This is a genomic window from uncultured Senegalimassilia sp. (genome assembly GCF_902464545.1).
Lineage (GTDB): Bacteria > Actinomycetota > Coriobacteriia > Coriobacteriales > Eggerthellaceae > Senegalimassilia.
Window position 1 is genome coordinate 115,343 of record NZ_CABQJR010000001.1, and the last position, 55,627, is coordinate 170,969.

At 63.7% G+C, this 55,627-nt stretch carries 60 protein-coding genes (2 of these 60 cut by a window edge); 56 read left to right on the plus strand and 4 right to left on the minus strand.

The window, feature by feature from the left end:
* A protein-coding gene (locus tag RDW26_RS00385) for a coproporphyrinogen III oxidase family protein (protein WP_303865223.1) crosses the window boundary here: on the minus strand, positions 1–9 show its start. Its footprint begins 1,332 nt before the window's first position; only the first 9 of its 1,341 coding nucleotides appear in the window; the start codon lies at positions 7–9; its stop codon lies beyond the left edge, outside the window.
* Between the two features lie 242 nt (positions 10–251).
* Here RDW26_RS00385 and RDW26_RS00390 point away from each other — a divergent pair, with 242 nt between their 5' ends.
* Positions 252–1,763, plus strand: coding sequence for a sodium:alanine symporter family protein (locus RDW26_RS00390; RefSeq protein ID WP_281624763.1), 1,512 nt, complete (start codon positions 252–254; stop codon positions 1,761–1,763).
* A 158-nt stretch (positions 1,764–1,921) separates the two neighbouring features.
* Here the strand turns inward: RDW26_RS00390 and RDW26_RS00395 are convergent, their stop codons facing one another.
* A complete protein-coding gene (locus RDW26_RS00395; RefSeq protein WP_307982000.1) occupies positions 1,922–2,845 on the minus strand; it encodes a DUF2797 domain-containing protein in 924 nt (307 codons plus the stop codon).
* A 288-nt stretch (positions 2,846–3,133) separates the two neighbouring features.
* On the opposite strand from RDW26_RS00395, the gene hisZ reads away from it, so the two are divergent.
* From hisZ to RDW26_RS00460, 13 genes are all read left to right on the plus strand, one after another.
* The gene (hisZ, locus tag RDW26_RS00400; RefSeq protein WP_307982002.1) at positions 3,134–4,846 is read left to right on the plus strand and encodes an ATP phosphoribosyltransferase regulatory subunit; all 1,713 of its coding nucleotides are present in this window, start codon (positions 3,134–3,136) and stop codon (positions 4,844–4,846) included.
* Between the two features lie 105 nt (positions 4,847–4,951).
* Positions 4,952–6,325: a histidinol dehydrogenase gene (gene hisD / locus RDW26_RS00405; RefSeq protein ID WP_307982004.1), complete on the plus strand. Its 1,374-nt coding sequence runs from the start codon at positions 4,952–4,954 to the stop codon at positions 6,323–6,325.
* Positions 6,318–7,382 carry a histidinol-phosphate transaminase gene (hisC, locus tag RDW26_RS00410; RefSeq protein WP_307982005.1) on the plus strand — a complete coding sequence of 355 codons (1,065 nt, stop codon included), beginning with the start codon at positions 6,318–6,320 and terminating at the stop codon, positions 7,380–7,382. Before hisD ends, hisC begins: the two co-directional genes overlap by 8 nt.
* 314 nt (positions 7,383–7,696) lie before the next feature.
* The gene (gene hisB / locus RDW26_RS00415; protein WP_307982007.1) at positions 7,697–8,290 is read left to right on the plus strand and encodes an imidazoleglycerol-phosphate dehydratase HisB; all 594 of its coding nucleotides are present in this window, start codon (positions 7,697–7,699) and stop codon (positions 8,288–8,290) included.
* A 177-nt stretch (positions 8,291–8,467) separates the two neighbouring features.
* Positions 8,468–9,130 (plus strand): imidazole glycerol phosphate synthase subunit HisH, encoded by a 663-nt coding sequence (hisH, locus tag RDW26_RS00420; RefSeq protein ID WP_307982009.1) that lies wholly within the window; start codon positions 8,468–8,470, stop codon positions 9,128–9,130.
* A 9-nt stretch (positions 9,131–9,139) separates the two neighbouring features.
* Entirely contained in the window at positions 9,140–9,883 is a 744-nt protein-coding gene (hisA, locus tag RDW26_RS00425) for a 1-(5-phosphoribosyl)-5-[(5-phosphoribosylamino)methylideneamino]imidazole-4-carboxamide isomerase (RefSeq protein ID WP_307982011.1), read from the plus strand.
* Positions 9,884–10,027: 144 nt separating this feature from the next.
* Positions 10,028–10,792 carry an imidazole glycerol phosphate synthase subunit HisF gene (hisF, locus tag RDW26_RS00430; protein ID WP_294163485.1) on the plus strand — a complete coding sequence of 255 codons (765 nt, stop codon included), beginning with the start codon at positions 10,028–10,030 and terminating at the stop codon, positions 10,790–10,792.
* A gap of 174 nt (positions 10,793–10,966) precedes the next feature.
* A complete protein-coding gene (gene hisI, locus RDW26_RS00435) occupies positions 10,967–11,299 on the plus strand; it encodes a phosphoribosyl-AMP cyclohydrolase (RefSeq protein WP_307982015.1) in 333 nt (110 codons plus the stop codon).
* Positions 11,300–11,650: 351 nt separating this feature from the next.
* Complete coding sequence (fsa, locus tag RDW26_RS00440) at positions 11,651–12,337, plus strand: fructose-6-phosphate aldolase (RefSeq protein WP_118349845.1); 687 nt, start codon at positions 11,651–11,653, stop codon at positions 12,335–12,337.
* Entirely contained in the window at positions 12,334–14,484 is a 2,151-nt protein-coding gene (gene rho, locus RDW26_RS00445) for a transcription termination factor Rho (RefSeq protein WP_307982017.1), read from the plus strand. Before fsa ends, rho begins: the two co-directional genes overlap by 4 nt.
* Before the next feature lie 15 nt (positions 14,485–14,499).
* Entirely contained in the window at positions 14,500–16,527 is a 2,028-nt protein-coding gene (locus RDW26_RS00450) for a class I tRNA ligase family protein (RefSeq protein ID WP_307981119.1), read from the plus strand.
* Between the two features lie 90 nt (positions 16,528–16,617).
* Positions 16,618–17,097 carry a ribonuclease HI gene (gene rnhA, locus RDW26_RS00455; RefSeq protein ID WP_114620216.1) on the plus strand — a complete coding sequence of 160 codons (480 nt, stop codon included), beginning with the start codon at positions 16,618–16,620 and terminating at the stop codon, positions 17,095–17,097.
* A gap of 201 nt (positions 17,098–17,298) precedes the next feature.
* Positions 17,299–18,531 carry an NlpC/P60 family protein gene (locus RDW26_RS00460; protein ID WP_307981118.1) on the plus strand — a complete coding sequence of 411 codons (1,233 nt, stop codon included), beginning with the start codon at positions 17,299–17,301 and terminating at the stop codon, positions 18,529–18,531.
* A 314-nt stretch (positions 18,532–18,845) separates the two neighbouring features.
* On the opposite strand, the gene yihA is transcribed toward RDW26_RS00460, so the two are convergent.
* Positions 18,846–19,430, minus strand: coding sequence for a ribosome biogenesis GTP-binding protein YihA/YsxC (yihA, locus tag RDW26_RS00465; protein WP_307982018.1), 585 nt, complete (start codon positions 19,428–19,430; stop codon positions 18,846–18,848).
* A gap of 246 nt (positions 19,431–19,676) precedes the next feature.
* Between yihA and RDW26_RS00470 the strand changes: the two genes are divergently transcribed.
* From RDW26_RS00470 to RDW26_RS00675, 42 genes are all read left to right on the plus strand, one after another.
* Positions 19,677–19,928, plus strand: coding sequence for a DUF6110 family protein (locus tag RDW26_RS00470; protein ID WP_303858581.1), 252 nt, complete (start codon positions 19,677–19,679; stop codon positions 19,926–19,928).
* Between the two features lie 15 nt (positions 19,929–19,943).
* The gene (locus RDW26_RS00475; protein WP_307982021.1) at positions 19,944–22,025 is read left to right on the plus strand and encodes a heavy metal translocating P-type ATPase; all 2,082 of its coding nucleotides are present in this window, start codon (positions 19,944–19,946) and stop codon (positions 22,023–22,025) included.
* A 391-nt stretch (positions 22,026–22,416) separates the two neighbouring features.
* On the plus strand, positions 22,417–23,181 hold the full coding sequence (rpsB, locus tag RDW26_RS00480) for a 30S ribosomal protein S2 (RefSeq protein ID WP_307982023.1): 765 nt from the start codon (positions 22,417–22,419) through the stop codon (positions 23,179–23,181).
* Between the two features lie 121 nt (positions 23,182–23,302).
* Entirely contained in the window at positions 23,303–24,169 is an 867-nt protein-coding gene (gene tsf, locus RDW26_RS00485) for a translation elongation factor Ts (RefSeq protein ID WP_307982024.1), read from the plus strand.
* 271 nt (positions 24,170–24,440) lie between these two features.
* Positions 24,441–25,724: a UDP-N-acetylglucosamine 1-carboxyvinyltransferase gene (murA, locus tag RDW26_RS00490; protein ID WP_307982026.1), complete on the plus strand. Its 1,284-nt coding sequence runs from the start codon at positions 24,441–24,443 to the stop codon at positions 25,722–25,724.
* A gap of 15 nt (positions 25,725–25,739) precedes the next feature.
* The gene (locus RDW26_RS00495) at positions 25,740–27,218 is read left to right on the plus strand and encodes an LCP family protein (protein WP_307982027.1); all 1,479 of its coding nucleotides are present in this window, start codon (positions 25,740–25,742) and stop codon (positions 27,216–27,218) included.
* Between the two features lie 87 nt (positions 27,219–27,305).
* Positions 27,306–27,539, plus strand: coding sequence for a NifU family protein (locus tag RDW26_RS00500; protein ID WP_114620220.1), 234 nt, complete (start codon positions 27,306–27,308; stop codon positions 27,537–27,539).
* 45 nt (positions 27,540–27,584) lie between these two features.
* Entirely contained in the window at positions 27,585–27,881 is a 297-nt protein-coding gene (locus RDW26_RS00505; protein ID WP_307982028.1) for a hypothetical protein, read from the plus strand.
* Positions 27,882–28,163: 282 nt separating this feature from the next.
* A complete protein-coding gene (gene lgt / locus RDW26_RS00510) occupies positions 28,164–28,994 on the plus strand; it encodes a prolipoprotein diacylglyceryl transferase (protein WP_307982030.1) in 831 nt (276 codons plus the stop codon).
* A gap of 147 nt (positions 28,995–29,141) precedes the next feature.
* Positions 29,142–29,522, plus strand: a complete 381-nt coding sequence (locus RDW26_RS00515) for a desulfoferrodoxin family protein (RefSeq protein ID WP_307982031.1) — start codon at positions 29,142–29,144, stop codon at positions 29,520–29,522.
* Positions 29,523–29,657: 135 nt separating this feature from the next.
* The gene (locus tag RDW26_RS00520) at positions 29,658–29,813 is read left to right on the plus strand and encodes a hypothetical protein (RefSeq protein ID WP_307982032.1); all 156 of its coding nucleotides are present in this window, start codon (positions 29,658–29,660) and stop codon (positions 29,811–29,813) included.
* Between the two features lie 173 nt (positions 29,814–29,986).
* Positions 29,987–31,474 (plus strand): pyruvate kinase, encoded by a 1,488-nt coding sequence (pyk, locus tag RDW26_RS00525; RefSeq protein ID WP_307982034.1) that lies wholly within the window; start codon positions 29,987–29,989, stop codon positions 31,472–31,474.
* Complete coding sequence (gene rhaB / locus RDW26_RS00530) at positions 31,474–32,952, plus strand: rhamnulokinase (protein ID WP_307982036.1); 1,479 nt, start codon at positions 31,474–31,476, stop codon at positions 32,950–32,952. Before pyk ends, rhaB begins: the two co-directional genes overlap by 1 nt.
* A gap of 105 nt (positions 32,953–33,057) precedes the next feature.
* On the plus strand, positions 33,058–34,317 hold the full coding sequence (locus RDW26_RS00535; protein WP_042432864.1) for an L-rhamnose isomerase: 1,260 nt from the start codon (positions 33,058–33,060) through the stop codon (positions 34,315–34,317).
* 108 nt (positions 34,318–34,425) lie between these two features.
* Positions 34,426–35,364 (plus strand): rhamnulose-1-phosphate aldolase, encoded by a 939-nt coding sequence (gene rhaD, locus RDW26_RS00540; protein ID WP_114620227.1) that lies wholly within the window; start codon positions 34,426–34,428, stop codon positions 35,362–35,364.
* Positions 35,365–35,406: 42 nt separating this feature from the next.
* Positions 35,407–36,774 (plus strand): MFS transporter, encoded by a 1,368-nt coding sequence (locus tag RDW26_RS00545; protein ID WP_307982040.1) that lies wholly within the window; start codon positions 35,407–35,409, stop codon positions 36,772–36,774.
* 236 nt (positions 36,775–37,010) lie between these two features.
* Complete coding sequence (gene rhaM, locus RDW26_RS00550) at positions 37,011–37,352, plus strand: L-rhamnose mutarotase (RefSeq protein ID WP_307982042.1); 342 nt, start codon at positions 37,011–37,013, stop codon at positions 37,350–37,352.
* 332 nt (positions 37,353–37,684) lie between these two features.
* Positions 37,685–38,515, plus strand: a complete 831-nt coding sequence (gene rplB, locus RDW26_RS00555; protein WP_042433633.1) for a 50S ribosomal protein L2 — start codon at positions 37,685–37,687, stop codon at positions 38,513–38,515.
* 22 nt (positions 38,516–38,537) lie between these two features.
* Positions 38,538–38,810: a 30S ribosomal protein S19 gene (gene rpsS / locus RDW26_RS00560; RefSeq protein WP_281624042.1), complete on the plus strand. Its 273-nt coding sequence runs from the start codon at positions 38,538–38,540 to the stop codon at positions 38,808–38,810.
* A gap of 13 nt (positions 38,811–38,823) precedes the next feature.
* Entirely contained in the window at positions 38,824–39,165 is a 342-nt protein-coding gene (gene rplV, locus RDW26_RS00565; protein WP_042432872.1) for a 50S ribosomal protein L22, read from the plus strand.
* 5 nt (positions 39,166–39,170) lie between these two features.
* Positions 39,171–39,884: a 30S ribosomal protein S3 gene (gene rpsC, locus RDW26_RS00570; protein WP_307982044.1), complete on the plus strand. Its 714-nt coding sequence runs from the start codon at positions 39,171–39,173 to the stop codon at positions 39,882–39,884.
* Complete coding sequence (gene rplP, locus RDW26_RS00575) at positions 39,884–40,306, plus strand: 50S ribosomal protein L16 (RefSeq protein ID WP_042432877.1); 423 nt, start codon at positions 39,884–39,886, stop codon at positions 40,304–40,306. The genes rpsC and rplP overlap by 1 nt, the downstream gene beginning before the upstream one ends.
* Positions 40,307–40,501, plus strand: a complete 195-nt coding sequence (rpmC, locus tag RDW26_RS00580) for a 50S ribosomal protein L29 (protein ID WP_009306348.1) — start codon at positions 40,307–40,309, stop codon at positions 40,499–40,501.
* Positions 40,502–40,517: 16 nt separating this feature from the next.
* The gene (rpsQ, locus tag RDW26_RS00585) at positions 40,518–40,778 is read left to right on the plus strand and encodes a 30S ribosomal protein S17 (protein ID WP_294360677.1); all 261 of its coding nucleotides are present in this window, start codon (positions 40,518–40,520) and stop codon (positions 40,776–40,778) included.
* Positions 40,779–40,828: 50 nt separating this feature from the next.
* Positions 40,829–41,197 (plus strand): 50S ribosomal protein L14, encoded by a 369-nt coding sequence (gene rplN / locus RDW26_RS00590; protein WP_042432884.1) that lies wholly within the window; start codon positions 40,829–40,831, stop codon positions 41,195–41,197.
* A 24-nt stretch (positions 41,198–41,221) separates the two neighbouring features.
* Positions 41,222–41,536: a 50S ribosomal protein L24 gene (gene rplX / locus RDW26_RS00595; RefSeq protein ID WP_294360889.1), complete on the plus strand. Its 315-nt coding sequence runs from the start codon at positions 41,222–41,224 to the stop codon at positions 41,534–41,536.
* Positions 41,537–41,652: 116 nt separating this feature from the next.
* The gene (gene rplE, locus RDW26_RS00600) at positions 41,653–42,204 is read left to right on the plus strand and encodes a 50S ribosomal protein L5 (RefSeq protein ID WP_118349609.1); all 552 of its coding nucleotides are present in this window, start codon (positions 41,653–41,655) and stop codon (positions 42,202–42,204) included.
* A gap of 99 nt (positions 42,205–42,303) precedes the next feature.
* Positions 42,304–42,489, plus strand: a complete 186-nt coding sequence (locus RDW26_RS00605; protein ID WP_042432893.1) for a type Z 30S ribosomal protein S14 — start codon at positions 42,304–42,306, stop codon at positions 42,487–42,489.
* A gap of 109 nt (positions 42,490–42,598) precedes the next feature.
* Positions 42,599–42,997, plus strand: a complete 399-nt coding sequence (rpsH, locus tag RDW26_RS00610) for a 30S ribosomal protein S8 (protein WP_042432896.1) — start codon at positions 42,599–42,601, stop codon at positions 42,995–42,997.
* Between the two features lie 19 nt (positions 42,998–43,016).
* Positions 43,017–43,556, plus strand: coding sequence for a 50S ribosomal protein L6 (rplF, locus tag RDW26_RS00615; protein ID WP_294161402.1), 540 nt, complete (start codon positions 43,017–43,019; stop codon positions 43,554–43,556).
* Between the two features lie 32 nt (positions 43,557–43,588).
* Positions 43,589–43,957 (plus strand): 50S ribosomal protein L18, encoded by a 369-nt coding sequence (gene rplR / locus RDW26_RS00620; protein WP_042432903.1) that lies wholly within the window; start codon positions 43,589–43,591, stop codon positions 43,955–43,957.
* 14 nt (positions 43,958–43,971) lie between these two features.
* Positions 43,972–44,493, plus strand: a complete 522-nt coding sequence (gene rpsE / locus RDW26_RS00625) for a 30S ribosomal protein S5 (RefSeq protein ID WP_042432906.1) — start codon at positions 43,972–43,974, stop codon at positions 44,491–44,493.
* Positions 44,494–44,496: 3 nt separating this feature from the next.
* Positions 44,497–44,688 (plus strand): 50S ribosomal protein L30, encoded by a 192-nt coding sequence (rpmD, locus tag RDW26_RS00630; protein WP_042432910.1) that lies wholly within the window; start codon positions 44,497–44,499, stop codon positions 44,686–44,688.
* Between the two features lie 159 nt (positions 44,689–44,847).
* A complete protein-coding gene (gene rplO, locus RDW26_RS00635) occupies positions 44,848–45,297 on the plus strand; it encodes a 50S ribosomal protein L15 (RefSeq protein ID WP_118349607.1) in 450 nt (149 codons plus the stop codon).
* Positions 45,291–46,571, plus strand: a complete 1,281-nt coding sequence (secY, locus tag RDW26_RS00640) for a preprotein translocase subunit SecY (RefSeq protein WP_294419002.1) — start codon at positions 45,291–45,293, stop codon at positions 46,569–46,571. Before rplO ends, secY begins: the two co-directional genes overlap by 7 nt.
* A gap of 99 nt (positions 46,572–46,670) precedes the next feature.
* Entirely contained in the window at positions 46,671–47,297 is a 627-nt protein-coding gene (locus RDW26_RS00645; protein ID WP_307982067.1) for an adenylate kinase, read from the plus strand.
* A gap of 85 nt (positions 47,298–47,382) precedes the next feature.
* Complete coding sequence (locus RDW26_RS00650) at positions 47,383–49,560, plus strand: hypothetical protein (RefSeq protein WP_307982069.1); 2,178 nt, start codon at positions 47,383–47,385, stop codon at positions 49,558–49,560.
* 88 nt (positions 49,561–49,648) lie between these two features.
* Complete coding sequence (gene nagB, locus RDW26_RS00655; protein WP_307980994.1) at positions 49,649–50,374, plus strand: glucosamine-6-phosphate deaminase; 726 nt, start codon at positions 49,649–49,651, stop codon at positions 50,372–50,374.
* 88 nt (positions 50,375–50,462) lie between these two features.
* Positions 50,463–51,608 (plus strand): N-acetylglucosamine-6-phosphate deacetylase, encoded by a 1,146-nt coding sequence (gene nagA, locus RDW26_RS00660; RefSeq protein ID WP_307982070.1) that lies wholly within the window; start codon positions 50,463–50,465, stop codon positions 51,606–51,608.
* Positions 51,609–51,790: 182 nt separating this feature from the next.
* Positions 51,791–52,735, plus strand: a complete 945-nt coding sequence (locus RDW26_RS00665; RefSeq protein ID WP_307982072.1) for a dihydrodipicolinate synthase family protein — start codon at positions 51,791–51,793, stop codon at positions 52,733–52,735.
* A 116-nt stretch (positions 52,736–52,851) separates the two neighbouring features.
* On the plus strand, positions 52,852–53,907 hold the full coding sequence (locus tag RDW26_RS00670; protein WP_307982074.1) for an ROK family protein: 1,056 nt from the start codon (positions 52,852–52,854) through the stop codon (positions 53,905–53,907).
* An 84-nt stretch (positions 53,908–53,991) separates the two neighbouring features.
* A complete protein-coding gene (locus tag RDW26_RS00675; RefSeq protein WP_288578532.1) occupies positions 53,992–54,672 on the plus strand; it encodes an N-acetylmannosamine-6-phosphate 2-epimerase in 681 nt (226 codons plus the stop codon).
* Positions 54,673–55,003: 331 nt separating this feature from the next.
* Here the strand turns inward: RDW26_RS00675 and RDW26_RS00680 are convergent, their stop codons facing one another.
* Positions 55,004–55,627, minus strand: the 3' portion of a protein-coding gene (locus RDW26_RS00680) for an ABC transporter ATP-binding protein (RefSeq protein WP_307982077.1). Its footprint extends 225 nt past the window's final position; 624 of the gene's 849 nt are visible here — the last part of the coding sequence; its start codon lies beyond the right edge, outside the window — the gene reads right to left on this strand; it ends in the stop codon at positions 55,004–55,006.

The window sequence follows — 55,627 nt, forward strand, 5'->3', positions numbered from 1 at the left end:
TGAAAGCATGTGCGCCCCTTACGCATCGTTGCCCAGTATTCGGTAAGTGACCATGATAGCCCTTTGAGCGGTCGTAAGCCGGACAAGGTGAAAAAGCACAACGAGGAACACAAACGCTAGGGAATAGGCACGGGAACCGCGGTTGTTACCAATTTGTTTCAAAATAAGGTATAGTGGCGTTTCCGTGAATTCTTGTGCGTACGCACAAATCCAGGGAATCGGTTTCATATAGGGGAAAGGGGAAAGCCATCATGGATTTCAACGCATGGCTTGTCGATATCACGGGTGAGATCGACGGCTTCATGTACACGTACATCCTGCTCATCCTGCTGGTTGCAGTGGGCGTGTACTTCACCATCCGCACCAAGGGCGTGCAGATCCGCTTCATCAAGGACATGTTCAAGCAGCTGACCGAGAAGAAGCACGTGCAGGGCGAGCGCTCCATCTCGTCGTTCCAGGCGCTTATGGTCTCCACGGCCAGCCGCGTGGGCACGGGCAACATCGCCGGCGTGGCGACGGCCATCGCCACGGGCGGCCCGGGTGCCGTGTTCTGGATGTGGCTCATGGCCCTGGTGGGCGCGGCGTCGGCCTTCGTCGAGTCCACGCTCGCCCAGATCTGGAAGGTGCGCGGCACCGACGGCGAGTTCCGCGGCGGCCCGGCCTACTACATCCATCAGGCGCTCGGCAGCCGCAAGCTCGGCGTGCTCTTCAGCGTGCTGCTCATCCTGTGCTTCGCGTTCGGCTTCAACGGCCTGCAGGCGTTCAATGCTTGCAGCGCGCTTGAGTACTACATCCCCGACTACGCTACCAACGGCGTGGCCGTGGCGGCCGGTCTGGGCCTGGTGGTGTTCACCGCCGGCGTCATCTTCGGCGGCTCCAAGCGCATCAGCGTGATCACGTCCATCATCGTGCCGGTCATGGCCATCGCCTACATCGCCATCGCGCTGTGGACCACCATCGCCAACATCACCTGGCTGCCCGCCGTGTTCGGCCTGATGTTCGAAAGCGCCTTCGACTTCCAGTCCATCTTCGGCGGCTTTGCCGGCTCGGTGGTCATGCTCGGCATCAAGCGCGGCCTGTACTCCAATGAGGCCGGCATGGGCTCGGCCCCTAACGCCGCCGCCACCGCCAGCGTTTCCCACCCGGTCAAGCAGGGCCTCGTGCAAAGCCTGTCGGTCTACATCGACACGCTCGTCATCTGCACCTGCTCGGCCATGATGGTGCTGGTGTTCTACGTGCAGGATCCCGCCGCGGCCGAGGGCCTCAACGGCATGCCGCTCGTGCAGATGGCCGTGAACAACTCCGTGGGCCCCATGGGTATCCACTTCATCACGTTCGCTATCTTCATGTTCGCCTACTCCAGCCTTATCGGCAATTACTTCTACGCCGAGAGCAACTTCCGCTTCATCAAGAACGACTCCAAGGCGGCGCTGATCATCTTCCGTCTGGCGTGCCTGGCGGTTATCTTCTACGGTGCGGTGAACAGCTTCGATCTGGCTTGGAACCTGGCCGACATCTTCATGGGCCTTATGGCCATGATGAACCTCATCGCCATCCTGCTTCTGGGCAAGTGGGCGCTTGCGGCGCTGAAGGACTACTCCGAGCAGCGCGCCGCCGGCAAGGACCCGGTGTTCGTGGCGGACAACGTCCCGGGCATGCCCCAGACCGACTGTTGGCACCTCGACGAGGTGAAGGACTTCGGCGCCGGCCCTGTGAAGGAGTACTTCGAAGAGGCTGTGGACGCCGACGTCAACAAGGCGTAACCGCTGTCGGTCGCAGCTGCGTTGCGCGGTTGCGAGTGGATTGCGTGCGAAAACCGCTGCACGCGAAGGTGCATTTCGCGTGACATAGGCTTGCAAACGAAGCGCCGCCCGGAAATCCGGGCGGCGCTTCTTGCGTTGTCGGGCACAGGCGGGGTGCGCTAGAACAGCGAGATCTGCTGGGGCTCGCTGGCGTATTCGCAGGCGATCTCGTCATCCAGGAACTCGATCTCGTGGGATTCCCAATCCTTGATGGGCGCGATGAAGTTCGTCCCGTCCTGCCAAAACACCAGGTTCGCGCCGACCGTGCCCGCGCACACGCCGCCGCACACGTCCGCGAAGCCTTCGCCTTCGGGCAGCTGCATGGTGTGCGTATCGGGGGACGGCCCGCCGAAGTAATACGGCGAAAGGTCGAGCGCGTCCTCGGGTGAGAAACCCGCCTGCGCCACCGCGTCGACGTCTTCGAGCCTGTCGGTCGCCGCACGCAGCTCGCGGCAGGCTTCCTCGAAGCTGTAAGGCGCGTCGGCCAGCAGTTTCGCCTTAAGCGACGCGCGCATGGTCTCGGCCACGCCGTCCTGCGCGCACAGCGCCGCTTCAAGTGAGCGGGCATCGTCGGCGCAGGTGAAGCGCCCGACCACGCGTGCCGCGCGGGCGCCTTGCTCGAGCAGGCGCTCGATGCCGCGCGTTTCGCTCGAGATACCCGCCTTCACGTAGCCCGGTGCGAAATACGCCAGGTACACGTAATGCGGCGTTTGGTTGTACTCGCGTTGCTGCGGCGAGATGTAGCTGCTGAAGTAAAACGATGGGTTGAAGCCGGTTGCCTCGATGCACGCCGGGCACATGTCCTCCTTGCCGTCGGGCAGCAGCTCCGCGTTCAGCGGGCACGTGCTCCGCTCGTGCGTCCGAAGGTCGATGCGGCCGATGCAGCGCCGGCGCGGCAGTCGGCGCAGCGAGAACGTGCGCCCGAGCACGGGCACGTAACCGACTGCGCCCTCGTCCAGGTCGTTTATCGTAAGGTAGGGCCCGTCGACGCTGAAGCCGTAGCCGGCAAGGACGACGGTATGGTTTGCGAACAGGTTCGGCATAGCGGCGCTTTCTGTGACGACATTCTTGTTTTGCTTCGCCCGCGATGTGTTCATCCCGCGTTGCGAATGGGACGATTATGACGTTTCATGCCCGAAAAGGGGAGTTTTCCGGGCCTTTCGCCCGCTTCTGCAAAAAATCGGTCAAGTTTCTTGCTTTATCACTCTACTGTGCTAAAGTATCGGACAGCACTTGGGGATGGCGCTGCGGAAGCGCCCGCAATCGGCAGCCATTCCCGCATCTGCAACCGAAAACGGGCCGATGCCCGCAACCGCACGATGAAAGGCAGGATGAATCAGATGAACTTCGTGACGCCTTCGGGTTTCCGCGACGTGCTCACCGACGAGGCGGTGCTGCGCGAGCAGGCGGCCCAAGCGGTGCAGGCCAACATGGCGGCCAAGGGTTACCTTCCGGTGGAAACGCCCACGCTCGAGGTGATGGACGTGCTGCAGGCCGGCGGCAGGCTGCCGGGCACCCCGTTCAAGCTCTTCGACGCGCGCGGCGACCTTCTGGCCATGCGCCCCGACGTCACGCTGCAGATCGCCCGCATGTGCGCCACGCGCCTGGCCGGCCAGCCCGGGCCGTTCCGCTTCCGCTACATGCAGCGAGTGTTCCGCGAGGCCGAGGGCCAGACGCGCGCCGAGCCGCGCGAGACCACGCAGATGGGCGTCGAGCTCATCGGCCAGGCGGGCGCGGCGGCCGACGCCGAGGTGGTGGGCCTGCTGGCAGAATCGCTCAAGCTTGCCGGCGTGGCCGACTTCAAGATCGCGCTTGCATCGGTGTCGGTGCTGCGCGCGCTGCTGGCAACCTGCGGTGCTGCGCCGCAGTGGCGCCAGGCGGTGCTCGATGCGTATCACACCTCGAACTTCGTCACGCTCGACGAGCTGACCTCAGGCGAGGGCGCGCAGGGCGTTCCGCCGGTGTTCGCCCAGGCCATCGGCAGGCTCGCTCGCATCCGCGGCGGGCGCGCCGCCATCGCCGAGGTGCGCGATCTGGTGGCGCCGCTAGGCTGCGAGACGGGCCTTGACGGGCTTGAGCAGGCGTTCGACCTGCTGGAGGCCGCGGGCCTGGCCGACAGCATCCAGGTCGACTTCTCCGTCATGAGCAGCTTCGACTACTACACCGGCATCGTGTTCGAGGCCTACGCGCCGGGGCTGGGAAGCCCGCTGGGCAGCGGTGGCCGCTACGACAACACCATCGGGGCATACGGCGAAAGCCGCCCCGCCGCCGGCTTCGCGTTCTTCCTCGAGCGCGCGATGGCCGCCGCCGCGGCCGCCGACGAGCGCTCCGCGTCCGGCACCGGCCAGCGCCCGCTGCGCATCGCCGTGCCGAAGGGCTCGCTCAATGCCGACTCCATCGCGTGCCTGGCGGCATGCGGCCTGGACGTCACGGGGCTCGACAACCCCGGCCGCCAGCTCATCATCCGCAACCCGGGCGTGGAGTACATCATCGTGCGCCCCTCCGACGCCCCGGCGTTCGTGGAGCTCGGCGCGGCCGATTGCGGCATCTGCGGCGAGGACTCGCTGCTCGAGGCGCAGCCCGAGGTGGTGGAGCTGGCCGACTTGAAGTTCGGCTCCTGCCGCTTCGTGGTGGCCGAGCCTGCCGGCGCTGCCGAGCAGACCGCCGAGCACTACCGCCGCTTGGGCTCCATCCGCATCGCCACGAAGTATCCCAACATCACGCGCGCCCATTACGCGAAAACCGGCACCCAAGTCGAGATCGTGAAACTGCACGGAAACATTGAGCTGGCACCATTGACCGGGTTGGCCGAGCGTATCGTCGACATCACGGCCACGGGCACCACGTTGCGTGAGAACAACCTGGTCATCGTGGAGGATGTGCTGTCGTCGACGGCCCGATTCTTCGCCAACGGCACCTCGCTGCGCACCGATGCGCGCATCGTGGAGCTGGCCGACGCCATGCGCGCCGGCGCCGCGGCGGGCAAGTGGGAGGCGACGGTCATCGCCGGTGGCGTGCAGTCGCCCGAGCCGGCGACCGAATAACAGCTGGTCAGGGCTTCGCGCCCGCAGGCGCCCAGGGGTCGGGCACCGCAATGTCAAGGCCGGGGAGGCGCCTGCTCGCAGGCGCGGCCGCGACAAGGTATCATCGTGAAAGAGGCCGGAGGGGTCATCCGGCGTGTACATGGAAAGAAGGACAACATGCGTCGCGTCATCCTGAACAAAGGCGAGCAATTCTCCAACAAGCACCTCAAGCGCACGGGCGCGTTCAACGCCCGCGCCATGGAGGCGGCAACGAACATCATCGAGCAGGTTCGCGAACAAGGCGATGCGGCCCTGCGCGAGCTGACCGAGCGCTTCGACGGCGTGGCCATCGAGAACTTCCGCGTGCCGGGAGAGGCCATCGACGCTGCCGCGGCGAAGGTCGATCCCAAGACCGAGGAGGCGCTCAAGAAGGCCGCCAAGCAGATCCGCGAGTTCCACGAGCGCCAGGTCAAGCAAAGCTGGTTCTCCGTGCGCGAAGATGGCGCCTTGGTCGGCGCGAAGGTCACCCCGCTTGAAAGCGTGGGCATCTACGTGCCCGGCGGCCGTGCGCTGTATCCGTCCACGGTGCTCATGAACGCCCTGCCCGCCGCTGTCGCCGGCGTCGAGCGCATCGTGTGCGTCACGCCGCCCACCAAGGACGGCAGCATCGACCCGGTGGTGCTCGAGGCGTGCCGCCTGGCAGGCGTCACCGAGATCTACACGGTTGGCGGCGCGCAGGCCGTGGCGGCGCTGGCCTACGGCACCGAGACCATCGAGCCGGTCTGCAAGATCACGGGCCCGGGCAACGCGTTCGTGGCGGCTGCGAAGAAGATCGTCTCCGGTGATGTGGGAATCGATATGATCGCCGGCCCCTCCGAGGTGTGCGTCGTGGCCGACGAGACCGCCGATCCCGCCATGGTGGCCATCGACCTCATGGCCCAGGCCGAGCACGACCCGCTGGCAAGCTGCTACCTGGTCACGTTCGACGAGGGCTACGCCGACAAGGTCGAAGCCGCCATCGAGGGCCACATGAAGGCTTCCACGCGCGCCGAGATCACCACCGCTTCACTGGCAGATCAGGGCCTCGTGGTCATCTGCGACTCCATGGAGCAGGCCATCCAGTCCGTCAACGTTATCGCCCCCGAGCACCTCGAGCTGCACTTCGACGGCGCGTTCGAGCAGCTCGGCGCCATCCGCAACGCCGGCGCCATCTTCGTGGGCGAGTGGACCCCCGAGGCCGTGGGCGACTACGTGGCCGGCCCCAACCACACGCTTCCCACCGGCGGCACCGCGCGCTACGCTTCGCCGCTATCCACCGACGAGTTCGTCAAGCACTCCAGCGTCATCCAGTATTCCGCGAAGTCGCTGGCCAACGACGCCGATGCCGTCATCGCCATCGCCCGTCACGAGGGCCTGTGGGCGCACGCCCGCAGCGTCGAGCTGCGCAAGGCGCTCGTGGAGACCGGCGACATCTACGGCTTGGACGGCTCCGATGAATAGCATTCGCGCATCCGCCCCGCAGCTGGCCGACATCACGCCCTACGACCCGAAGTATCTTCCGGCGCGCGCGTACCTGTCGGCAAACGAGAACCCTTGCGACGTGGAGACCGAGGTCCGCAACGAGATCAAGCGCGAGATCAACAAGGTGGCCTTCAACCGCTATCCCGACCCCTTGGCCAACGAGCTGCGCGACATGATCGCCGAGGCCAACGGCCTTGACCGCGATTGCGTGCTCGTGGGCAACGGCGGCGACGAGCTGCTGTTCGACATAGCGCTTGCCTGGGGCGGACCGGGGCGCAAGTTCCTCAACATGCCGCCCACGTTCTCGGTGTACCGGAACAACGCCGAGCTCACCAACACCGAGGTGGTCGACATCCCGCGCCGCGACGATTACACCATCGACGAGGAGGCGGTGCTGTCCCGCGTGGCGCGCGGCGACATTGATTACGTTATCGTCACCAGCCCGAACAACCCCACGGGCGACCTGGCCGACGAGCGCTTCATCCTGCGCCTGCTCGACGCAACCGACGCGCTCGTCATGGTCGACGAGGCGTACTTCGAGTTCTCGCGCGGCACGGTGCGCCCCTACCTGGCGCAGCATAAGAACCTGGTCATCCTGCGCACGTTCTCCAAGGCGTTCTCGCTTGCCGGCGTGCGCGTGGGTTACCTGCTGGGAAACCCCGAGGTCATCCGCGAGTTCTTGAAGGTGCGCCAGCCGTACTCGGTGGACGCGGTGTCGCAGGCCATCGCGCGCGTGGTCTTCCGCAACCGAGCGAAGTTCGAGCGCGGCATCATGCAGATCGTCTCGGAGCGCGGGCGCGTGTTCCGCGAGCTCTCGCAGCTGCCGGGCGTCACGGCGTACCCCTCGAACGCCAACTACATCCTGTTCCGCACAGAGGGCGCGGGGGAGGTTTGGCAGCAGCTCTACGACCGCGGCATCCTCGTGCGCGACTTCAGCCGCGCGCCCATGCTGCAGGATTGCCTGCGCGTCTCTATCGGCAGCCCCGAGGAGAACGACGGGTTCCTAACCGCGCTGCAGGAGATTCTGTCGAAGTAAAGCTCGGGGACGTAGCGCTCCGCGCGCTGCCCCCCTGCATCTTCTGGGCGGTTTTGCAGGAAACGGGGGCCGATTTGCCCTTCGGTCCCCGTCATCTGGGCGGTTTTTGCAGCGTGATGCTGGCAACGCACGATAAAACCCCAGGTCAGTTTTGCGGTATCCCGGCGAAACAGGCTTTCGTGCCTGCAAAACCGCCCAGAACTTTAATCGGGCGCTAGCGGGCGCGGAGGGGCGCCCCGGCCCCGGACATTTCGGGGACGTAGCGCTAACTGTCCGGAATCGATGCGCACACGACGATAGAAAGGCGAACAGCAATGAGCGAACGCGTTGCGCACATCGCGCGCACCACGAAGGAAACCGACATCGACCTGTCCGTCGACCTTGACGGCGCGGGCGCCACGGACGTGGAGACGGGTATCGGGTTTTTCGACCACATGCTCACCGCGTTTGGGCGCCACGGCCTGTTCGACCTGCAGGTTCGCTGCAAGGGTGACCTTGAGGTGGACGGCCACCACTCGGTGGAGGACACGGGCATCGTCATGGGGCAGGCGTTCGCGCAGGCGCTCGGCGACAAGCGCGGCATCCGCCGCTTCGGCGACATCGCCATGCCCATGGACGAGGCGCTTATCATGGCGGCCGTGGACATCTCGGGACGCGGTCAGCTGTTTTGGGACGCCGACGTGCCCGCGGTGATGGTGGGCGCCTTCGATGCCACGCTGGCGAAGGAATTTTTCATCGCCTTCGCCGCCAACGCCGGCGTCACGCTGCACATCCGCCAGCTTGCCGGCGAGAACACGCACCACGTTATCGAGGGCATGTTCAAGGCGGTGGCGCGCGCCATGCGCCAGGCCTGCGAGCCCGACCCCCGCATGGGCGACGCGCTGCCGTCCACGAAGGGGATGCTGTAGCCGCGCACGCCTGCCTGACGGCAGCCGCTTGAACAGGGGACGGAGGTGTGTTCACGATCGCCCCTCCGAGTCTTGGGCGATGACCGTGAACACACCTCCGTCCCCTGTTCAAGCTTCGTTTGGGGGCGCACCGCCCTCACTGACTTTTATTGGACCTGCGAGATGTAAGAGACGCCTATGATTGCTGTTGTTGACTACAAGAAGGGTAACCTGCTATCCGTTGAGCGCGGTTTGCGCGCTGCCGGAGCCGACGCCTGCATCACCGACGATGCCGCCGAGATAGCCGCTGCCGACGCCATCGTCTTGCCGGGCGTGGGCGCGTTCGCCGACGCCGCGGCCACCATGGACGAGCTCGGCCAGACCGAGGTCATCCGCCGCCGCATCGCGGAGGGGGTGCCGTTTCTGGGCATCTGCCTGGGTGAGCACCTGCTGTTCGAGGAGGGCGTGGAAGGTGCCGGCGCCGACGGCAACCCGCGCGGCCTAGGCGTGCTGCCCGGATGCGTGGGGCGCATGCCGCGCCAGGACGCCGAGGGCCGCGCGTACAAGGTCCCGCACGTGGGCTGGAACACCGTCGATTTTCCTGCCGGCGCGCCGGAGAACCCGCTGTTCGCGGGCATTCCTTCGGGCACGTACTTCTACTTCACCCATAGCTTCATCGCGCCTGATGGGCCGTTCGCCATCGCGCACACCACGCACAGCGTGACGTTCCCGTGCGCCGTGCAGAAGGGCAACGCGTTCGGCGTGCAGTTCCACCCCGAGAAAAGCTCGGACGCCGGCGCGGCCGTGTTGCGCAATTTCGTCGAAATCGCCAAGGCGGCATCGCCCGCCTTGCAAGGTTAGGAGGCCGCCATGTACCTGCTCCCCGCAATCGATATCCTGGGCGGCAAGGCCGTTCGCCTGGCGAAGGGCGATTACAACCAGGTGACCGTGTACAACGACGACCCCGTGGCGCAGGCGCGCGTCTTCGAGCAGGCCGGTGCCCAGTGGGTGCACGTGGTCGACCTGGACGGCGCGCGCAGCGGCGTCCCGGAGAACATCGCCATCGTGGAGCGCATCGTGCGCGAAACGTCGCTGTCCGTCGAGATCGGCGGCGGCATCCGCAGTCTGGAGACGCTCAAGCGCCTGGCGGACGCCGGCGCGGCGCGCATGGTGCTCGGCACCGCGCTCGTCAACGACCCCGAGCTTGCGCGCGCGGCGGTGGCCGCGGTGGGCGGCGACCGCCTGACCGCCGGCATCGATGCGAAGGGCGGGGAAGTGGCCGTCTCCGGCTGGATCGAGGGCTCGGGCGTGGCCGCCGCTGACCTGGCGCGCGCGATGGGCGCCGCCGGGTTCAAGCACATCGTCTACACCGACATCGCGCGCGACGGCATGCAGACCGGCATTGACGTGCAGGCTTACGTCGACATGGCGAACGCGTTCGGCAACCCCGTCATCGCCAGTGGCGGCGTGGCAAGCCTCGCCGACATCGAGCGCCTGGCGCCGGTGGCGGAAAGCATCGAGGGCGTCATCACCGGCAGGGCCGTCTACGAGGGCACGCTCGACGTTGCCGAGGGCGTCTCCCTTTGCGCCAGCCTGACGGCCGCGCGATCCTAATGCCGTAAAGGCGCCGAGCGCCGGCCGTTTCGCGGCGAAGCCGGGCGCTGCGCGCATCGAGGCGCGCCGTTCCCCGGCTTCGCGACGCCCGCCGGCGCCATCCCGTCGATTTTCCCTTTCCCCGAGCCGTTGAGGAGCAGATATATGTTGGCAAAACGCGTGATCCCCTGCATGGACGTGAAGGACGGCCGTGTGGTGAAGGGGGTCAACTTCGTGAACCTGCGCGATGCGGGCGACCCCATCGAGCTGGCGCAGCGCTACGACGAGCAGCGCGCCGACGAGGTGATCTTCCTTGATATCACCGCCACCAGCGACAAGCGCGAGACCACCGTCGACCTTGCAAGCCGCGCCAGCGCGCAGCTGCACCTGCCGTACTGCGTGGGCGGCGGCTTCCGCAGCGTCGCCGACATCCGCCGCATGATAGCCGCTGGCGCCGACAAGGTGTCGGTCAACAGCGCGGCGGTGGACAACCCGCAGCTCATCTCGGACGCCGCCGCCGCGTTCGGCACGCAGGCCATCCTGTGCGCCATCGACGCGAAGCAGGTGGCCGGCAACCCCAACAAGTGGGAGGTCTACGTGCACGGCGGCCGCACCGCAACGGGCATCGACGCCGTGGAATGGGCCGTCGAGGCGGCTCGCCGCGGCGCTGGCGAGATCTTGCTGACCAGCATGGATCGCGACGGCAGCAAGGACGGCTTCGACTGCGCGCTCACCCGCGCGGTGGCTCGTGCGGTGGATATCCCCGTCATCGCCAGCGGCGGCGTGGGCAAGCTCGAGCATTTCGCCGAGGGCATCATCGACGGCGAGGCCGACGCGGTGCTGGCCGCCAGCGTCTTCCACTTCGGCGAGTTCACGGTAACCCAGGTCAAGGAGTACATGCGCAGCCAGGGCATCCCCGTGCGCCTATAGAAAGGCAGTCGGTGCGAACAGGGGGGCGTGAACAGGGGACGGAGGTGTGTTCACGTTTGCCGTTCGGGAATATGAAAACGCCGTCGTGAACACACCTCCGTCCCCTGTTCACGCCCTGTTCACGCGCCGTAGCCGTTCGCCCGCCGCCGGAAACCATCGTCGAAAGGACCATCCATGCAAGCCGAGCTTCCCGAGCTGAAATACAACGCCGACGGGCTGATTCCGTGCATCGTGCAGGACGTGGAAACGCGCGAGGTGCTCATGATGGCGTGGATGAACGCCGAGAGCCTGGCGCTTACGTTTGAGCGCGGCGAGACGGTGTTCTGGAGCCGCAGCCGTCAGGAGCTGTGGCACAAGGGCGCCACCAGCGGCAACACGCAGAAGATCGTCGAGCTTCGCTACGATTGCGATGCCGACACGCTTCTGGCGCTCGTGCATCCGGCGGGCCCCGCCTGCCATACCGGCGCCACCAGCTGCTTCTTCCGCACGCTGGCCAAGTTCGAGTAGGCGCTTGGCCGTCATCGCGCTTGCGGGGGGGGGGCGGCGGCAAACTCGCTCACGCGCAGTTGCCCGTAGACGCTTCGCCGTCATCGTGCCCCGCTGAGAACCGAATACGCGAAAGCTTGAAGGCCGGGTCATCCCGGCTTTCGTGCGTTTTGCGCGCTTGTCGTGCCCGGTCGTGCGCTTCGGGTGGTTATCCGCGGCGACTTGCTTGCGCGCACCCGGCGCCTGCGCTATTCTGCCCCTAGCTTTATTTTCTCGAAGGAAACCCTTCCCATCATCAAGTTCCCGCTTCCCATCAACGCTCTTTCTATGCGCAAAGCGGGTAACAACCCATATATATAAGGAGGAATAAGGGTGAAGTTCTTTCTGGACACGGCAGATCTAGCCGAAATCGAAGAGGCTGCTAGCTGGGGCGCGCTGGCAGGCGTCACCACCAACCCGTCGCTGTACGCCAAGATCGGCGGCAAGTTGGACGACTTCCATAACCACATGAAGCGCATCTGCGACATCGTGGGCCCGGACTGCCCGGTTTCCGCCGAGTCCGTCGCCATGACGCGCGACGAGATCGTCGCCGACGGCCGCAAGCTGGCCGAGATCGCCCCGAACATCGTGGTGAAGATCCCCACCATGGTCGAGGGCCTCGCCGCCACCCACACGCTGGCCGCCGAGGGCATCCCGGTGAACATGACGCTGTGCTTCAGCGTGCCGCAGGCGCTGCTGGCCGCACGCGCCGGCGCCCGCTACATCAGCCCGTTCATCGGTCGTTTCGATGACATTTCCGAGGACGGCCTCGAGCAGGTCGGCAACATCGTCACCGCCATCAACAACTACGACTTCACGGCCAACACCGCCAACGGCGAGCAGATCGAGATCATCGCCGCCTCCGTGCGCAGCGCCAACCATGTCACGCAGTGCGCGCTCATGGGCGCCGACATCGCCACCGTCCCGTTCGGCGTGCTGAAGAAGATGGTGCAGCATCCGCTCACCGACCGCGGCCTGGACTCCTTCATGAAGGACTGGGAGAAGGTAGCTAACGCATGAGCGACGAGCAGAATGTAGCGGAGGCGCCGCAGCAGGGCGCCCCCGCGGCCGATGCGGCGCCGGCTGCTCCCAAGCGCCGCCCGGGCCGTCCGCGCAAAAGCGCCGCCTCGTCTGGCAAGGCCTCTTCCGAGGCTTCTTCCGACGTCGCATCCGACGCCCCGGCCGATGGGGCCGATAGCGCCCCGAAAACGCCGGCCAAGCGCCGCCCGGGCCGTCCTCGTAAGAAGGCCGCGCCCGCCCAGAAGGCCGAATCCGCCCCTGCTGCGAAGGCCGATGCCGCCGCGAAGCCTGCTTCCGCGGCGAAGGCGAAAAAGGCGAAGGAGGCTCCTGCCGAGTCCGAGGCCGCCGCATCCAAGGCGCAGACCGCCGAGGCCGCCCAGCCCGCCGAGACGGTAACGGGCACGCCGGCAAGGCGCCGTCCGGGCCGTTCGCACAAGAAGATCGCCACCGCGCCCGTCGCCGCTCAGGCGGCCCCCACGCAGGACGCATCCGGCAAACAGCAGGCTCCCGAGGCAGCAGAAACCGTCGAAACCGCGCAAGCTCCCGCCGAAGCAGCCGGCTCCGACCAGCAGGCACCCGCCAAGGACATGGCCCCGGGCCGCGCGGCACGCGCCGCGCGCACGCCGCGCAAGTCGGTGCGCGCCCAGGGCGCCAACCGCGATGGCCGCTCCGAGCAGCATGAGGGCCGCGGCAAGGCCGACGCCCGCGAAGGCGTCGAGCGCGCCGAGGGCCGCAGCTCCGGCAACGCCGGCGCCGACCGCCACCAGCGCAACGACCGCAATGGCCGCAAGAACGGCAACGATCGCAACGACCGTCACCAGCGCCATCAGCGCAATAACAACCGCGAAGTGGTCCCCAGCGTCAACAAGGACGACCTTGCCAAGCTCAAGGTGGCCGAGCTGCGCGCGAAGGCCGCCGAGCTCGACGTCGACGTGGCGGGCCTGAAGAAGGCCGAGCTCATCGACGCTGTGTACGACGCGTCCCTGAAGGCGGAGGGCTTCGTGGAGGTCGAGGGCATCCTCGACATCATGCAGGACGGCTACGGCTTCCTGCGCACCAACGGCTATCTGCCCAGCGAGCAGGACTGCTACGTGGGACTTTCCACCATCCGCCGCAACGGCCTGCGCAAGGGCGACAAGCTCACCGGCACCACGCGCCCGGCGCGCCCCAACGAGAAGTACGCCGCCGTGCAGAAGGTGGCCACCGTCAACGGCAAGCCCGTCGAGGAGCTGGGCCGTCGCGTGCGCTTCGGCGACCTCACGCCGGTCTATCCCGACGAGTGCCTGACCATGGAGCATGGCCAGACCACCATCACGGCGCGCGTCATCGACCTGGTCAGCCCCATCGGCAAGGGCCAGCGCGGCCTGATCGTCAGCCCGCCGAAGGCCGGCAAGACCACCATCCTGAAGGATATCGCCGCGGCCATCAGCGCCAACAACCCCGAGGTGCATCTCATGTGCCTTTTGGTCGACGAGCGCCCCGAGGAAGTCACGGACATGCAGCGCTCCATCAAGGGCGAGGTCATCTCCTCCACCTTCGATATGCCCACCGAAAACCACATCCAGGTTTCCGAGCTGGTCATCGAGCGCGCAAAGCGCCTGGTGGAGGATGGCAAGGACGTCGTGGTGCTGCTCGACAGCCTCACGCGCCTGGCGCGCGCCTACAACCTGGCGCAGCCCGCGTCCGGCCGTATCCTGTCCGGCGGCGTGGACTCCACGGCCCTGTACCCGCCGAAGAAGTTCCTGGGCGCGGCCCGAAACATCGAGGGCGGCGGCAGCCTGACCATCCTCGCGTCGGCCCTGGTGGAAACGGGCTCGAAGATGGACGAGGTCATCTTCGAGGAGTTCAAGGGCACGGGCAACATGGAGCTCAAGCTCGACCGTAACCTGGCAGACCGCCGCATCTTCCCGGCCATCGACCCGGTGGCATCGGGAACGCGCAAGGAAGACCTGCTGCTCGATCCGCAGAAGGCCCCGCTCATCTGGGCGGTTCGCCGCATCCTTGCGAACACGAACAACACCGAGCGCGCCATGGACATGCTCATCAAGTCCTTGAAGCGCACCGACGACAACGACGAGTTCCTTATGCGCACGGCGAAAAAGGCCCAGCACAACAACGGGAACGCAAACGCAAACCTGGAGTTCTAGGGGAGACATATTTAGATGGCGACAATGCATGACAACAACGAAACGGTTGCCTGGCCCAAGCGCGCGGTGGTCACGGCCGGCATGCCCTACGGCAACAAGCCGCTGCATTTCGGGCATATCGCCGGCGTGTTCGTGCCCGCCGACTGCTTCGCGCGCTTCCTGCGCGACCGCATCGGCGCGGAAAACGTCCGCTTCATCAGCGGCACGGACTGCTTCGGCTCGCCCATCAACGAGGGCTACCGCAAGCTGGTGGAGGCCGGGCAGTTCGACGGCACCATCGAGGATTACGTGCTGCGCAACCACAACCGCCAGAAGGCCACGCTGGATTCCTATGACATCAGCCTTGATATCTACGAAGGCTCCAACATCGGGCATTCCGGCGAGGTCCACCAGCTCATCAGCGAGGCGTTCATCAAGAAGCTGCATGAGAACGGCTGGCTGCAGAAGCGCGCGACGCTGCAGTTCTACGACCCCGAGGCAGGCACGTTCCTGAACGGCCGCCAGGTGCAGGGCCATTGCCCCGTGCAGGGCTGCAAGTCCGAGCACGCCTATGCCGATGAGTGCGACCTAGGCCACAGCTATGCGCCTGAGGATCTTATCGCGCCGAAGTCCTCGCTCACCGGCGTCACGCCCGAGATGCGCCCGGTGGAGAACTGGTATTTCGACCTGCCGGCGTTCAACGGCTTCCTGAAAAAGCACGTGGAGGCCCTTGAGGCCGACCCCGAGGTGCGCCCCATCGTGCCGCAGACCATCAAGGAGTTCTTGGCCCCGCCGGTGGTCTATATCAAAAACGAGCTGTACGACCAGTATCTGGAAATCGCCGACAAGCTCGCGCATCATCAGTACCATGAGGCCGAGAAGGGCAAGCAGTCCTTCGAGATCGAGTTCGACACCATCGACGACCGCGATGCGGCACGCGACGTGCTTGCCGCGGCGGGCATCCGCTTCCGCACGGGCAAGGCGCTCGTTCCCTTCCGCATCACCGGCAACATCGAGTGGGGCGTGAAGGCGCCGGTCATCGACGGGCTCGAGGGCCTGACGGTGTGGTGCTGGCCCGAAAGCCTGTGGGCTCCCATGAGCTTCACCATGGCCGTCAACGACAAGATGGGCCTGCCGCGCGGCAGCTGGCGCGACTTCTGGTGCTCGGAAGACGCGCAGGTCTACCAGTTCATCGGCCAGGACAACCTGTACTTCTACGGCGTGGCCCAGCCGGCGCTCATCGAGGCGCTGCGCCCGGGCGATATCCTCGCGCCCGGCGAGACGGACACGCCCCTGCGTCAGACCAGCCTCATCGCCAACCATCACATCCTGCTCGGCAACAAGAAGGCTTCGTCGTCGGGCTCGGTCAAGCCGCCTACGGCCGACGAGCTGCTGGAGCATTACACCGTCGAGCAGCTTCGCGCACACTTCCTGGCGCTTGGCCTGGATCAGAAGTCCGTGGGCTTCAAGCCCAAGCCCTTCGACCCCGACGAGGCGAAGCGCAACGACCCGCGCGTAGCCGACCCGGTTCTCAAGGAGGGCACGCTGCTCACCAACGTGTTCAACCGTCTGGCACGCAGCTGCTTCTACGAGGCGCAGAAGAACTTCGAGGGCTGGATGCCGCTCGGCGAGGTGTCGCCTGAGGTGCGCGAGCGCGCGCACGCCTGCATGAACGAGTACGACAAGACCATGCACAAGGCCGAGCTGCACACGGTCATGTCCATCATGGACACGTTCATCCGCTGGGCGAACAAGTACTGGACGGACAACATCCGCACCGCCGAGAAGGAAGGCGACGAGCAGCTGCGCCGTCAGGTGCTCGTGGACTGCTTCTACCTGCTTCGCGTGTCCACGCTGCTCATGCACCCCGTGGTGCCGAAGGGCTGCGAGAAGATCGCCGATTACCTCAGCTTCGAGTTCGACGACTTCTTCAGCTGGAACTTCGATTTCGAGGGCATGGACGAGCTGTGCCACGGCGCCGAGCTCGAGGATGGGCGCCATCGCATCCGCGAGCTTCCCCCGCGCTTCGACTTCTTCTCGAAGCACCCCTCGCAGTTCAAGTAGGGTTTCAAAGCACGGCATCCGATCAGGCTGGCCAGCTGCGGCAACGCGGCTGGCCGGCCTTTTCATGGGTGCGGAAAGATTGGTTTGCATATGCACGTTGATTTGTATTCCGACGGCGCCTCGCGGGGCAACCCCGGGCCGGGCGGGTACGGCAGCATCCTGCGCTTCGTCGACAGCAAGGGCGGGGTGCACGAACGGGAGTTCTCGCAAGGGTATCGCTGCACCACGAACAACCGTATGGAGCTGCTCGGCGCCATCGTGGCCCTCGAGGCCCTCAAGCGCCCGTGCCACGTGACGCTGTACTCCGATTCCCAATATCTGGTGAACGCGTTCAACCAGCACTGGGTGGACGGCTGGCTCAAGCGCGGGTGGAAGAACTCGCAGAAGCAGCCGGTGAAGAACTCCGATCTGTGGAAACGCATGCTCAAGGCGAAGGAACCCCACGACGTGGAGTTCGTCTGGGTCAAGGGCCATGCCGGCCATGCCGAGAACGAGCGCTGCGATGCGCTGGCAACCTCCGCGGCCGACGACCCATCGCGCCATAAGGAGGACGCTGGCTTCCGCGGCTAGGCGATGGCGCAAGTCACTGTCAGGAACGGGCAGGCGGAGCGGGCCGGGGTTGAATCCCCGGTTTCGCCCCACCTGCCCGTTCTCCATATATGCAGGTTGCCTCACCTGGGCGTATGCCCGTTCAGTGCAAAAGGTACCGCGCTTGTTGCCAGGGTGATACAGTGGCGTAAGCGATTTTGCAACCGAGAAGGAGGTTCGTGCATGCAACAGGAAATGAAGCTGCGCCGCCGCATCGCCGGTGGAGCGATGGCTTGCGTCCTGTCCTGCGGCCTTATGGTTCCGCAGCTGGCATTCGCCACCCCTGATTCATCTTCCAAGCAGGCAGAGGCCCAGGCGGTCCTGGCCTCGCTCAACTCCATGCAGTATCAGCTCGATCAGGCGTCGGCCGACTATGGCCAGGCGCTCGAGGAGCAGGCTCAGGCCCAGCAGTCCGCCGATCAGGCGCAGGAGCGCATCGACCAGATCAACGTCGAGATCGCCGACGTGCAATCCCGTTTGGGCGATCGCGCGCAAAGCATGTACCGCACGGGCGCCAGCTCGTTTTTGGACTTGCTGCTCGGCTCCACCTCGTTCAGCGAGTTCGCCACGAACTGGGACCTGCTGAACAAGGTCAACGATAACGATGCCGAGCTCGTGCAGCGCAACAAGGATCTGCGCACCGAGGCTCAGGAGCAGAAGGCCACGTTCGACGAGCAGACCCGCACCGCCGCTGCCAAGGCCTCCGAGGCCAAGCAGATTCAGGACGAGGCGCAGTCCACCGTCAACTCCATGCAGCAGACCTATGACGGCCTTTCGGCCGAGGTTGCCACGCTGGTTGAGGAAGAGCGCGCCGCACAGGCTGCTGCTGCCGCCGCAACTGCCCAGCAGACCGTCGACCAGTCCGCTGCCCAGGCCACCCAGCGTATGGGCATCGCCGCTGCCACCAACAACAACGCCAATGCCGGCGGCAATGGCGGTAACGGCGGCGCTGCCGATAACGGCGGTGGCAACACGTGGACCGACAACTCCGGCGACACCGGCAACACCGGTTGGACCGATAACGGCAACTCGGACAACTCCGGCAACACCGGCAACTCGGGCGGTTCCAGCAGCTGGACGCCGTCTTACAACGCCTCCACGGGCAACGCCATCGTCGACCGCGCTTACAGCTGCATCGGCGCACCGTACGTGTGGGGCGGCGTCGGCCCTGACGGCTTCGATTGCTCCGGCCTGGTCAGCTATGCGCTGACCGGCAGCAATTCGCGCTACGGCACCACGTACACGTTCATGGGCATGTCCCAGGTCTCCGATCCCCAGCCCGGCGACATCTGCACCAGTTGGTCGCACTGCGGCATCTACATCGGCGGCGGCCAGATGATCCATGCCCCAACCTTCGGCCAGACGGTGTGCGTCAGCTCCGTGCAGTCCGACATGATCATCGTGCGCCCCTGGTAGCGCTTCCCGCTCCGGCGCCGCGCCGGCAAGTATCTAGCCGGCAGCGAAGAAACACCTGCAGCAAACAACGAGCCCCAAGCTGTCCCATCAGCTTGGGGCTCGTTCGCGTTTACAGGGGTGTTAGCTCGGCAGGAAAGGCTGCTTGAAGCCGGGGCTGGCGAAAGGGGCGCCGAGCCAATCATGCCTATGGAACATTCGGCCTCATTGCCAGTGGGGGAGGGCGTCTAATTTCGCGAAGGGCGGGTGTCGGCAAAATCATGCCAGCGGGGCATGTAACCCTAATCGGCGCGCGCCCGCGCTTCCGCGATACCGCGCTAGCCTTCGCAGGCCTGCGTGATGAGCTTGCGCAAGGCGTCGAAGCCCTCGCGTTTCTCGCTGGACGTCACCAGCATGGGAACGTCGTCGGGTAGGGCCAGCTGGCGGCGCAGCACCGATACCTGCTTGTTCTGCTGGTTGCGGGAGAGCTTATCGGCCTTCGTGAGCACCACGGCGAACGGAAGCCCCGCCTCTATGAGGAAGTTGATCATGTTCAGATCGAGCTGCTGCGCTTCGTGGCGGATGTCCACCAGGCTGACCACCAGCGCGAAGTTGCGATCCTGGTTGAAATAGCCCTCGATCAGCTCCGCCCAGCGGCCCTTCTCGGATTTCGCCACGCGCGCGTAGCCGTAGCCAGGCAGGTCGACGAAGCGGGCGCCTTCGGTGGCGAAGAAGTTGATGGTAGACGTCTTGCCGGGCTTCTGCGAGACCTTCGCCAGGCTTTTGCGGCCGAACAGGGCGTTGAGCATGGACGACTTGCCCACGTTCGAACGGCCGGCGAACGCCACTTCCGGAAGCGTCGAGGGAGGCAGCTGCGACGAGATGCCGAACGAGCGCTCGAAGGTTACGTTGTTGAAGTTCATACGATGCTCCAAATGGTTCGAAATCAGTGCTTGCATCATGATAGCGTGCTTCGCCCTGCGGAAACGCCCACGTCATCCGCCATCCGCAATAACCCCGTATGACGGTAAGCGGGGATTTCGAGAAAAAAGTTGCCATAGATTGACAATATGTCAGCTGCGTCATACTCTTTCGAACGGAGTAAAAGTTATTGGGGTCGAACATCGCTGAATGCATAGCGATGGTCAGCACAAGAAAGGACGCAGAAGATGAAACTCAAAAAGCGCGATGGTTGGATGATCGCCGGCGGTTTCGCCCTGGGCACGCTGGGCTTGAAGGCGCTGAGCAGCTCCACGGCGAAGAAGTGCTACGTGCAGGGCGTTGCCAAGGGCCTGCAGGCCAAGGCCGCCTATCAGGACGTGGTCGAGCAGGCCAAGGCCCAGGTGGACGACATCGTTGCCGAGGCCAGCTACATCAACGAGTCCGCAAAGGCCGAGCCGACCGCTGTCGACGGCGAATAGCGCGAAGACGTTGCCATGAAATATCGGATCGCAAATGAGCTTCCGGGCCGTTTGCGCGTGAAGCTGGCGGGCCCTGTCCCGCCAGCGGACTTGGATGCGCTGTATCGCGTCCTGGGCGCAAGCCCCGATATTGCGAAATCAACCGTCTATCCGCGCATCGGCAGCGTGGCCCTGGTCTACAATGCCGCCCCTGGCGCCCGTGCGCGCGTGCTCGACCATCTGGCCGGCATCGACGCGACGGCTATTGCCAAGGCGAAGCAGGGCTGCGGCCTCGAGCTTGCCCCGCGCTCGCATTCCCTGCTCATGGACCTGGCATCGCTGGTAGGCTTCCATTTCATGCGCCGTTGGTTCCTGCCCGCGCCCTTGGCGGCAGCCTGGACGGTGCTCAGCTACCGCAAGTTCCTGTTCGCCGGCCTGAAGTCGCTGGCGGCGGGCCGGCTGGACGTCCCCGTGCTCGACGCGGCGGCCATCGGCATATCGTTCGCGAAGCGCGACCCGCGCACGGCGGGGCTCACCATGCTTCTGCTCAACGTGGGCGAGACGCTTGAGGAGTATACGCGCAGCCGCTCGGAGGGAGCGCTCATCAACGCGCTGCTTGATCTGCCCGAGACCGCTCAGCTGGTGGAAGGCGACACCGAGGTGCAGGTTCCCTCCAGTACCCTGCGACAAGGCCAGCTCATCGCCGTGCGCACCGGCATGCCCGTGTGCGTGGACGGCACGGTGGTGCGCGGGTGCGCCATGGTCAACCAGGCGGCGCTTACCGGCGAGCCGCTGGCCGTGGAACGCACCGTCGGCGACGACGTGTTCGCCGGCACGGCGGTGGAGGACGGCGAGATCATCGTCGAGGTGAAGGCCAACGAGGGCCAGACGAAGCTGCGCACCATCGTGAACCTGGTCGAGCAGACCGAGTCCTACAAGTCGCAGACGCAGTCGCGCATGGAACGCCTTGCCGATCGCATCGTGCCGTGGAACTTCCTGCTCGCCGGCATCGTGGCGCTCACCACGCGCAGCCTGGTGAAGACTTCGGCTGCCCTTATGGTCGACTACTCCTGCGCGCTCAAGCTCACCGGTTCCATAGCCGTGCTGTCGGCCATGAGCCAGTCCGCCCAAGCGGGATTCACCGTGAAAGGTTCGCAGCACTTCGAGTCCATGGCGCATGCCGACGTCATCGTGTTCGACAAGACGGGCACGCTCACCGAGGCAGCCCCGCAGGTGGCGCGCGTGCTTTCCCTTGACGGCTGGGATGATGACGAGGTGCTTCGCTTCGCCGCGTGCTTGGAGGAGCACTTCCCGCACCCGGTGGCCCGCGCGGTGGTGCGCGCTGCCGCCGACAAGGGCCTCGAGCACCGCGAGCGCCACGCCGAGGTTGAGTACATCGTGGCGCACGGCATAGCCAGCTCGCTTGACGGCAAGCGCGTGGTCATCGGCTCGGAACATTTCGTCGTGGAGGACGAGCGGGTCGAGATCTCCGAAGCGCAGAAGGAGCTCATCGCGCGGGAAACCGAGGGCCTCTCGCCGCTCTACCTTGCCGTGGATGGCAAGCTCATGGGCGTCATCGGCGTGCAGGATCCGCTCAAGGCCGGCGTTCCCGAGGCCATCGCCGAGCTTCGCCGCCTGGGGCTTTCGCGCGCCATCATGCTCACGGGCGACAACGAGCGCACCGCCGCGCGCATCGCCGCGCGTGCCGGCGTCTCCGAGTTCCACGCGAACCTGCTTCCCGAGGACAAATATGCTTTCGTCGAGGGTCTCAAGGCGCAAGGCGCGCAAGTGGTCATGGTCGGCGACGGCGTCAACGATGCTCCGGCGTTGGCGCTCGCCGATGTGGGCATCGCCATGGGGCAGGGGACCGCGGTGGCCAAGGAGGTGGCCGACATCACGCTCACGGGCGGCCAGCTCGGCTCCATCGTGGCGCTGCGCCGCATGAGCGAGGGCCTCATGGGCCGCTTGAACGGCAGCTTCAAGGAGGTCATGGCCATCAACTCGACGTTGCTGGCGGCCGGCATCGGCGGCATCATCTCCCCGCAGATGTCCTCGCTTCTGCACAACGCCTCCACCGTCGCGCTGTCCATGCGCAACGGGAAGCGCTACGACGCATAGGCCCGTCGAGAGCCCGCGGGCATCGGCCGATTGGCGGTCATGCATCTAGTGCCGGAGCCCGATGGCGCTCGACGGCCGATGGGCGGTCGCGCGCCCAGGGCCCGCGGCCTTACCTCCAGAAAGGAATTCTCGAACTCAGCCGGACGTGTACGGCTGAGTTCGAGAGCAAATGCGAAGTGTTCGGATGAGGTTGCGAATCAAGCTTAGGTAGCGGGTTCGTGAAGACCGCACCAAATCTTCAACGCCCCCGTTGCAAACGCCCGGGGGCGTTGTTATAATTCGAGGGCTGTTTTATCACACATGCGTGTGCGACCCTTCCCGCTAGTGGCCGAAATTGGTTGCGGATGAAAGGGGATGACCGCACGCAGAGGACTAACGAATGGAGAGTGTCATGGCTAAGATCAGCATTCAGACCCTGCTCGACGCAGGCGCGCACTTCGGTCACCAGAAGCGTCGCTGGAACCCCAAGATGAAGCCGTTCATCTTCGGCGCCCGCGGTGACATCTACATCCTGGACCTGAAGCAGTCCCTCATGGGCATGGACCAGGCTTACACCTTCGTCTCCAACATCGCCAAGAACGGCGGCTCCGTCCTGTTCGTCGGCACGAAGAAGCAGGCCCAGGAGGCCGTCGCCGACGCCGCCAACCGTTGCGGCATGCCCTACGTCAACGCCCGTTGGCTCGGCGGCATGCTCACCAACTTCGTGACCATCCGCTCCCGCGTCACCCGCATGGAGGAGCTGGAGGCCATGGAGGCCGACGGCCGTATGGCGCTGCTGCCGAAGAAGGAGCAGATCCTGCTGCGCAAGGAGCTGTCCAAGCTGCAGCTCAACCTCAACGGCATCCGCAACATGAAGCGCGTCCCCGACGCCATCTTCGTGATCGACACCAACCGCGAGGAGATCGCCATCCGCGAGGCTCATCGTCTGAACATCCCCGTGGTGGGCACGCTGGACACCAACTGCGATCCCGATGACGTCGAGTACGGCATCCCGGCCAACGACGACGCCATCCGCTCCGTCAAGCTGCTGGCCGATTTCATCGCCGACGCCGTCGTCGCCGGCACCGGCGCCCCCGTTTCCGCTGAGGAAATGGCCGCTCCGGCCGAGGCCGAGGCTGCTCCGGCTGCCGAGGCTGCCGCTCCTGCTGCCGAATAAGCACGGGGCCTAACCCACTGGTGTTGCACGCCGTCGGTCCCCGTAGGGCGGCCGACGGCGTTCGAGGTTATTAACGGCGACGCTCCCAGCGCCGCCGCAACAAGGATAGAAAGGATCCAACGTGGCTGCTATCACCGCTTCCATGGTCAAGGAACTGCGCGAGATGACCGACGCCGGCATGATGGAGTGCAAGAAGGCGCTCGTCGAGGCCGATGGCGATATGGAGAAGGCCGTCGACGTGCTGCGCACCCGCGGTCTGGCCGCTGCCGCCAAGAAGGCCGGCCGCGCCACCAACGAGGGCACCGTCATGACCGTCCTGGCCGATGATGCCAAGTCCGCCGCCGTCGTCGAGCTGAACTGCGAGACCGACTTCGTGGGCATGAACGAGAAGTTCAAGGCCTACGCCGAGAAGCTGGGCCGCGCTGCTCTGGCCGCCAACGCCGCCGACGTCGAGGCTCTGCGCGCCTCCACCTTCGAGGGCGAGCCCGTCGAGGACATCCTCACCGACGCCATCCACGTGCTGGGCGAGAACATCCAGCTCCCCCGCGCCACCACCGTCAACGCCGGTGGCATCGCCTCCTACATCCATGGTGGCGGCAAGATCGGCGTTCTGGTGACCTTCGACGTCGAGGGCATCGACCCCGCTTCCGAGGGCTTCCAGGCTTACGGCCGCGACGTTGCCATGCAGGTTGCCGCCGCTTCCCCGGTGTCCGCCAACCGCGAGTCCGTGCCGGCCGAGGTTGTCGAGCATGAGATGGGCATTTACAAGGCTCAGGCTGCCGAGTCCGGCAAGCCCGAGGCCATCCAGGAGAAGATGGCTACCGGCCGTATGGAGAAGTTCTACAAGGAGAACTGCCTGACCGAGCAGGCCTTCGTCAAGAACCCTGACCAGTCCATCAAGCAGTACACCGACGAGTGCGCCAAGAACCTGGGCGGCACCATCAAGGTGACCGGTTTCGTGCGCTGGGCTCTGGGCGAGACCGCGTAACCAACGCTTTTCGCCACATAGCCAGCGAATCGCAAACGCTGCGGGCCGTTCCTTCGCCCTGCATCCGCCGTCATGCTGCGACATCGGCCGTCGATGCCGCAGCGGAAGCGGACGCAAGGCACGGGGCGGCCCGTTTTCCATTGTCGGGCCATCATCGCTTCTACGCGCTCGCGAATGCATAGTACGTTTGCTTTCATCGTGAAGGCCCGCCTTGCGCGGGCCTTCGCTTTATAATGGGCTTTCGCAATCTAGTTCATACAGGGGGGTTTGCATGTCTGAGAAAGAGATCATCGTCGTCGAGGGCAACAACGTCCTTTCCGGCGAGGTGAGGGTTTCCGGCGCGAAGAACTCGGCTTTGAAGCTCATCGCCGCCTCGCTTTTGGGCCAGGGCGCCTCAACGCTGCACAACGTGCCCCTTATCAGCGATATCGTCGTCATGTCGGAGGTGCTCGAGTGCCTCGGCGCCACCGTCGAGCGCGACGGCCACACCATGGTCATCGACACCGCCCAGGTCACGTCCCATGAAACACCCTACGAGCTGGTGTCGAAGATGCGCGCGTCCATCAGCGTGCTCGGCCCGCTGGTGGCGCGTTTCGGCCAGGCGCGCGTGGCCATGCCCGGCGGCTGCCAGATCGGCGCTCGCAAGATCGATATGCACCTGGTGGGCCTTGAGGCCCTGGGCGTGGAGTTCACCGTGGACCATGGGTACCTGAACGTCCACACGCCCAACGGCCTGCACGGCGCCGATGTCACGCTGGAGTTCCCCAGCGTGGGCGCTACGGAGAACTGCCTTATGGCCGCCGTCACCGCTCACGGCACCACCTGCATCGAGAACGCCGCGCGCGAGCCCGAGATCGTGGATTTGGCGAACATGCTCAACGCCATGGGCGGTAAGGTCAGCGGTGCTGGCTCATCCATTATCCAGGTGGAAGGCGTGCCGCTGGAAAGCCTGCACCCCTGCGAGCACACCACGGTGGGCGACCGCATCGAGGCCGGCACCTTCTTGGCGGGCGGCGCGCTCACGGGCGGCCCGGTCACGGTGCGCGGCATCGACCCGTCGTACCTGCACATGGCCATCATGAAGCTGCGCGCCATGGGCTGCTGCGTCGAGGCAGGGGAGGATTGGATCACCTGCAGCCGCAACCAGCCGCTGCAGCCCACCGATATCCAGACGCTTCCGCATCCGGGCTTCCCCACCGACCTGCAGGCCCAGTTCATGCTGCTGTGCAGCTTGGCCCACGGCACTTCCATGGTCACCGAGAACGTCTTCGAGAACCGCTTCATGTTCGCCAGCGAGCTGGCGCGCATGGGTGCCGACATCACCATCGAGGACCATCATGCGCTCGTGCGCGGCGTGAACGACCTGCAGGGCACCGACGTGTCCTCCACCGACCTGCGCGCCGGCGCGGCATTGGTGCTGGCGGGCATCGTGGCAGAAGGCGAAACCCGCGTGCACAACATCAAGCACATCGACCGCGGTTACGAGGACTACTGCGGCAAGCTCTCCCAGCTCGGCGCCAACGTGTCGCGCCGCCAGGTTGGCGCGGCCGAATAGCCGGACGGGAGCGTCATGGTCAGGAAACGCAAGGACATCACGCAGATCAACTCCAAGCTCACCTCGCGTCGCATGCGCAGCGCAACCTTGGGAACGCACGTCCCCAAGGTGCGCCCGGCGCATATGAACGCCGACCAGGTGGGCTTCTCCAGCCCGCGCAGGCAGAAGCGCGCGCAGCGCGGCTACGTGAGCAACGTCATGCCCGGCGCTCAGGGCCCGCGAAGCCGTGCCGGTTATGCAAGGGGCCTCGAATTCTCGCCGGGGGTCAAGCGCCGCACGCTCGCGAAACGTGTGGGCATCGCCGTTGCGGTGGTGGCCGTGTTGGCGGCGGTGGCCTACGGCGTGGGCTCGTTCACCCTCATGGGAAACCTTAACGGCAAGCTGGCGCTCAAGGATTCCGATGCTGCCAAGGCGCTTACCGCGGTGAAGTCCGGCGATCCGTTCTACACGCTCGTCGTGGCCGAGCTCGATACGCCCGGCATGCCGAATTCCGCCGAGGGCCCCGATGCGCTTGCCCTGGTGCGAACCGATCCCTCGGGCAAGAACGCCTGTATCATCAGCATTCCCGCCGATGTGCAGGTGTCGCTGAAGGACGGTAAGTATTACCCCATCAGGCAGGCGAGCGTGCGCGAGAGCGATGCCAGCCTGGTCAGCGCCGTTGCCAACTTCGCCGATGTGAACATCTCGCATGTGGTGAAGATCGACGCAGCCGGCCTGGTGCAGCTGGTGGACACGCTGGGCGGCGTGGATGTGGACCTATCCGAAGAGGTCGACGATCCCAACGCCGGCAGCGTGTACCTGCCCGCAGGCAGCCAAACCCTCACCGGTGAGGGCGCCCTTACGCTGGCGCGCGCCACCAACTTCGAGTCGCCGCGGCAGACCCAGGCCGAAAACCAGCGCAAGCTGCTTGAGGCCGTGTCGCTGCGCATGGTGTCGGGAGGCAAGTCCAGCCTGGTCGGCTTGCTCGACCAGCTGCAGGGGGCCTTCGGCACCGACATGGGCTCAAGCGACGCGCTGTCCTTGGCCGAGGGCCTCAAAGGCATGAGCGCAGACTCCGTCACGGGCGCCCTGGTTCCCGGCTACGTCACGCAAAGCGATGGCCAGGATGTGTATGCGGTGTCGAACTCCTCGTGGTCCGAGATGATGGACCGCGTCGATTCAGGGCAGGAGCCCGCCGAGCAGACGCAGGCTGCCACCACCGATCCCGGAAGCTTCACCATCACGCTTAAAAACGGCGGCGGCATCACGGGAGCGGCGGCTTCCATGGAGTCGACGCTCACCTCGAAGGGCTTCAAGGTTTCGGAGACGGGCAACACCGATACCTCCGTGTACAGCGAAACGCTGGTCATCTACAACACCAGCGACGCGCAGCCGGCCGCGCAGACCGTGCTCGATGCCATGGGGGTGGGTCGCTTGGTGCAGAACACCGGCGCCTATTCGTTCGGCACCGATGTGCTGGTTATCCTCGGCAAGGACTGGAAACCATCATCGTAACCCCATCCAAACGCCCGATGGCCCTATCGGGCGCTGTGGTAGAATCGCTCATGATGAACAAAAGACCGAAAGGTAAAGGAGAACCCCATGGTTGAAAAGACCGATGTTGCAGCAGTGCTCGAGCTCATCCGACCCAGCCTGCAGGCTGATGGCGGCGACGTGAAGCTCGTCGACGTCGACGAGGACGGCGTGGTCACCGTCGAGCTGCAGGGCGCTTGCAAGGGCTGCCCCATGTCCCAGATGACGCTGGCCAACGGCGTCGAGCGCATCCTCAAGGAGCGCGTGCCCGGCGTCACCCGCGTGGTGCCGGCGGTCATGTAAGCAGGTAAACATCAGGTAAGCAGGCGGAGAAGGGAAGCGGAAGGCATGAAGTGTTGGGAGTTGCGCGGTTGCTACGAGGATGCCGAGATGAACGGTCGATGCCCGCATAACATTCCCGGCGAACCGTGCCCCGCAGATTGCCACTTCGCCGCCTGCTTCCGTCCCACCCACGTGGTGTGCACCGATTTCGGCAAGCTGCTCAACCCCAGCCGCGATTTCGATGCGGCGGCAAAGGAGATTTGCCGCTTCTGCGAGTTCTTCTTGGAGCACGGGCCGAGCACGGCCGATCGCGCTGGCGAAGGCCCCACCCGTCAGGGTAACCCGAATAGGTTCTTGCTCTAGGGGCTGTTTCGGTGGGGGCCGTGAACATACATGCTGCGTGCCCTAGCTGCGGGTGCGGCACGTTCGATATGGCGCGATACCGCGCCATCATGGTATTGGGCCCTGAAACGGCCTTGTTCACTCTAGATTGCCCCAAATGCGGCGCGCAGGTTCAGCTGTTGCGCACCATCCCCGGCTCGCTTCGTGAAGAGGTTAGGGCAAGCGCTCAACAGGTTGGCGCAGGGGGGCTTGAACTAAGGTATCCTTTTCTCCGTTCGACTGCTATGGAACGGAGCTTTTCCCATGTTAAACGAGATATATCGCATGCTCGACCCGGTGGCGTTCGCTATCGGGCCTTTTGTCGTGCGCTGGTACGGTATCGCCTATGTCGCCGGCTTCGTGTGCGCGGCGCTTGTGCTGTGGCAGGTGGCGAAGCGTTGGAAGGTGCGGGTGGATGCGGACAGCCTGCTCACCGTGGTGCTGTGCGCCATCGTGGGTGTGATTTTGGGAGGACGTTTAGGCTACGTTCTCGTTTACGGTGACGGCTACTATTTCTCCCATCCCGCCGATATCTTGGCGTTCAACCACGGCGGCATGAGCTTCCACGGAGGTCTTATCGGCGCGCTGCTCTCGGGTCTCGTCGCGGCGCGCTTCACCGGCATCCCATATCTCACGCTTGCGGATATGGGATGCATCGCGGCGCCTATCGGCCTATTCTTCGGCCGCTGCGCCAACTTCGTGAACGGCGAGCTGTGGGGTGCGCCCACCAGCTTGCCGTGGGGCGTGGTGTTCGGCGGCACGGCGGGTGCGATGCCTCGTCATCCCTCGCAGCTTTACGAGGCGCTGCTCGAGGGCGTCGTGCTGTTCTGCGTGCTGTACGCCTTGTCGCGCAAGCAGCCGCCGCGTCCGCAGGGGACGTTTTTGGGCGTATTCCTGGTTGGTTACGGCCTGTTCCGCTTCCTCATCGAGTTCGTTCGCCAGCCCGATGCGCAGATCGGCTACCTGTGGGGAGGGTGGTTGACCATGGGCCAGGTTCTCAGCGTGCCGCTTATGATGGCGGGGGTGTGCGCCCTTGTTTATGCCGTTCGCGTCAAGAAACCGCAAAAAGGGCTTCCGGAAATGGTACAAAGTTAGTATCATATAGTTACGCAACAGACGGGCTGCGGAAGCGTAACGGGTTGGCGAACATCTGCCCGCGCGCCCTCCGCGCACGCAAGGCGTTTCTATACTGAGAGCAACGGCACCACGGGGGTTGCCGTTGAAACCTGAGAGGGGTTTACCATGGACGTCAAATTCTTCAAGTGCATGCATTGCGGCAACGTGGCCATCAAGCCGTTCGACCAGGGCGTGCCCATGTCCTGCTGCGGCGAGCAAATGGTCGAGCTCCGCGCCAACGACACCGACGCCGCAATGGAGAAGCACGTGCCGCAGGTCGTCGTCGACGGCTCCACGGTTCACGTGAAGGTTGGCGAGGTTGCTCATCCCATGACGCCCGAGCATCTGATCGCGTTCATCGTGCTCGTCACCGAGAAGGGTTACCAGATCGCCCCGCTCACTGCGCAGGATGCCCCTGAGGCAACCTTCGCCTTGGCCGCGGGCGATGCGCCGGTGAAGGCGTACGAGTACTGCAACCTCCACGGTCTGTGGGTCAAGGAAATCTAAGACCCGAGAGCAACGTGCGAACAGGACGGGCCCGCAGCGGTGATGCTGCGGGCCCGTTTTCGTCTCAGCGGGGTGTCTGCCCCATGCGCGCTTTCCCATATTACCCCTCATCTTTTGGACACGGGAAATGGGGGCTTGCTTTCTAATGACCTGGCGCAAACGCGCCGTATCGCCGATAACGTCGTGTGCTTGCAGCAAGGCGAGGTGGCATGGCGCGGCAGCGCCCGCGACCTGTTCGAGAACCATCGGGAGTCCGTGCTCGAGCCTTTGTATGGCGGGGAGCTGCTGTAGCTTACGGCGTTCCGGGCGACGTAACGTTCGCAGGATGCTCGCTGCCTTTCCGCTGGAATTTTGCAGTGAGTCTAGCGCAAAAGTGGGGTTTTCCGATTGCCGAGGAATCACCGCCGTTTAGCGGTATAGTTTCCGTATATGTGAGACTTAGTACGCAACGGTAAGGTGGCTGCATGGCAAAGCGAACGAAGATCGTGTGCACCCTTGGCCCGTCCGTCGATAGCGAGTCGACGCTCAAAGGTCTGATCAACGCGGGCATGGATATCGCCCGCTTCAATTTCTCGCACGGCTCGCATGATGAGCAGCGTGCTCGTATGGACCGCTTGCGCAAGGTTCGCCGCGAAATGGACAGCCCCTGCGCCATCTTGCTCGATACGAAAGGCCCGGAGATCCGCACGGGCGAGCTGGCGGGCCATAAGCCGGTGCAGCTTATGGCGGGCAACTCGTTCACGTTCACCGAGGCGGCGGTCGAAGGCAACGATCGTGTGGTCAGCCAAACCTGCAAGGGCCTGGCCGATGTCGTTTCGCCCGGTACGGTCATCCTGGTCGACGACGGGCTTATCGAGCTTGCCGTCGATAGCGTCGAGGGCGGCGATATCCATTGCACCGTGCAAAATTCCGGCTTGCTCGGCGAGCGCAAATCCATGAACCTTCCCGGCACGTCGCTGCCCCTGCCGGTCATGACCGACCAAGATCGCGCCGACCTGCTGTTCGGCATCGAGCAAAGCGTCGACTTCATCGCCGCGTCCTTCATTCGCGATGCCGCGGGTGTACGCGAGATGCGAGCGTTTTTGAACGAGCACGGCGGCGCCGACATCATGTTCCTCTCGAAAATCGAATGCCACGAGGCCGTCGAGAACATCAACGAGATCATAGAGGCGTCCGACGGCATCATGATCGCCCGCGGCGATTTGGGCGTGGAGGTCCCGGCCTATAAGGTGCCGCACATCCAGAAGGAAATCATCCGCGCCTGCAACCGCGCGTCGAAGCCCGTCATCACGGCAACGCAGATGCTCGATTCCATGATCCGCAACCCGCGTCCCACGCGTGCTGAGGTGGGGGATGTGGCAAACGCTATCTACGACGGCACCGATGCGGTCATGCTGTCGGGCGAGACGGCGTGCGGTCAGTACCCGGTTCCCGCCGTGCAGATGATGGCCCGCGTCGCCGAGGCCAGCGAACCGTACCTGTTCGACGAGCGCTTCCCCGATCGCACGCGCGTTGCCGCGCGCGTGGCGCTGGCCGTGGGCCTTGCCGCCGTGCAAACGGCCGAGACCGTCAACGCCGCCTGCATCGTGGCGCCCACCATGTCAGGCCGTACCGTGCGCCTGGTGTCCAACCTGCGCCCGCGCGTTCCCATTTACGCGGTCACGCCGTCGGAGCGTGTGATGCGCCAGCAGCAGATCCATTGGGGCGTCGTGCCCATGCTCGGCGATGTGCAGGGCGACATGCGCAGCGTCGTGGACAATGCGCGCGATGCCGTGGTGTCCAAGGGCCTTTTGCGCCCGGGCGATGTCGCCGTGTTTACTGCAGGCGATCGCTCGACCAGCCCTGTGGTGTCCAAGGGCCCTGACGGCACGGAATCCGTCGCAGCCACCAATGTCATGTACGTGGTGCAGATCCGGGAAAACGATACAACCAAACAAAGGGGAGGGAAGTAATGCCGCAGCAGCGTTACTACCTTGCCATCGACATCGGGGCGTCGAGCGGACGCCACGTGCTCGGTAGCGTGAACGAAAACGGCGTGATCGAGCTCGAGGAGGTGCACCGCTTCGACAACGTGCAGGTGCGCCGTCGTGGGCACGATTGCTGGGATATCGACATGATCTGGGAGAACATCCTGATCGGCCTGGAAAAATGCCGCGAAGCCGGCAAGATCCCCGAGACGATCGGCATCGACACCTGGGGCGTCGACTTCGTCTTGGTCGATGCGCAGGGCCGGCTCGTCGGCGACGCGGTGGCGTATCGCGATGCGCGCACCAACGATGTCGCCGCCGATGTCGATGCGGGCATCGGCCTGGAGAGGCTCTATCGCGTCACGGGTATCCAGCGCCAAGCGTTCAACACGGTCTATCAGCTTGCGGCGCTCTCGCGCGAGCATCCCGAGGAGCTTGAGGCGGCAGATCGCTTCCTTATGGTGCCCGAATACCTGAACTACCTGCTCACGGGCAACATGGTCAACGAATACACCAACGCCACCACCACGAACCTCGTCAACGCCCGCACCTGCACGTGGGATGCGTTCGCCCTTGAGGCGGCAGAGGCTCCCGCGCGCCTGTTCGGCGACATCGCCATGCCCGGTACGGTAGTGGGCGGGCTTACGCCCGAGGTGCAGCAGCGCGTGGGCTTCGATGCCCAGGTCATGCTGCCTGCCACGCACGACACGGGTTCGGCGTTTCTGGCGGTGCCTGCGCGCGACGCGCAGGCCGTCTACCTCTCAAGCGGCACGTGGAGCCTGCTCGGCGTGGAGCACGAGGGCCCCATCACCTCTGACGCCAGCAGGTATCAAAACTTCACGAACGAGGGCGGCTATCTGAAGCGCTTCCGCTTCTTGAAGAACATCATGGGACTGTGGATGATCCAGTCCATCCGCCGCGAGCTCAACGGTGTCAGCTACGTCTCCGGCAAGGGCGCCCAGCTCAAGCGCGCCGCCAAGGAGATCGGCTTCGGCGAGCTGGCGGATGCCGCGCGCGCCGAGCAGAAGCTGCATCCCGACGCCCCCGTCCCGCACGTCAACGTCAACGACGATCGCTTCCTGGCGCCTGCGTCCATGATCGAGGAGATCGAGGCCGCCTGCCGCGAGACGGGCCAGCCCGTGCCGGATACCGTCGGCGAGTTGATGCGCTGCGTATACGAGAGCTTGACCGGCTGCTACGCCGATTCCATCAACGAACTGTCGGCGCTGACCGGCCGCACGTACACCTCCATCAACATCGTCGGCGGGGGATGCCAAGACACCTACCTCAACGAGCTGACGGCTCGCGCGTGCGGCATCCCCGTGTTCGCCGGCCCCATCGAGGGCACCAGCCTGGGCAACCTTATGGTGCAGATGATCGGCGACGGCGTCTTCGCCGACCTCGACGAGGCGCGAGAGGCCATCCGCCGATCGTTCGACGTGGTGGAATATCAGCCCGAATAACCCGGACGCGCAGGGCCGCCGCCGCGCGTCGGCTCTGCGCACCCGAATCGGTTCACCGCCGCATCGCGGCTTGAACATAGCAATTCATCCAAGATAGGAGCGCACATGAGCACAGCTTACGAACTGGCACGCGAGGCATACGCAGCCGAGGGCATCGACACCGAGGCGGTCCTGGCGAAGCTGGCCGGCAAGGCGATCTCCGTCAACTGCTGGCAAGGCGACGACGTCATGGGTTTCGACCAGAAGGACAACGCGGCCTCCGGCGGTATCATGACCACGGGAAACTACCCGGGTCGCGCCCGCACTTTCGAGGAGTTGACGGCCGACTTCGAGAAGGCGTGCAGCCTCATCCCCGGCAAGAAGCGCATCAACCTGCATGCAAGCTATGCCATCTTCACCGATGAGAACCCCTGGGTTGACCGCGACCAGATCGAGTACAAGCACTTCGAGCCCTGGGTGGCATGGGCCAAGGAACACGGCTACGGCATCGACTTCAACCCCACGCTGTTCAGCCATCCCATGGTCAAGGAGGGCCTGACGGTCTCCTCGCCGGATAAGGATGTGCGCGACTTCTGGATCCGTCACTGCATCGCATGCCGCAAGATCGCCGAGCGCATCGGCGAGGAGCTTGACGACATGGTGCTCAACAACTTCTGGATCCCCGATGGCCTGAAGGACTACCCGGCAGATCGCTTCGGCATGCGCGAGCGTCTGCGCGATGCGCTCGACGAGATCTACTCCTTCGAAACGCCGCACGTCATCGACGCCATGGAGCAGAAGGTCTTCGGCATCGGTGTGGAGGGCTTCACCACCGGCAACCAGGAGTTCTACGTGTCCTATGCCGCGAAGAAGGGCGGCAACCACGTGGTGCTCATCGACGCCGGCCACTTCAACCCCATGGAGAACATCGCCGACAAGCTCTCCAGCTTGCTGCTGTTCTTCCCGTACGTGCCGCTGCACGTCACCCGCTCCATGCACTGGGACTCCGATCACGTTGTGCTGTTCGACGACAACATCAAGGAGATCGCCGGCGAGATCGTGCGCTGCCCGGACGGCTGGGACAAGGTTATCATCGGCCTCGACTTCTTCGACGCGTCCATCAACCGCATCGGCGCTTGGGCGACCGGCACCCGTGCCATGGAGAAGAGCCTGCTGTTCGAGCTGCTGCAGCCCGTCGAGCGTCTCAAGGAGCTGCAGGATACGTACCGCTTCTCCGAGAAGATGATCGTCACCGAGCAGTTCAAGACCATGCCGTTCGGCGCCGTGTGGGACGAGTACTGCCGTCGCGAGGGCGTGCCGACCGATGGCGGGCTGTGGGCTCCCATCAAGGCCTATGAGGACGAGGTGCTCTCCGGCCGCGCGTAGGCGGGCAGCCCTTCACGTTCAATGAAAGCAAGCGGCGGGCGCGGAACGCGCATCCGCGCCCGCCCGGTCCGCGCCGTAGTTCCCGGCGCATGATGGAAAGGTAGGAACATGGGTATTTTGGATAGCGCGCAAGACGTGCTGGGCCGTGGCGCGCAAGCCGCGCAAGGCGTGCTCGACAAGGGCGTCACCGTTGCCAAGGGCGCCGTTTCGGGCGTGGCCGTGGAGCAGCAGCCGTTTATGAAGGCGTTCGTGCGCCTGTGCACCGATGGCTGGGACCAGGGCTGGCATGAGCGCAACGGCGGTAACCTGACGTATCGCCTGACCGATGAGCAGGTTGGTGCGTGCCGCCCGTTCTTCTACGACAACCCCTCCAGCTGGGTGTCCATGGGCGTGCAGGCCGACAACCTGCGCGGGGCGTTCTTCGCCACCACGGGATCGGGCCGCTATATGCGCAACGTGCAGCTCGACCCTGCGGCCAACGTGGGCATCGTCGAGATAAACGACGCCGGCGACGCATGGCGCATCGTGTGGGGCCTGAAGGACGGGGGCGTTCCCACCAGCGAGTTCCCCACGCACTTCATGAACCATAGCGTCCGCGTGGCCGCCACCGACGGTGCATGCCGTGTGATCTACCATGCTCATCCACAGAACGTCATCGCGCTGTCGTTCGTCATGCCGCTTGATGCGCGCACCATCACGCGCGCCCTGTGGAAGGCCATGACCGAGTGCATCGTGGTGTTCCCGAAGGGCGTGGGCGTCGTGCCGTGGATGGTTCCGGGCGGCTCCGAGATCGCGCAGGCCACCTGCGAGCTCATGAAAACCTACGATGCAGCCATCTGGGCGCAGCATGGGTTGTTCGTGTCCGGCCCTGATTTCGACACGGCGTTCGGCCTTATGCATACCATTGAGAAGGCCGCGGCCATCTACGCCGAGGCCCGTATGCTCAACGGCGGCAGCGACGAGTTCCGCAACACCATCACCGACGACGGCCTGCGCGCCATCGCCCGTGATTTCAAACTCGATATCAACGAAAGCTTCCTGGACTAGCGCAGCTGCCGGCCATAGGAACAAGTGAAAGGCGAATCGATCATGGCAATGTCTCAGGAGCGCAAGGGCACCATCGCGGTGTCGTTGACGAACTTCCTGGATTCCGGGTGCATCGTGGCGTCGTCGGTGGCGCTGACGGCGTGGGCCGCCGCATTCGGTTTCGGCTCGATGTGGACCTCTATCCTGGGCGCTATCGGCGCGAACGCGTTCGGCGCCGCCATCGGCGCGCTTATCGGCGGATTTCTGACCGACAAGTACGGCCGCACCATCATCTACCGTTACAACCTGCTGGTATACGCCATCGGCGTGGCAATCGCCATGTGCGCCATGAACCTGCCCATGGTGGTGGTGGGCGTGGTGCTCTCCGGCCTGTCGGTGGGAGCGGGCGTCCCCGCATCGTGGAGCTACATCTCCGAAACGTCCACCTCAACCAAGCGCGCCGCGAACATCGGCATCAGCCAGTTCGCATGGAGCTGCGGCCCGGCCATCATCTTCCTGCTGTCCTTGGCCCTGTCGTTTGCGCTCCCTGGTTTCGCGGCCGACGGCAAGACGTTGCTGCCCGCTGGAACTTACGGTCCCTTCGACGGCTTGCTGTCCACGCGCATCCTTTTCCTGGTGCTGCTCGTGGTGGCGCTCGTCGCATGGAATCTTCAGCGTCAGCTGCAGGAGTCCAAGGACTGGGCGGAGAAGCAGGCCGAGACGGCCGAGCACGAGTCGTTCGGCCGCATGATGGCCAATGCGCTGAAGAACCCCGTCAACGTCAAGACCATCGTGTTTTTGGTGGCCGTGTACCTGACGTGGAACCTGGCGGCGGGCACCAACGGCCAGTTCATGCCGTATCTGTACGCCGCAGCCGGCAACATCGACTCGGTGGGGCAGAGCCTGCTCGGCGTGGTGCAATGGGTGCTCGTGGCCGTCTGCTCGCTGGCGGTGTTCTCCAAGCTGGGCGATAAGGTGCCTCATCGCGTGCTGTTTGGGGCGTCGGCGCTGTTGGCGCTTGCCTCATGGGTGTGCATCGCCATCTTCGGCGCGGCGCTCAACAACGGCACCACCGATTCCATGGGCTGGTGCCTGTGGGTCTACGTCATCCTGTGGGGCGTTTCGGCCGGCTTCTCGGCGCAGTGCTTCTATGCGTTGTGGGGAACCGAGCTGTTCCCGACGCGCTATCGCGGCGGCGCGCAGGGCATCATGTTCTTCCTAGTGCGTGCGGCCCTTGGCATCTGGTCGCTCGTCGGCGTCGGCGCCATCATGGGCGATATCTCCACCAACCCGGCGGGCTTCTTCCCGGCTGCGCTCATCATGTGCGCGGTGCTGGTGGTCTCGCTTGTGGTCGGCGTGGTGTGGTGCCCTGACACGCAGGGCAAGACGCTCGATCAAATCACCGAGGAGCGCTACGGCAAGCTTCAGTAACGTTTCCCTTGCATGCCCGGGCGCGCGCCGCCCGGGCATGCGCGTTTCGCGGCGCATATACGCCGGCAGGGCAGGGGGTCTGCAGCCTCTCGTCCGTCCCGGCGCTGCCGCAAGATCGGGCATGCGCGTTTCGCGGCGCGTACGCGCTGTGCGTACAAGGGGCAAGGGGTGGGAAATCCCCGGGTCCGTGCGCGACTGCATGCCCATATCCGCAACGATAATGAAAGGAAAAGGCGATGACCGTACGTAAAACCGCCGAAGGCCGCACCATCAGCGGCTTCAAGATGAAGCTGTATCCGGGGTTCGCCGAGGAGTACGAGCGCCGTCACAACGAGCTGTGGCCTGAGATGGCCGATATGCTCCACGAGTACGGCGGGCACAACTACAGCATCTTCATCGATGAGGAGACCAACATCCTGTTCGGCTATATCGAGCTCGACGATCCCGAGCGTTACGCTGAATCGGCGGAAACCGAGATCTGCCGGAAGTGGTGGGACTTCATGGCCAGCGTCATGGAGACCAATGCCGACAGCTCGCCGGTAAGCGTCGACCTGCCGTGCGCGTTCCACCTGGATTAGCACGCAGCTCGGCGGCATTGCCGAAATGGTGATAGGGGGAACTCCGCAAGACCCTCTCCATATCAATAGATAAGCGCCCGCAACCTGGCTTGTGTGCAGGTTGTGGGCGCGCTTCGTTCAAGCAGGTTTTTCTTGAAACAACTCGCGCAGGCTCGTATAATGTCCAGTTGCGTCTGGTGACTTATGGATACGCCCGGGCGCGTGGATTGACGGAGTCGGTGCGTTCGGCCTCAAACGAGCGTGCTTGGGCAATCGCCATATCCACATCTGTAGGAAGGATCTCCGGTGCATGGTGAGGCATGCGAGCGGAAATCCAGATGGAAAGGTTTGAAATGGGAGTCAAACAGTACAGGCCGACTAGCCCCGGTCGTCGCTTCCAGACGGTTTCGGACAAGGCCGAAATCACCTGCGACAAGCCGGAAAAGTCCCTGCTTGCGCCGCTGAACAAGAAGGCGGGCCGCAACAACCACGGTCACATCACCGTCCGTCATCAGGGCGGCGGCGTGAAGCGTCGTTACCGCATCATCGATTTCAAGCGCAACAAGGACGGCGTGCCTGCAAAGGTCGCTACCATCGAGTACGACCCGAACCGCTCCGCTCGTATCGCTCTGCTGCACTACGTTGACGGCGAGAAGCGCTACATTCTTCACCCGAAGGGCCTGAAGGTCGGCGACATGATCGTCAGCGGCACCGATGTGGACATCAAGCCCGGCAACGCCATGCCGCTGTCCTGCATCCCCGTTGGTACGCTCATCCACGCTGTCGAGCTGCAGCCCGGCCGTGGCGCCGCGCTTGCCCGCTCCGCCGGCACGAGCATCCAGCTGATGGGCAAGGAAGGCAAGTACGCCATCCTGCGCATGCCCTCCTCCGAAATGCGCCGCGTGCTGCTCACCTGCCGCGCCACCATTGGCGAGGTCGGTAACGCCGAGCACTCCAACATCACGATCGGCAAGGCCGGCCGTAATCGTTGGCGTGGCATCCGCCCGACGGTTCGCGGTACCGTCATGAACCCTGTGGACCATCCCCACGGCGGTGGCGAAGGCAAGAACAAGACTTCTGGCCGTCACCCTGTCAGCCCCTGGGGCGTTCCGACCAAGGGTCATCGTACGCGCAACCCGAAGAAGGCCTCTAGCCGCCTGATCATTCGCCGTCGCAAGAAGTAGCGCTAAGCGTTAAGGAGTAATAGTGAGCAGAAGTTTGAAGAAGGGTCCTTTCGTTGAGCCTCGCCTTCTTGAGCGCATCGAGAAGATGAACGCGGCCGGCGAAAAGAACGTCATCAAGACCTGGTCCCGTGCCAGCACCATCTTCCCCGAAATGGTGGGCCACACCATCGCGGTGCACGACGGTCGCAAGCACGTGCCGGTTTACGTTACCGAGTCCATGGTCGGCCACAAGCTGGGCGAGTTCGCCCCCACGCGTACCTTCAAGGGTCACGCAGCCGACAAGAAGAAGCGATAAGAAGGGGTGAATCATGGAAGCTAAAGCAATCGCACGTACCGTGCGCATGTCGCCCCGCAAGGCACGCATCGTCGTCGACCTGATCCGCGGCAAGTCCGTCCCGGCTGCCCGTGAGATCTTGATGTTCACCAATCGCGCAGCCGCCGAGGTTGTCGAGAAGACGCTGAACTCCGCTGTGGCAAACGCTGAGTACCAGCATCATGTGCGTCCGGAGACGCTGGTCGTGAAGACCGCCTTCGTTGATGAGGGCCCCACGCTCAAGCGCATCCGTCCCCGCGCTAAGGGTTCCGCTTCGCGCATCCGCAAGCGCACCTGCCACATCACCATCATCGTCGCTCCGCGAGAGGAGGCATAAAGTCTATGGGTCAGAAGGTAAGCCCTACCGGGTTCCGCCTCGGTATCACCGAAGAGTGGCGCAGCCGTTGGTACGCCGACAAGGATTACGCCCAGAACCTGGCAAACGACTTGGCCATTAGGAAGTTCCTGGACAAGCAGCTGGCCCGTGCCGCCGTCTCCAAGGTCGAGATCGAGCGCGCAGGCGACAAGATCAAGGTCATCGTCACCACGGCTCGCCCGGGTGTCGTGATCGGCAAGAAGGGCGCCGAGATCGACGCTCTGCGCAAGAAGCTCGAGAAGGTTGCTAACGGCCCGGTCAACATCGAGGTCGTCGAGGTCAAGCGCCCCGAACTGGACGCAAACCTCATCGCCCAGTCCGTTGCCGAGCAGCTCGAGGGCCGCGTCGCTTTCCGTCGCGCCATGCGCAAGGCCGTGCAGTCCGCCCGCAAGTCCGGTGCCAAGGGCATCCGCATCCAGTGCGCCGGTCGTCTCGGCGGTGCCGAGATGAGCCGCCGCGAGTGGTACCGCGAGGGTCGCGTGCCGCTGCACACGCTGCGTGCCAAGGTTGACTACGGTTTCTGCACCGCCCGCACGCAGATGGGCGCCATCGGCGTTCAGGTGTGGGTGTACCACGGCGAGGTCCTGCCGGGCCAGAAGGCTCCGCAGCCTCAGCTCGAGGGCGGCTCTCGCCCGAACCGTTCCCGCCGCAACGACCGTAATGATAGGGGGCGCAAGTAATGCTCGTACCTAAGCGTGTTAAGCACCGCAAGGTGCAGCGCGGTTCCATGAAGGGCCGTGCAAAGGGTGGTACCCGTCTGAACCACGGCACCTGGGGCATCCAGGCCCTGGAAGCACACTGGATCACCAACCGTCAGATCGAGGCCGCTCGTATCGCCATGACCCGTTGCATGAAGCGTGGCGGTAAGGTCTGGATCACCATCTTCCCGGACAAGCCGATCACCAAGAAGCCGGCTGAGACCCGCATGGGTTCCGGTAAGGGCAACCCCGAGGCCTGGGTCGCGGTCGTCAAGCCCGGTCGCATCATGTTCGAGATCGACGGCGTCGACGAGGCCACGGCCAAAGAGGCGCTCCGCCTTGCAATCAACAAGTTGCCCATCAAGTGCAAGATTGTGACCAAGGAAACGGAAGGGCAGGAGTAAATGAAAGCAGCAGAGATTCGTGAGCTGTCTGCCGACGATCTGCAGGCCAAACTCAAGGAAGCACGCGCTGAGCTTTTCAACCTGCGCTTCCAGATGGCAACGAGCCAGCTTGACAACACCGCACGCGTGAAGCAGGTCAAGAAGGACATCGCTCGCATCCAGACCGAGATGCGCGCCCGTGAGCTGAGCGCATAAAGGAAGGTTTGATAACATGAGCGAAGAGCGTAATACGCGTAAGGTCCGCCAGGGCATCGTGGTCAGCGCCGTCAACGACAAGACCATCGTCGTCTCCGTCGCCGAGCGCAAGCCGCATCCGGTGTACAAGAAGATGATGACGACCACCAAGAAGTTCCATGCGCATGATGAGAACAACGAGGCTGGCGTCGGCGATACCGTCACCATCATGGAGACCCGTCCGCTGTCCAAGATGAAGCGCTGGCGTCTGGTGGAGATCAACGAAAAGGCTAAATAGCCCTTTCCTCTTATCCCATCAGATTACCGATTGAAAGATAGGTTGAAGCAATGATTCAGATGCAAACCATGCTCGCGGTCGCCGACAACTCCGGCGCTCGCAAGGTGCAGTGCATCAAGGTCCTGGGCGGCTCCAAGCGCCGTTACGCGGGCCTGGGCGACGTGATCATCTGCAGCGTCAAAGAGGCTATGCCCAACGGTGCTGTCAAAAAGGGTGACGTCGTGCGCTGCGTCGTTGTGCGCGTGAAGAAGGAAGTTCGTCGCGCTGACGGCAGCTACATCAAGTTCGACCAGAACGCTGCCGTCCTGATCGACGCCAACGGTGCGCCGCGCGGCACGCGTATCTTCGGGCCCGTCGCCCGCGAGCTGCGCGAGAAGAAGTACATGAAGATCGTGTCCTTGGCACCTGAGACGCTGTAAAGGGGGTTATTCGCAATGAACAGCATGAACATCAAGAAGGGCGACACCGTCCGCGTTCTGTCCGGCAAGGACAAGGGCAAGGAGGGCCAGGTCGTTCGTTCTCTCCCCAGCAAGCAGCGTGTGGTCGTCGAGAAGGTGAACATGGTCAAGAAGGCCATGCGCCCCACTCAGCAGAACCCGCAGGGCGGCATCATGTCCGTCGAGGCTCCCATCCATGTCTCCAACGTCATGGTCGTCTGCCCCGAGTGCAAGCAGCCCACCCGCGTGTCCCACCGCGTGAACGAGGCCGGCAAGAAGGTCCGCGTTTGCAAGAAGTGCGGCAAGGATATCGATAAATAGTTTTGTTGAAGGCGGCCTGCCTTTGCGCGGGCCGCGTTTAGAATATGACCCTGGCCATATAAGACCAGGGACGCAGGGTCGGAAATCCTGCGTTTAATTCATCGAAAGGAAATCGCATGACTGCTCCTCGTCTCAAAGAGAAGTACAAGAACGAGATCGTCGCTAAGCTGGAAAGCGAGCTGGGCATCGACAACATCAACAATGTTCCGCGTCTCGAGAAAATCGTCGTGAACATGGGTGTCGGCGCCGCCGCCTCCGACCACAAGCTGCTTGATGCCGCCATGAACGACATGCGCATCATCACCGGTCAGCAGCCCTGCATCACCCGCGCCAAGAAGTCCATCGCAGGCTTCCATGTGCGCGAGGGTCAGGCTATCGGCTGCAAGGTCACCCTGCGTGGCGACCGCATGTGGGAGTTCCTGGATCGTCTGCTGGCCGCTGCTCTGCCGCGCGTCCGCGACTTCCGCGGCATCTCCCCGACCAGCTTCGACGGTCGCGGCAACTACACGCTCGGCATTACCGAGCAGCTGATCTTCCCCGAGATCGAGTACGATAAGGTCGACCGCACCCGTGGTATGGACATCACGTTCGTCACCACCGCCGGCAACAACGAGAACGCATTTGCGCTGCTTTCCGCGCTGGGCTTCCCGTTCAAGGACCGCGACTAACCCTTTTGTTTGACCGTAAGGATGGCCGGCCAGGTCATCCTGCAGGCAGTTTAAAGCCCGCCTTCCCGGCGGGCTTGGAAACAAGAAAGAAGGATTTGCATGGCAAAGAAATCGATGATCGCCAAGAGCGAGCGCGAGCCGAAGTTCTCCACGCGCCAGCACAATCGCTGCACGCGTTGCGGGCGTCCGCGCGCTTACTACCGTAAGTTCGGCCTGTGCCGCGTGTGCCTGCGCGAGCTGGCCAACAAAGGCGAGCTGCCCGGCGTGACCAAGGCTTCCTGGTAGGCCCAAACACAAGGTACGTACGGGTGTGCCACGGTTCAGGCGGGGGTGCTAAGGGCGCCTATCCGAACCGAACCGATCGGCTCATCACGAACCAAAGGAGAAACTTACTATGACCATGACTGACCCTATCGCAGATATGCTTACGCGCGTGCGTAACGCTAACTCTGCCGGCAAGGCTACGGTCTCCATGCCCTCCAGCAAGAAGCTGGTCGAGATCGCCCGCATCATGCAGGAAGAGGGCTATGTGGCCGGCTACGAGGTTGTCGAAGGCGAGCCTCGTGCCACGCTCGAAATCACGCTGAAGTACGGCGAGAAGAAGGCCAAGACCATCCGCGGCATCCGCCGCATCTCCAAGCCGGGTCTGCGCATCTACGCCGGCAAGGACGAGCTGCCCCGCGTTCTGGGCGGCCTCGGCACTGCAATCGTCTCCACGTCCAACGGCGTGATGACCGACCGCGACGCCCGCAAGAAGGGCATCGGCGGCGAGGTTATCGCGTACATCTGGTAGGAAAGGAAGGGATAGGTTTATGTCTCGTATCGGCAAGCAGCCCGTTACCGTTCCTGCCGGCGTCGACGTGAAGATCGACGGCCACATCGTGACGGTCAAGGGCCCCAAGGGCGAGCTCACCCGCGAGTTCAACCCCATGATGACCATCAGCCAGGAAGGCGAGGAGATCATCGTCTCCCGTCCTGACGACTCCCGTGAGGCCAGGAGCCTGCACGGCCTTACCCGCACCCTCATCCACAACATGGTCGAGGGCGTTTCCGCCGGCTACCAGAAGAAGCTGCAGCTGGTCGGCGTCGGCTATCGTGCCGCGCTGAAGGGCAAGGACCTGGAGATGCAGCTGGGCTTCTCGCACCCCGTGCTCATGGAGTGCCCCGAGAACATCACGTTCGAGGTTCCCAGCCAGACCGAGATCGTCGTCTCCGGCATCAGCAAGGAGCAGGTCGGCCAGGTGGCCGCGAACGTCCGCGCATGGCGCAAGCCTGAGCCTTACAAGGGCAAGGGCATCCGCTATGAGGGCGAGCATGTCCGCCGCAAGGTCGGCAAGGCTGGCAAGGACTAAGCGCGCAAGCGTAACTGAACGAAGGGATTACCATGAATAAGCTTCAGAAAAAGCAAGCTGCGCTGGCCCGTCGCCATCGTCGCGTGCGCGGTAAGATCTCCGGCACGCCGGAGCGTCCCCGTCTTTGCGTGACGCGCAGCAACAACAACATCTACGTGCAGTTCGTCGACGACGTTGCGGGCAAGACCCTGTGCGGCGTTTCCACCCTGGGCCCTGATTTCAAGGCTACGGGCAAGAACGGCGCTAACGTCGAGGGCGCTACCGCTCTCGGTGAGATCGCAGGCAAGAAGGCTCAGGAATGCGGCATCACGGAAGTCGTTTTCGATCGTGGTGGCAACCTGTACCATGGGCGCGTCAAGGCTCTGGCCGACGCTGCTCGTGAAGCCGGTCTGAAATTCTAGAAGGGGTTTAGTCTATGGCTCGCAACAAGCAAGAGAACGCCGCAGCTCCCGAGCTCGAAGAGCGCGTCGTTTACATCAATCGCGTGTCCAAGGTCGTCAAGGGTGGTCGCCGCTTCGGTCTGACCGCGCTGGTGGTCGTGGGCGACCGCAACGGCCACGTCGGCATCGGCATGGGCAAGTCCCAGGAAGTGCCTACGGCCATCAAGAAGGGCGTGGAGGACGCAAAGAAGAACATGTTCTCCGTGCCGCTGACCGACGAGAAGACGCTGCCGCATGAGATCATCGGCGAGTTCGGTGCCGGTCGCGTTCTGATCAAGCCCGCTGTTCCCGGTACCGGCGTTATCGCCGGCGGCGCTGCTCGTGCCGTCCTGGAGCTGTCCGGTGTGGAGAACGTCCTGTGCAAGTCTCTGGGCACCGACAACGTCATGAACGTCGTCAAGGCCACGGCCGAGGGTCTGAAGGAAATGCAGTCCCCCGAGTCCGTCGCCGAGCGTCGTGGCATTTCCGTTGCCAAGATCTACGGCTGGAAGGAGTAACCCATGTCCGACGCTAAGAAGACGCTGCGTCTTACGCAGGTGAAGAGCTCCATCGGTTACAAGAAGGATCAGGCTGCAACGCTGAAGGCCCTGGGCCTCGGCAAGATCGGCCGCTCCATCGACCAGGTCGACAATGCCAACATCCGCGGCATGATCTTCAAGGTGAAGCATCTCATCAAGGTGGAGGAGCTGTAAAGTTCCCAATCGCCACCTTGGCATACTTACCCGTCTCGGGTAAAATTCTCGGTTGGCGTGTCGGATTCCGGCGCGCCAATCGGCTGTATTGGAAGTTTGCTGGCGGCGAGCTGCCAGCACCGGGCGGGAGCCCGGTAAGCTATCTGCAAGGAGAAAAGAATGGAACTCAAGGACCTCAAGCCCGCAGAAGGCTCTCGTAAGAACCGCAAGCGCGTCGGCCGCGGCCACGCTGCTGGTCAGGGCAAGACCGCTGGCCGCGGTATGAACGGCCAGAAGTCCCGCTCCGGTGGCGGCAAGGGCGCCGGCTTCGAGGGCGGCCAGACCCCGCTGGCCCGTCGTCTGCCGAAGCTGCCTGGCTTCCGCAACATCAACCGCGTCGAGTACCTGCCCGTCAACGTCTCCCGTCTCGAGGAGAAGTTCGAGGCTGGCGACGTCGTCGACGGTGCTTCCCTGAAGGCCAAGGGCATCATCAAGCATGAGGACGCCCTGGTGAAGGTTCTTGGCGATGGTGACATCACCAAGGCTCTGACCATCAAGGTCGACAAGGTTTCTGCCTCCGCCAAGGCGAAGATCGAGGCAGCTGGCGGAAAGGTCGAAGAGCCTTGCTAAGCTCTATCATCGACGCGTTCAAGGTTCCCGAGCTGCGCAAGAAGATCTTGTTCACGCTGGGCATCCTTGCGCTCTATCGATTCGGTTCCTACGTGCCGGTTCCGGGCATCCCGTTCCGCGAGTTCGCTGACTCGTTCCAGGATTCGGGCGTGTCCATGACCATGCTGGACCTGTTCACCGGCGGCGCGCTTTCGAACTTCTCGGTATTCTCGCTGGGTATCATGCCCTACATCACCGCATCCATCATTATGCAGCTGATGCAGGGCGTTATCCCGGCGGTGGGCCGTTGGGCGAAGGAAGGCGAGACCGGTAGGCGTCGCATCACTCAGGTCACGCGTTATCTGACGCTGGCCCTGGGTCTGATCAACGCCATTGGTTACCTGCTGTTGTTCAAGTCCCCGCAGTACGGCGTGGTGTTCTCTTCCGAGGTTCCCGAGATCGTTACCGACATTTTGGTGGTTTTCACGTTGGTGGCCGGTACCGCGTTCATCATGTGGATGGGCGAGCTCATCACGCAGCGCGGCGTCGGCAACGGCATGTCGCTCATCATCTTCGTGAGCATCGTCAGCCGTGTGCCTTCGGCCATCTTCTCTTCGGTGAACCTGACCACCGACACCGGCATGGGTATCGCCATCACGGCGCTTATCCTGGCAGTGGTGCTCGTGTGCATCCCCGCGATCATCTTCGTGGAGCGCGCACAGCGCCGCATCCCGGTGAATTACGCCAAGCGCGTGCAGGGTCGTAAGATGATGGGCGGTCAGTCCACCTACATTCCCCTGAAGGTGAATGCGGCGGGCGTCATCCCGATCATCTTCGCAAGCTGCCTGATCTACTTCCCGGCTCAGCTTGCTGCTCTGTTCAACGTGGGTTGGCTGACGGCGTTCGCCGATGCCATCTCCACGGGTTGGGTGAACTGGATCCTCACCATCGCGCTGATCGTCTTCTTCGCGTATTTCTACACCTCCATGGTGTTCAATCCTGAGGAGACGGCGGACAACCTGCGCAAGCAGGGCGGCTTCATTCCCGGTGTGCGTCCCGGTTCCGCTACCGTGACCTACATCAAGAACGTGCTGCATCGCGTTACGCTTCCGGGCGGCATCTTCATCGCGGTCATCGCGGTCGTGCCGACCATTATCTTCTACTTCACCGGCAACACGCTTATCCAGGCGTTCGGCGGTACTTCCATCCTCATCATGATCGGCGTTGCGCTCGATACCATGAGCAAGGTTGAAAGCCAGTTGAAGATGCATAACTACGAGGGTTTCTTCAAGTAAGGAAACCTTGCAGTTACCGACAGGGAGGGCCTTCGGGCCCTCCCTTTTTGTTATCATGGGAATTGCATTATCTGCATATCTCGAAAGGATTGCTTCACCATGAACATCGTGTTGCTGGGCGCCCCGGGCGCCGGTAAGGGCACGCAGGCTGCCAAGCTGGTCGAGGATTGCGGCCTGTGCCATATCTCCACGGGCGACATCCTTCGCGCTGCCGTTAAGAATCAGACCCCCCTGGGCGTTAAGGCCAAGGGCTTCATGGACGCCGGCGAGCTGGTTCCCGACGAGCTGATCATCGACCTGATGAAGGAGCGCATCGAGCAGCCTGACACCGAGAAGGGCGTCATCCTGGACGGTTTCCCGCGTACCACCACGCAGGCTGTGGCTCTTGACACCATGCTGGCCGAGCTGAAGCGCCCGCTGAACGCCGCTCTGCTCATCGATGTCGACTTCGAGGTCATCGTCAAGCGCCTGACCTCCCGTCGTATGTGCAAGGAATGCGGCCACATCGGCTCCGTCGCCGACGCTTCTTGCCCCGCATGCGGTGGCGAGATGTACCAGCGCGACGACGACAACGAGGCCACGGTGCGCAACCGTCTTGACGTTTACGAGAAGTCCACGGCTCCGCTGATCGACTACTATCGCGGCTGCGATCTGATCGTGTCCATCGACGGCGACCGCGACGTCGACGTTGTCTACGCTGATGTGAAGCAGGCTTTGGGCCTGTAGCATCTGCAGTAAAACGTGCATATTGCTTGAGAGGGAGGGGTGAAACTACCTCTCCCTTTGCTTATCCCGTATAATGTTTCGCCGTATGCCTACCATGAAGCAGAACATATCCTACTGGCACCAGCAGCTTATGCTTAAGCATGGCGCTACGGTAAAGCACGTCTTGAAGAGCGCCGTGCTGTTGATACTTGCGGCTTTGGTGCTGGAAACGTTCGTGTTCAACTTCAACTACTTCCGCACGGCTGGCTACCACACCACCAATCTGGATAATCGCTTGGCGCTGACGAAGACCCTCGATAACCAGTATCGCGTCACCGAAGTCAATCACGTCATCGAATTCAAGAACCTCAACTCAGAGGTTCATAACGTGTGGTTGAACTTCGATTACCGGCAGCCCGCACAGCAGCTGAAGGTGAAGATCCAGTTCACCGACGAGGCTCACAGCACCTACTTCGATTCCACCGAGTACACGGTGGGCGTTCCCGAGGTGGACGTCAACACGCTGTGCGATCAAAGCGAGTACATCAATCTGAACACTACGGGGCTGGTGACCAACCTTAAGATCACCATCACCGGCGAGGATATCAGCTACCCGGTGAAACTTTCCGATGTGTCTATCAACGCACGGGAACCGTTCTTGTTCAACCAAACGCGTTTTCTGTTCACGTTGGGTATTTTGGCGCTTGCCTTCATCTTCCGTCCGAAGTCGGCCATCTACCGCATCGGCATCGTTCGCAATCCGCGTAAATCCAAGGCTGCTCTGATCGCCGCCGTGGCGATCGAGATCGTGTTGCTCAGCTCCTATCTGTTCATGGGCTCGAACTTGGTTGGCGTCGCCACCAGCACGTACAATTCCGGCTCGTGGGATGGCGCCGGTATCGCCAACACGTTCAAGGTCGGCGGTGAAAACGCACAGCAATATGCCGAGCTGGCCAAGTCTATGGCTCATGGACGGTTGTACTTGGAGGAAACCCCTCCCCAGTGGCTCCAGGAAATGGATGACCCTTATGACAAGGGCGCTCGCGATGAGTTGCAAAAGAAAGCGGGCGAGGAGTACCTGTTCGACGTTGCCTACCATGATGGGCATTACTACGTGTACTTCGGTGTGGTTCCTGTGCTCGTGTTCTACTTGCCGTTCTATTTGTTGACCGGGTCGAATTTCCCCACAGCCATCGGTGTGCTCATGGCCGTCATCATGTTCGTGTTGGGTTGTTCGGCGTTGCTCGACAGGTTCGCACGCTATCACTTCAAGCGCGTCAGCCTAGGCTTGTACCTGTTGCTGCAGATTCCGCTGGTCATGTGCTGCGGCATCCTCTATCTGCTGAAGTTCCCCACGTTCTACTCGCTTCCCATTTCGATGGGCTTGGCGTTCTCGGTGTGGGGCTTGTATCTGTGGATGCGCGGCCGTGCGGCGACGAACCCTTGTGGTTGGTATCTGGGCGGAAGTCTGTGCATGGCCCTGGTTGTCGGGTGCCGTCCGCAGCTGATCGTGCTGTCATTGGTAGCGTTTCCTTTGTTCTGGCGCAAGTACATCACGAAGCGGACCATTCTCACGCGTAAGGGCGCAATCGAGTTCGCGTGCTTGATGGCGCCGTACATCGTGGTGGCGGCGGGGCTCATGCTGTACAACCATGCTCGTTTCGGCAGCTTCACCGATTTCGGCGCGAACTACAACCTGACGGTCAACGATATGACCAAGCGCGGCTGGAACATCGGGCGTTTGGCTCCGGCGTTGTTCGCGTACTTCCTGCAGCCGCCTTCAATGACCGGCGTGTTCCCGTTCCTGCAGCCTGCTCCCTTCGAGACCACGTACTTGGGGCAGACCATCAAGGAGGTCACGTTCGGCGGCGTGCTGGCGTGCCTTCCCATCCTGTGGATTCTGCCGTTCTCGCGCCGTATCCTGGCTTTGCGCTTTAAAACGCGTTCAACGCGAACCATTGCGGGCGTCATCATCGCGTTGCTGTTCGGTGGCGTGGTGGTTGCGCTCATGGATGCGCAGATGGCAGGCATCCTGCAGCGCTACTATGCGGACTTCAGCTTCATGTTCCTGGCGGCATCGGTGCTTCTGGCGTTCATCGTCAATGAGAACCTCAGGCCCGGATCGACGGCCCAGGTGCTGCTGATGAAGGGGCTGCTGACGCTCGTCTGCATCTCGGTGCTGTACGTCGCGCTTCTCTGCTTCGTTCCGGAGACCGGATGGTTCTCCGATATCTACCCCTGGTCGTATCAGGACATCATCGAGACGGTGCTGTTCTGGACCTAGGCGGTTGCGCGCGGCGGGCGATTGCTGCGCGTGCTAATTCCCATTGTCAACTCCAACTGATTTTCAACGGCGAAAGAAAGGGCATCACATGCAACTGTTCATCGAGGAGACCTACGAGGATATGAGCCGTCGCGCGGCGGATCTGATCGCTGCCCAGCTGATCGTGGACCCGGCTTCCACGCTCGGCCTGGCCACCGGCTCCACGCCCATCGGGCTGTACGCCGACCTGGTGGAGGACTTCCAGGCCGACCGTATCAGCTTCGAGCAGGTCACCACGTTCAACCTGGATGAGTACCGCGGCCTGTCCCCCGAGCATGACCAGAGCTATCGCTACTTCATGCAGAAGAACCTCTTCGATCATGTCGACATCGACCTCGAGGCCACGAGCGTCCCCGACGGCGCCAACCCGGATGCGCAGGCCGCCTGCGAGTCTTACGAGCTGGCCATCAGCGAAGCTGGCGGCATCGACCTGCAGCTGCTGGGCCTGGGCCACAACGGCCATATCGGCTTCAACGAGCCCTGCGACGAGTTCCCCGTGCGCACCCACGTGGTCGAGCTGACGGAGAGCACCATCAACGCCAACAGCCGCCTGTTCGAGTCCATCGACCAGGTCCCCCGCGAGGCCTACACCATGGGCATCGGCACCATCATGAAGGCCCGCGCCATCCTGGTGGTGGCCAGCGGCGTCGACAAGGCGCAGATCGTGCGCGACGCGTTCTTCGGCCCGGTCACCCCGCAGGTTCCCGCATCCGTGCTGCAGCTGCACCCCAACGTCACCGTCGTGGTGGACGCCGAGGCCGGCTCGCTGCTGTAAGGCGCACCGGTGCCATAATCGATAACACTTTCGAAGGGCTTTCCGCGCATGCGGAAGGCCCTTCCATATTTGAAAGGAGCATGCAGATATGCGCATTGCAAACGGCAAGGTGTTCGACGGTCAGTGCTTCCGCGAGCGCGATGTGGTGGTGGAGGGGCAGACCTTCTCCAGCATCGAGGCATCGGGAGACGAAGCGTGCGGCGTGGGTGGCGCTGCTGATACGTTGGATGCATCGGGGTGCTATGTAATTCCCGGCCTGATCGACGTGCACTTCCACGGCGCCATGGGCCACGATTTCTGCGATGCATCCGATGAGGGCATCTCCGTCATTGCGGCTTACGAGGCAAGCCGGGGCGTGACCTCCATCTGCCCGACCACCATGACCCTTCCCGAAGAGCGCCTGGCACCCATCGTGTCCAGCGTTGCCGCTCACGAAACCGCTGCGGGGGAGGCCGGCATCGTGGGCATCAATATGGAAGGCCCCTATATCGCCCCTGACAAGGTAGGTGCTCAGAACCCCGCATACGTGCGCAGCGCCTCCGTCGAGGAGTTCGGCCGTCTGCAGCAGCAGGCGAAGGGGCTCATCAAGCTGGTGGACGTGGCACCCGAGCAACCGGGCAACTTGGAGTTCATTCGCCAGATGTCCCATGACGTGCGTGTTTCCGTCGCCCATACGTGCACGGGCTACGATGACGCGTGCGCTGCCTTCGATGCCGGTGCGCGTCACATGACGCACCTGTTCAACGCTATGCCCTCGCTGCATCACCGAGAGCCCGGCCCCATTGCCGCCGGTGCGGAGCGTAACGACGTAACGGCCGAGATCATCGCCGACGGCGTGCATATCCATCCCGCTATGGTGCGCCTGGCGTTTGCCCTGTTCGGCGACGATCGCATGATCTTGATCAGCGACAGCCTGCGCGCCTGCGGGCTGGGGGATGGCGAATACGAGTTGGGCGGCCAGCAGTTCTTCGTCAAGGGCAATCGCGCCACCATCGCGAACGGCAGCCTTGCCGGCAGCGTCTCCGACGTGATGGCGTGCATGCGCACGGCGGTGCGCACCATGGGCATCCCCTTGACCAGCGCCGTGAAGGCCGCAACGGTCAACCCGGCCCGCGCCTTGGGACTTGACGGCAAGCTGGGCGCCATCGCCCCGGGCTATCAGGCCGATGCCGTGGTGCTCGACCGCGAACTGAACATCAAGCACGTGGTGCTTCGAGGAAAGGTGATCGCGTAGCGTTGGGGTGCTCGGCTGCGCCGCAGCCATGAGGCTTGCGCCGTTCGGGCGCCCGTTCGCACCGTAAGGCGGATTCCATCCTTTGTTTGTGAAACGTTCGCCAGTTCGTTGACGAACCGCGAACCTCGATACTATCCTCATTGAAGTTTGCTCAACAGAAAGAAAGAGGCAAGGTACTCATCATGACCGATTCCCCGTTCCACGGCGTAATCCCCCCGGTGGTCATCCCGCTGACCGAGAAGAAGCAGCTTGACCTGGAGGCCTTCGAGCGCTCCATCAACCGTATGATCGACGCCGGCGTCGACGGCTTGTTCTTCCTGGGCTCCTCGGGCGAGGTCGCGTTCCTCACCGACGCCCAGCGTTACCATGTGCTGCAGGAGGCCGTGGCCATCGTGAATCATCGCGTGCCCGTGCTTGCCGGCGTCATCGACATGGAAACCCTGCGCGTGGTCGATCAGGCCAAGCGTGCCAAGGGCTTTGGCGTCGAGGCGCTGGTCGCCACCGCCCCGTTCTACGCCCTGGGCGGCCCGAAGGAGATCGAGCGTCACTTCCGCGCCATCCGCGAGCATACCGACCTGCCGCTGTTCGCCTACGACCTGCCGGTGTGCGTGCACACCAAGCTCGACCCCACCATGCTGGTGCGTCTGGGCAAGGACGGCGTGCTGCAGGGCGTGAAGGACTCTTCCGGCGACGACGTCAGCTTCCGCTGGCTGGTGCTGGAGAACGAGGACGCCGGTCATCCGCTGCAGCTGCTCACCGGCCATGAGGTGTGCGTCGACGGCGCGTACCTGGCAGGCGCCGACGGTAGCGTGCCGGGCCTGGCCAACCTCGACCCGCACAGCTACGTGGAGCAGTGGAAGGCCGCTCAGGCCGGCGACTGGAACCGCGTCAAGGAGATCCAGGATCACCTTGCCCGCCTGATGTTCCTGACCCGCGTGGTCAAGGCCACCGTCGGCTTCGGCGCCGGCGTGGGCGCGTTCAAGACGGCTCTGTGGCAGATGGGCGTGTTCAACACGAACCAGATGCGCGAGCCCGTCCAGCCGCTCGAGGGCGAGGACGTCGCGGCCATCGTCGAGGTCATCAAGAAGGCCGGCCTCATGGACGCGGACGCTCCCATCCGCAAGTAGCTTTTCTTCGCTTTTGCAAGCCGGCGCAGGTTCCACCCGCGCCGGCTTTTTTGTTTGCGGTACCATGGTTGGCACCAGGTGATAAGGTGCTTTTCGAAAAGGGAAGGGTGGGGTGCATGGAATATCCCGCATACGTTGCGGCGCTTGATATCGGCGGCACGAAGATCGCCGGCGCGCTGCTGCGATACGAGCAGATCGACGCTGCCCCTGAAGTCGTGTTCGAAACCCAGGTGCCCACGCAGGCGCAGCGCGGGGGCGGCCCCGTGCTCGTCACCGTGTGCGATGTGGCGAACACGGTGCTTGCCGAGGCGCGCTCGCGCCGAGAGCAGGTGCTCGGCATCGGCGTGTCCACCGCAGGCCGTGTGGATGCGGTCACGGGCGGCATCGCGTACGCCAACGAGATCATGCCCGGGTGGACCGGCCAGCCCATCAAGGAGCGCTTGCAGGAGTCTTGCGAGCTGCCGGTGTCGGTGCTCAACGACGTGCAGGCCCATGCGCTTGGCGAGGCACGCTGGGGCGCTGCCAGCGGGGCCGATACCTGCATGATGATCGCTGCCGGCACGGGCATCGGCGGCGCCGTGATCGCCCATGGGCGCTTGGTTCGCGGTAACCACGGTTTCGCCGGCGAAATCGGGCATATCGCCTGTTCGCAGGCCGTGGGCATCCCGTGCGTGTGCGGCGGTGCCGGCCATTTGGAGCTCGTGGCGTCGGGGAGCGGCATCGAGGCGCGCTATGCCGAGATCACGGGCAACCATATCGATGGTGCCGAGATCTCCCGCCGTGCAGCCGAGGGCGAGCCTGCGGCGCACAAGGTTATCATGACCGCCGGCATCGCCCTGGGCGAGGCCATCGCGGGCATCACGAACCTGCTCGATCCCGATATGGTGGTCATCGGCGGCTCGGTGCCCAAGGCGGGCACCAAGTGGCGTGCGGCGGTGCAGGAGGGCTTCGAGCGTCAGATCCCGCTGGCGCAGCGCGGTCTGCCTTTCCTTGCGGCCGAATTGGGCGGGCACGCACCGCTCATCGGCGCTGCAGAGGATCTGCTGGATTACTTGGAGGATGTCGAGGTCCAGCAGGAACTGGACGAGTTTGACGACGCCGAGGGTTTCGAAGCGCTCGACGAGCCGCATGACTCCCAAGAGCAGCAGAATGGGGAAGAGCCGCAGGAGTAGTTTCCATCGGCATATCGCAGCGCCCGGCGCCGTGGATTCTCGGCTGCGGGCGCCGCTGGTTTTCGATTTTGAAAGGATGGGGAAATGGATCCCATTATCGAGCAATTGCGCGGCAAGGTCATCGCCAGCTGCCAGGCATATATGGGCGAGCCGCTGCGCCACCCCGAGACCATGGCGCAGATGGCCCGTGCATGCGAGCTGGGCGGCGCCGGCGGCATCCGCTGCCAGGGCCTATCCGATATCGCGGCCATCAAGGGCCGCACCGAGGTGCCCGTCATCGGCATCTGGAAGGAAGGCCACGAGGGCGTCTACATCACGCCCACGCTGCGTCATGCGCGCGCCTGTGTGATGGCCGGTGCCGACATTGTGGCCATCGATGCCACCGATCGCCCGCGACCCGATGGCAAGACGCTCGAGGACACGGTGCGCCCGCTGAAGGAGGAGGGCGTGCTCGTGATGGCGGACTGCTCCACCATCGAGGATATCCGCCATGCGTTCGCCATCGGCTGCGATATCGCCTCCACCACGCTCTCGCACCCCGGTGCCGCCATCGACTGCGGCATGGCCGACGGTCCGGATGTTGCGCTCGTTCGCCAGGCCGTAGAGGAGTTCCCTGGCAAGCCCGTTATCTGCGAGGGTCGCGTGCACACGCCTGCCGATGCGAAGGCGGCTATGGACGCCGGTGCGTGGGCAGTCGTGGTAGGCACCGCCATCACGCACCCCACCAGCATCACCAGCTGGTTCGTGGAGGCTGCTGGCAAGTAGGTTTTAGCAGTCCCATCGGAAGCCCCGGCCTTTATTGGTCGGGGCTTCTTTTTGTCCCGTTCGATGAGCCCTTGCTCGGTATCCCAGTCGCTCAGACAGTCCTCGCTTGGTGGAACAGTCCACTGGACTGTTCCAGTCGCTGCGGAACTCGCTTTATGAGGTACCGAGCAAGGGCTCATCTGCGCTAATCGGATTGTTGGCTCGCCGATAACAAGGGCTTCCTAGGTTATACAGTATTGCTTCTGAAATCTAACCAAATGAAAATCGCCCCCGCTGCTCTTGCGAGCGGCGGGGGCGATTGCGTTTCCCGTGAGGTTAGCTGGCCGTAAGGCTACTTGCCTAGGTCGGGATGGAGCAGGGACGGGGCGGCGCCCAGCAGCAGGCGCGTGTAGTCGTCCTTGGGGTTGTTGAAGATCTGCTCGGCGGTGCCGCGCTCAACGGCCTGACCATGGTTCATGACGATGATCTGGTCGGAGATGTAGCGCACCGTCTGGATGTCATGGCTGATGAACACCATGGCAAGGTTGAGCTCCTTCTTCAGATCCATCAGCAGGTTGAGAATCTGGGCGCGCACGGACACGTCGAGGGCCGAGGTGGGCTCGTCGGCGATGATGGCGTCGGGCTTCAGGGACAGCGCGCGGGCGATTGCCACGCGCTGACGCTGGCCGCCGGACATCTGGCCGGGCAGCGCCTCGAGGACGCTGTTGGGAAGGCCGACCATCTCGATGAGCTCGCGCACGTGGGCTTCACGGGACTTCGCGTCGCCCACCTTGTGCACGATCATGGGGTCCATGAGCTGCTCGCGCACGGTCATGCGCGCGTTCAGGGCCGTTGCCGGGTCCTGGAACACGACGGAGATGACGCGGCCGATGATCTTACGCTGCGCTGCGGAGCGCTTCGTGACGTCGGTGCCCTTGAAGTACACGTGGCCGGACGTGGGGGTCTGCAGACCGCA

Excerpts from the sequence above, each read along its gene's own strand:
- RDW26_RS00495 (WP_307982027.1), top strand. The coding sequence starts at position 25,740 with ATGGTCAGGAAACGCAAGGACATCACGCAGATCAACTCCAAGCTCACC.
- rnhA (WP_114620216.1), top strand. The coding sequence starts at position 16,618 with ATGCACGTTGATTTGTATTCCGACGGCGCCTCGCGGGGCAACCCCGGG.
- hisF (WP_294163485.1), top strand. The coding sequence starts at position 10,028 with ATGTTGGCAAAACGCGTGATCCCCTGCATGGACGTGAAGGACGGCCGT.
- rpmD (WP_042432910.1), top strand. The coding sequence starts at position 44,497 with ATGTCCGACGCTAAGAAGACGCTGCGTCTTACGCAGGTGAAGAGCTCC.
- rhaB (WP_307982036.1), top strand. The coding sequence starts at position 31,474 with ATGCCGCAGCAGCGTTACTACCTTGCCATCGACATCGGGGCGTCGAGC.
- RDW26_RS00670 (WP_307982074.1), top strand. The coding sequence starts at position 52,852 with ATGGAATATCCCGCATACGTTGCGGCGCTTGATATCGGCGGCACGAAG.
- rpmC (WP_009306348.1), top strand. The coding sequence starts at position 40,307 with ATGAAAGCAGCAGAGATTCGTGAGCTGTCTGCCGACGATCTGCAGGCC.
- RDW26_RS00500 (WP_114620220.1), top strand. The coding sequence starts at position 27,306 with ATGGTTGAAAAGACCGATGTTGCAGCAGTGCTCGAGCTCATCCGACCC.
- rplE (WP_118349609.1), top strand. The coding sequence starts at position 41,653 with ATGACTGCTCCTCGTCTCAAAGAGAAGTACAAGAACGAGATCGTCGCT.
- hisB (WP_307982007.1), top strand. The coding sequence starts at position 7,697 with ATGAGCGAACGCGTTGCGCACATCGCGCGCACCACGAAGGAAACCGAC.
- rhaM (WP_307982042.1), top strand. The coding sequence starts at position 37,011 with ATGACCGTACGTAAAACCGCCGAAGGCCGCACCATCAGCGGCTTCAAG.
- rplO (WP_118349607.1), top strand. The coding sequence starts at position 44,848 with ATGGAACTCAAGGACCTCAAGCCCGCAGAAGGCTCTCGTAAGAACCGC.
- hisH (WP_307982009.1), top strand. The coding sequence starts at position 8,468 with ATGATTGCTGTTGTTGACTACAAGAAGGGTAACCTGCTATCCGTTGAG.
- rplF (WP_294161402.1), top strand. The coding sequence starts at position 43,017 with ATGTCTCGTATCGGCAAGCAGCCCGTTACCGTTCCTGCCGGCGTCGAC.
- RDW26_RS00535 (WP_042432864.1), top strand. The coding sequence starts at position 33,058 with ATGAGCACAGCTTACGAACTGGCACGCGAGGCATACGCAGCCGAGGGC.
- rplB (WP_042433633.1), top strand. The coding sequence starts at position 37,685 with ATGGGAGTCAAACAGTACAGGCCGACTAGCCCCGGTCGTCGCTTCCAG.
- RDW26_RS00505 (WP_307982028.1), top strand. The coding sequence starts at position 27,585 with ATGAAGTGTTGGGAGTTGCGCGGTTGCTACGAGGATGCCGAGATGAAC.
- RDW26_RS00450 (WP_307981119.1), top strand. The coding sequence starts at position 14,500 with ATGGCGACAATGCATGACAACAACGAAACGGTTGCCTGGCCCAAGCGC.
- hisC (WP_307982005.1), top strand. The coding sequence starts at position 6,318 with ATGAATAGCATTCGCGCATCCGCCCCGCAGCTGGCCGACATCACGCCC.
- rho (WP_307982017.1), top strand. The coding sequence starts at position 12,334 with ATGAGCGACGAGCAGAATGTAGCGGAGGCGCCGCAGCAGGGCGCCCCC.
- rplR (WP_042432903.1), top strand. The coding sequence starts at position 43,589 with ATGAATAAGCTTCAGAAAAAGCAAGCTGCGCTGGCCCGTCGCCATCGT.
- RDW26_RS00650 (WP_307982069.1), top strand. The coding sequence starts at position 47,383 with ATGCCTACCATGAAGCAGAACATATCCTACTGGCACCAGCAGCTTATG.
- rplV (WP_042432872.1), top strand. The coding sequence starts at position 38,824 with ATGGAAGCTAAAGCAATCGCACGTACCGTGCGCATGTCGCCCCGCAAG.
- nagA (WP_307982070.1), top strand. The coding sequence starts at position 50,463 with ATGCGCATTGCAAACGGCAAGGTGTTCGACGGTCAGTGCTTCCGCGAG.
- RDW26_RS00395 (WP_307982000.1), bottom strand. The coding sequence starts at position 2,845 with ATGCCGAACCTGTTCGCAAACCATACCGTCGTCCTTGCCGGCTACGGC.
- RDW26_RS00645 (WP_307982067.1), top strand. The coding sequence starts at position 46,671 with ATGAACATCGTGTTGCTGGGCGCCCCGGGCGCCGGTAAGGGCACGCAG.
- RDW26_RS00475 (WP_307982021.1), top strand. The coding sequence starts at position 19,944 with ATGAAATATCGGATCGCAAATGAGCTTCCGGGCCGTTTGCGCGTGAAG.
- hisA (WP_307982011.1), top strand. The coding sequence starts at position 9,140 with ATGTACCTGCTCCCCGCAATCGATATCCTGGGCGGCAAGGCCGTTCGC.
- lgt (WP_307982030.1), top strand. The coding sequence starts at position 28,164 with ATGTTAAACGAGATATATCGCATGCTCGACCCGGTGGCGTTCGCTATC.
- rpsC (WP_307982044.1), top strand. The coding sequence starts at position 39,171 with ATGGGTCAGAAGGTAAGCCCTACCGGGTTCCGCCTCGGTATCACCGAA.
- nagB (WP_307980994.1), top strand. The coding sequence starts at position 49,649 with ATGCAACTGTTCATCGAGGAGACCTACGAGGATATGAGCCGTCGCGCG.
- pyk (WP_307982034.1), top strand. The coding sequence starts at position 29,987 with ATGGCAAAGCGAACGAAGATCGTGTGCACCCTTGGCCCGTCCGTCGAT.
- rpsH (WP_042432896.1), top strand. The coding sequence starts at position 42,599 with ATGACCATGACTGACCCTATCGCAGATATGCTTACGCGCGTGCGTAAC.
- RDW26_RS00460 (WP_307981118.1), top strand. The coding sequence starts at position 17,299 with ATGCAACAGGAAATGAAGCTGCGCCGCCGCATCGCCGGTGGAGCGATG.
- RDW26_RS00545 (WP_307982040.1), top strand. The coding sequence starts at position 35,407 with ATGGCAATGTCTCAGGAGCGCAAGGGCACCATCGCGGTGTCGTTGACG.
- rplX (WP_294360889.1), top strand. The coding sequence starts at position 41,222 with ATGAACATCAAGAAGGGCGACACCGTCCGCGTTCTGTCCGGCAAGGAC.
- RDW26_RS00665 (WP_307982072.1), top strand. The coding sequence starts at position 51,791 with ATGACCGATTCCCCGTTCCACGGCGTAATCCCCCCGGTGGTCATCCCG.
- rpsE (WP_042432906.1), top strand. The coding sequence starts at position 43,972 with ATGGCTCGCAACAAGCAAGAGAACGCCGCAGCTCCCGAGCTCGAAGAG.
- RDW26_RS00515 (WP_307982031.1), top strand. The coding sequence starts at position 29,142 with ATGGACGTCAAATTCTTCAAGTGCATGCATTGCGGCAACGTGGCCATC.
- RDW26_RS00675 (WP_288578532.1), top strand. The coding sequence starts at position 53,992 with ATGGATCCCATTATCGAGCAATTGCGCGGCAAGGTCATCGCCAGCTGC.
- hisI (WP_307982015.1), top strand. The coding sequence starts at position 10,967 with ATGCAAGCCGAGCTTCCCGAGCTGAAATACAACGCCGACGGGCTGATT.
- RDW26_RS00470 (WP_303858581.1), top strand. The coding sequence starts at position 19,677 with ATGAAACTCAAAAAGCGCGATGGTTGGATGATCGCCGGCGGTTTCGCC.
- yihA (WP_307982018.1), bottom strand. The coding sequence starts at position 19,430 with ATGAACTTCAACAACGTAACCTTCGAGCGCTCGTTCGGCATCTCGTCG.
- hisZ (WP_307982002.1), top strand. The coding sequence starts at position 3,134 with ATGAATCAGATGAACTTCGTGACGCCTTCGGGTTTCCGCGACGTGCTC.
- rplP (WP_042432877.1), top strand. The coding sequence starts at position 39,884 with ATGCTCGTACCTAAGCGTGTTAAGCACCGCAAGGTGCAGCGCGGTTCC.
- rpsB (WP_307982023.1), top strand. The coding sequence starts at position 22,417 with ATGGCTAAGATCAGCATTCAGACCCTGCTCGACGCAGGCGCGCACTTC.
- RDW26_RS00605 (WP_042432893.1), top strand. The coding sequence starts at position 42,304 with ATGGCAAAGAAATCGATGATCGCCAAGAGCGAGCGCGAGCCGAAGTTC.
- RDW26_RS00390 (WP_281624763.1), top strand. The coding sequence starts at position 252 with ATGGATTTCAACGCATGGCTTGTCGATATCACGGGTGAGATCGACGGC.
- rpsQ (WP_294360677.1), top strand. The coding sequence starts at position 40,518 with ATGAGCGAAGAGCGTAATACGCGTAAGGTCCGCCAGGGCATCGTGGTC.
- rplN (WP_042432884.1), top strand. The coding sequence starts at position 40,829 with ATGATTCAGATGCAAACCATGCTCGCGGTCGCCGACAACTCCGGCGCT.
- murA (WP_307982026.1), top strand. The coding sequence starts at position 24,441 with ATGTCTGAGAAAGAGATCATCGTCGTCGAGGGCAACAACGTCCTTTCC.
- rhaD (WP_114620227.1), top strand. The coding sequence starts at position 34,426 with ATGGGTATTTTGGATAGCGCGCAAGACGTGCTGGGCCGTGGCGCGCAA.